The 57,671-nt window shown below is 39.9% G+C and carries 51 protein-coding genes, 5 tRNA genes and 2 pseudogenes (2 of these 58 only partly in view); 40 read left to right on the forward strand and 18 right to left on the reverse strand.

The annotated features are described in order from the left end of the window. Both phoU and AAC851_RS10465 read left to right on the forward strand, forming a co-directional pair. Positions 1-208, forward strand: partial view of a phosphate signaling complex protein PhoU gene (gene phoU, locus AAC851_RS10460; RefSeq protein ID WP_004637615.1) — the 3' end only. 515 nt of this gene lie to the left of the window's left edge; the window shows 208 of its 723 coding nt (coding positions 516-723); the start codon falls outside the window, past its left edge; the stop codon is at positions 206-208. Between the two features lie 164 nt (positions 209-372). Beyond that, complete coding sequence (locus tag AAC851_RS10465) at positions 373-489, forward strand: hypothetical protein (protein WP_100222740.1); 117 nt, start codon at positions 373-375, stop codon at positions 487-489. 638 nt (positions 490-1,127) lie between these two features. Here AAC851_RS10465 and AAC851_RS10470 read toward each other — a convergent pair. Together AAC851_RS10470 and argH are read right to left on the reverse strand one after the other, a co-directional pair. Continuing rightward, positions 1,128-1,403, reverse strand: a complete 276-nt coding sequence (locus AAC851_RS10470) for an oxidative damage protection protein (RefSeq protein WP_160127345.1) — start codon at positions 1,401-1,403, stop codon at positions 1,128-1,130. A gap of 10 nt (positions 1,404-1,413) precedes the next feature. Further along, positions 1,414-2,847 carry an argininosuccinate lyase gene (argH, locus tag AAC851_RS10475; protein WP_035374873.1) on the reverse strand — a complete coding sequence of 478 codons (1,434 nt, stop codon included), beginning with the start codon at positions 2,845-2,847 and terminating at the stop codon, positions 1,414-1,416. Between argH and AAC851_RS10480 the strand changes: the two genes are divergently transcribed. The 30 genes from AAC851_RS10480 (at position 2,838) to AAC851_RS10625 (ending at position 32,179) form a co-directional block, all read left to right on the forward strand. After that, positions 2,838-3,980 carry a sensor histidine kinase gene (locus AAC851_RS10480; RefSeq protein WP_005087932.1) on the forward strand — a complete coding sequence of 381 codons (1,143 nt, stop codon included), beginning with the start codon at positions 2,838-2,840 and terminating at the stop codon, positions 3,978-3,980. The genes argH and AAC851_RS10480 overlap by 10 nt on opposite strands. A 57-nt stretch (positions 3,981-4,037) precedes the next feature. Next, entirely contained in the window at positions 4,038-4,775 is a 738-nt protein-coding gene (locus AAC851_RS10485) for a LytR/AlgR family response regulator transcription factor (RefSeq protein WP_005087934.1), read from the forward strand. A 108-nt stretch (positions 4,776-4,883) separates the two neighbouring features. Next, positions 4,884-5,801, forward strand: a complete 918-nt coding sequence (hemC, locus tag AAC851_RS10490) for a hydroxymethylbilane synthase (RefSeq protein WP_005087936.1) — start codon at positions 4,884-4,886, stop codon at positions 5,799-5,801. Then, positions 5,801-6,577, forward strand: a complete 777-nt coding sequence (locus AAC851_RS10495) for a uroporphyrinogen-III synthase (protein WP_005087939.1) — start codon at positions 5,801-5,803, stop codon at positions 6,575-6,577. The genes hemC and AAC851_RS10495 overlap by 1 nt, the downstream gene beginning before the upstream one ends. Then, positions 6,574-7,401 carry a hypothetical protein gene (locus tag AAC851_RS10500; RefSeq protein ID WP_005087940.1) on the forward strand — a complete coding sequence of 276 codons (828 nt, stop codon included), beginning with the start codon at positions 6,574-6,576 and terminating at the stop codon, positions 7,399-7,401. The genes AAC851_RS10495 and AAC851_RS10500 overlap by 4 nt, the downstream gene beginning before the upstream one ends. A gap of 5 nt (positions 7,402-7,406) precedes the next feature. Next, positions 7,407-8,600, forward strand: coding sequence for a hypothetical protein (locus AAC851_RS10505; RefSeq protein WP_005087942.1), 1,194 nt, complete (start codon positions 7,407-7,409; stop codon positions 8,598-8,600). A gap of 8 nt (positions 8,601-8,608) precedes the next feature. Further along, positions 8,609-9,040, forward strand: coding sequence for an acyl-CoA thioesterase (locus AAC851_RS10510; protein WP_005083921.1), 432 nt, complete (start codon positions 8,609-8,611; stop codon positions 9,038-9,040). Between the two features lie 429 nt (positions 9,041-9,469). Then, on the forward strand, positions 9,470-9,796 hold the full coding sequence (locus tag AAC851_RS10515; protein ID WP_004637627.1) for an H-NS histone family protein: 327 nt from the start codon (positions 9,470-9,472) through the stop codon (positions 9,794-9,796). 174 nt (positions 9,797-9,970) lie between these two features. After that, entirely contained in the window at positions 9,971-10,714 is a 744-nt protein-coding gene (gspN, locus tag AAC851_RS10520) for a type II secretion system protein N (protein WP_026056326.1), read from the forward strand. Beyond that, the gene (locus AAC851_RS10525; RefSeq protein ID WP_005087945.1) at positions 10,714-11,553 is read left to right on the forward strand and encodes a type II secretion system protein N; all 840 of its coding nucleotides are present in this window, start codon (positions 10,714-10,716) and stop codon (positions 11,551-11,553) included. The genes gspN and AAC851_RS10525 overlap by 1 nt, the downstream gene beginning before the upstream one ends. 41 nt (positions 11,554-11,594) lie before the next feature. Continuing rightward, positions 11,595-13,805: a type II secretion system secretin GspD gene (gene gspD / locus AAC851_RS10530; protein ID WP_005087946.1), complete on the forward strand. Its 2,211-nt coding sequence runs from the start codon at positions 11,595-11,597 to the stop codon at positions 13,803-13,805. A gap of 78 nt (positions 13,806-13,883) precedes the next feature. Then, positions 13,884-14,492, forward strand: a complete 609-nt coding sequence (locus tag AAC851_RS10535) for an FHA domain-containing protein (protein ID WP_035374895.1) — start codon at positions 13,884-13,886, stop codon at positions 14,490-14,492. 112 nt (positions 14,493-14,604) lie between these two features. After that, positions 14,605-15,297 carry a phosphoglycolate phosphatase gene (locus AAC851_RS10540; RefSeq protein WP_005087950.1) on the forward strand — a complete coding sequence of 231 codons (693 nt, stop codon included), beginning with the start codon at positions 14,605-14,607 and terminating at the stop codon, positions 15,295-15,297. Positions 15,298-15,379: 82 nt separating this feature from the next. Then, positions 15,380-16,873: an anthranilate synthase component I gene (gene trpE, locus AAC851_RS10545; protein ID WP_005087952.1), complete on the forward strand. Its 1,494-nt coding sequence runs from the start codon at positions 15,380-15,382 to the stop codon at positions 16,871-16,873. A 98-nt stretch (positions 16,874-16,971) separates the two neighbouring features. Continuing rightward, positions 16,972-17,047 (forward strand) — tRNA-Thr (locus AAC851_RS10550). Between the two features lie 52 nt (positions 17,048-17,099). Continuing rightward, a tRNA-Tyr gene (locus tag AAC851_RS10555) sits at positions 17,100-17,183 on the forward strand. 34 nt (positions 17,184-17,217) lie between these two features. Continuing rightward, positions 17,218-17,293: transfer RNA gene (locus AAC851_RS10560), tRNA-Gly, on the forward strand. Between the two features lie 11 nt (positions 17,294-17,304). Continuing rightward, positions 17,305-17,379, forward strand: a tRNA-Thr gene (locus tag AAC851_RS10565). 164 nt (positions 17,380-17,543) lie between these two features. Next, the gene (gene tuf, locus AAC851_RS10570) at positions 17,544-18,734 is read left to right on the forward strand and encodes an elongation factor Tu (protein WP_004770934.1); all 1,191 of its coding nucleotides are present in this window, start codon (positions 17,544-17,546) and stop codon (positions 18,732-18,734) included. Between the two features lie 48 nt (positions 18,735-18,782). Continuing rightward, positions 18,783-18,858 (forward strand) — tRNA-Trp (locus AAC851_RS10575). A gap of 76 nt (positions 18,859-18,934) precedes the next feature. After that, the gene (gene secE, locus AAC851_RS10580; RefSeq protein WP_004637637.1) at positions 18,935-19,375 is read left to right on the forward strand and encodes a preprotein translocase subunit SecE; all 441 of its coding nucleotides are present in this window, start codon (positions 18,935-18,937) and stop codon (positions 19,373-19,375) included. 6 nt (positions 19,376-19,381) lie between these two features. Further along, positions 19,382-19,915, forward strand: a complete 534-nt coding sequence (nusG, locus tag AAC851_RS10585) for a transcription termination/antitermination protein NusG (RefSeq protein WP_004637638.1) — start codon at positions 19,382-19,384, stop codon at positions 19,913-19,915. Positions 19,916-20,026: 111 nt separating this feature from the next. Beyond that, positions 20,027-20,455, forward strand: coding sequence for a 50S ribosomal protein L11 (rplK, locus tag AAC851_RS10590; RefSeq protein ID WP_004637639.1), 429 nt, complete (start codon positions 20,027-20,029; stop codon positions 20,453-20,455). A 3-nt stretch (positions 20,456-20,458) separates the two neighbouring features. Further along, the gene (rplA, locus tag AAC851_RS10595) at positions 20,459-21,154 is read left to right on the forward strand and encodes a 50S ribosomal protein L1 (RefSeq protein WP_004637640.1); all 696 of its coding nucleotides are present in this window, start codon (positions 20,459-20,461) and stop codon (positions 21,152-21,154) included. Positions 21,155-21,403: 249 nt separating this feature from the next. After that, entirely contained in the window at positions 21,404-21,910 is a 507-nt protein-coding gene (gene rplJ, locus AAC851_RS10600) for a 50S ribosomal protein L10 (protein ID WP_004876417.1), read from the forward strand. Between the two features lie 42 nt (positions 21,911-21,952). Next, positions 21,953-22,324, forward strand: coding sequence for a 50S ribosomal protein L7/L12 (gene rplL, locus AAC851_RS10605; RefSeq protein ID WP_004637642.1), 372 nt, complete (start codon positions 21,953-21,955; stop codon positions 22,322-22,324). A gap of 308 nt (positions 22,325-22,632) precedes the next feature. Further along, positions 22,633-26,721 (forward strand): DNA-directed RNA polymerase subunit beta, encoded by a 4,089-nt coding sequence (rpoB, locus tag AAC851_RS10610; RefSeq protein ID WP_100834125.1) that lies wholly within the window; start codon positions 22,633-22,635, stop codon positions 26,719-26,721. Positions 26,722-26,893: 172 nt separating this feature from the next. Next, positions 26,894-31,087, forward strand: a complete 4,194-nt coding sequence (gene rpoC / locus AAC851_RS10615) for a DNA-directed RNA polymerase subunit beta' (protein ID WP_340600853.1) — start codon at positions 26,894-26,896, stop codon at positions 31,085-31,087. A gap of 165 nt (positions 31,088-31,252) precedes the next feature. After that, entirely contained in the window at positions 31,253-31,618 is a 366-nt protein-coding gene (locus tag AAC851_RS10620) for a hypothetical protein (protein ID WP_004637645.1), read from the forward strand. A gap of 204 nt (positions 31,619-31,822) precedes the next feature. After that, positions 31,823-32,179 carry a YMGG-like glycine zipper-containing protein gene (locus tag AAC851_RS10625; protein WP_004637646.1) on the forward strand — a complete coding sequence of 119 codons (357 nt, stop codon included), beginning with the start codon at positions 31,823-31,825 and terminating at the stop codon, positions 32,177-32,179. Positions 32,180-32,252: 73 nt separating this feature from the next. On the opposite strand, the gene AAC851_RS10630 is transcribed toward AAC851_RS10625, so the two are convergent. Then, positions 32,253-32,768 (reverse strand): DUF4442 domain-containing protein, encoded by a 516-nt coding sequence (locus AAC851_RS10630; RefSeq protein WP_171265869.1) that lies wholly within the window; start codon positions 32,766-32,768, stop codon positions 32,253-32,255. A 94-nt stretch (positions 32,769-32,862) separates the two neighbouring features. Between AAC851_RS10630 and AAC851_RS10635 the strand changes: the two genes are divergently transcribed. From AAC851_RS10635 to AAC851_RS10645, 3 genes are all read left to right on the forward strand, one after another. Beyond that, positions 32,863-33,735, forward strand: coding sequence for an alpha/beta fold hydrolase (locus AAC851_RS10635; RefSeq protein ID WP_005083906.1), 873 nt, complete (start codon positions 32,863-32,865; stop codon positions 33,733-33,735). Positions 33,736-33,811: 76 nt separating this feature from the next. Beyond that, on the forward strand, positions 33,812-35,176 hold the full coding sequence (locus AAC851_RS10640) for a Na+/H+ antiporter family protein (protein ID WP_340600854.1): 1,365 nt from the start codon (positions 33,812-33,814) through the stop codon (positions 35,174-35,176). Between the two features lie 481 nt (positions 35,177-35,657). Beyond that, positions 35,658-36,260, forward strand: coding sequence for an OmpW/AlkL family protein (locus AAC851_RS10645; protein WP_004637650.1), 603 nt, complete (start codon positions 35,658-35,660; stop codon positions 36,258-36,260). 61 nt (positions 36,261-36,321) lie between these two features. Here AAC851_RS10645 and AAC851_RS10650 read toward each other — a convergent pair. Then, positions 36,322-37,170 (reverse strand): annotated as a pseudogene (locus AAC851_RS10650) (IS3 family transposase); the annotation flags it as partial. 114 nt (positions 37,171-37,284) lie between these two features. Here AAC851_RS10650 and AAC851_RS10655 point away from each other — a divergent pair. Then, complete coding sequence (locus AAC851_RS10655) at positions 37,285-38,442, forward strand: IS4 family transposase (RefSeq protein WP_008942576.1); 1,158 nt, start codon at positions 37,285-37,287, stop codon at positions 38,440-38,442. Here the strand turns inward: AAC851_RS10655 and AAC851_RS10660 are convergent. Then, a complete protein-coding gene (locus AAC851_RS10660; RefSeq protein ID WP_340600855.1) occupies positions 38,418-38,981 on the reverse strand; it encodes a helix-turn-helix domain-containing protein in 564 nt (187 codons plus the stop codon). The genes AAC851_RS10655 and AAC851_RS10660 overlap by 25 nt on opposite strands. A 197-nt stretch (positions 38,982-39,178) precedes the next feature. Between AAC851_RS10660 and htpG the strand changes: the two genes are divergently transcribed. Further along, the gene (htpG, locus tag AAC851_RS10665; protein ID WP_340600856.1) at positions 39,179-41,098 is read left to right on the forward strand and encodes a molecular chaperone HtpG; all 1,920 of its coding nucleotides are present in this window, start codon (positions 39,179-39,181) and stop codon (positions 41,096-41,098) included. A gap of 61 nt (positions 41,099-41,159) precedes the next feature. On the opposite strand, the pseudogene AAC851_RS15915 reads toward htpG, so the two are convergent. From AAC851_RS15915 to AAC851_RS10695, 5 genes and pseudogenes are all read right to left on the reverse strand, one after another. Next, positions 41,160-41,631, reverse strand: a pseudogene (locus AAC851_RS15915) (IS3 family transposase); the annotation flags it as partial. Beyond that, positions 41,613-42,164, reverse strand: coding sequence for a helix-turn-helix domain-containing protein (locus tag AAC851_RS10680; protein ID WP_340600858.1), 552 nt, complete (start codon positions 42,162-42,164; stop codon positions 41,613-41,615). The pseudogene AAC851_RS15915 and the gene AAC851_RS10680, both read right to left, overlap by 19 nt. Before the next feature lie 130 nt (positions 42,165-42,294). Continuing rightward, complete coding sequence (locus AAC851_RS10685) at positions 42,295-43,431, reverse strand: hypothetical protein (protein WP_161984719.1); 1,137 nt, start codon at positions 43,429-43,431, stop codon at positions 42,295-42,297. 212 nt (positions 43,432-43,643) lie between these two features. After that, positions 43,644-45,056, reverse strand: a complete 1,413-nt coding sequence (locus AAC851_RS10690) for a hypothetical protein (protein WP_125503128.1) — start codon at positions 45,054-45,056, stop codon at positions 43,644-43,646. A gap of 557 nt (positions 45,057-45,613) precedes the next feature. Continuing rightward, positions 45,614-46,309 carry a DsbA family oxidoreductase gene (locus AAC851_RS10695; protein WP_004637654.1) on the reverse strand — a complete coding sequence of 232 codons (696 nt, stop codon included), beginning with the start codon at positions 46,307-46,309 and terminating at the stop codon, positions 45,614-45,616. 176 nt (positions 46,310-46,485) lie between these two features. Here AAC851_RS10695 and AAC851_RS10700 point away from each other — a divergent pair, with 176 nt between their 5' ends. Together AAC851_RS10700 and AAC851_RS10705 are read left to right on the forward strand one after the other, a co-directional pair. Next, a complete protein-coding gene (locus AAC851_RS10700; RefSeq protein ID WP_125503126.1) occupies positions 46,486-47,235 on the forward strand; it encodes a hypothetical protein in 750 nt (249 codons plus the stop codon). 115 nt (positions 47,236-47,350) lie between these two features. After that, positions 47,351-49,156: an ABC transporter ATP-binding protein gene (locus tag AAC851_RS10705; protein WP_125503124.1), complete on the forward strand. Its 1,806-nt coding sequence runs from the start codon at positions 47,351-47,353 to the stop codon at positions 49,154-49,156. 78 nt (positions 49,157-49,234) lie between these two features. Here AAC851_RS10705 and AAC851_RS10710 read toward each other — a convergent pair whose 3' ends face one another. The 3 genes from AAC851_RS10710 to AAC851_RS10720 form a co-directional block, all read right to left on the reverse strand. Then, a complete protein-coding gene (locus AAC851_RS10710) occupies positions 49,235-49,933 on the reverse strand; it encodes a hypothetical protein (protein ID WP_075316315.1) in 699 nt (232 codons plus the stop codon). A 78-nt stretch (positions 49,934-50,011) separates the two neighbouring features. Next, positions 50,012-50,731, reverse strand: coding sequence for a hypothetical protein (locus AAC851_RS10715; protein ID WP_125503122.1), 720 nt, complete (start codon positions 50,729-50,731; stop codon positions 50,012-50,014). 223 nt (positions 50,732-50,954) lie between these two features. Then, positions 50,955-51,806, reverse strand: coding sequence for a hypothetical protein (locus AAC851_RS10720; protein ID WP_125503120.1), 852 nt, complete (start codon positions 51,804-51,806; stop codon positions 50,955-50,957). A 221-nt stretch (positions 51,807-52,027) separates the two neighbouring features. On the opposite strand from AAC851_RS10720, the gene AAC851_RS10725 reads away from it, so the two are divergent. Continuing rightward, a complete protein-coding gene (locus AAC851_RS10725; protein ID WP_125503118.1) occupies positions 52,028-52,540 on the forward strand; it encodes a hypothetical protein in 513 nt (170 codons plus the stop codon). Positions 52,541-52,708: 168 nt separating this feature from the next. Here AAC851_RS10725 and AAC851_RS10730 read toward each other — a convergent pair whose 3' ends face one another. The 5 genes from AAC851_RS10730 to fadB form a co-directional block, all read right to left on the reverse strand. Next, positions 52,709-53,815, reverse strand: coding sequence for a beta family protein (locus tag AAC851_RS10730; RefSeq protein ID WP_171456351.1), 1,107 nt, complete (start codon positions 53,813-53,815; stop codon positions 52,709-52,711). A 5-nt stretch (positions 53,816-53,820) separates the two neighbouring features. Continuing rightward, positions 53,821-55,029 carry an ImmA/IrrE family metallo-endopeptidase gene (locus AAC851_RS10735; RefSeq protein ID WP_125503114.1) on the reverse strand — a complete coding sequence of 403 codons (1,209 nt, stop codon included), beginning with the start codon at positions 55,027-55,029 and terminating at the stop codon, positions 53,821-53,823. After that, positions 55,029-55,283 carry a type II toxin-antitoxin system HigB family toxin gene (locus AAC851_RS15920; RefSeq protein WP_125503112.1) on the reverse strand — a complete coding sequence of 85 codons (255 nt, stop codon included), beginning with the start codon at positions 55,281-55,283 and terminating at the stop codon, positions 55,029-55,031. The genes AAC851_RS10735 and AAC851_RS15920 overlap by 1 nt, the downstream gene beginning before the upstream one ends. A 127-nt stretch (positions 55,284-55,410) precedes the next feature. Further along, complete coding sequence (gene fadA / locus AAC851_RS10740) at positions 55,411-56,583, reverse strand: acetyl-CoA C-acyltransferase FadA (protein WP_004876444.1); 1,173 nt, start codon at positions 56,581-56,583, stop codon at positions 55,411-55,413. Positions 56,584-56,595: 12 nt separating this feature from the next. Continuing rightward, a protein-coding gene (gene fadB / locus AAC851_RS10745; protein WP_004637660.1) for a fatty acid oxidation complex subunit alpha FadB crosses the window boundary here: on the reverse strand, positions 56,596-57,671 show its final stretch. It continues 1,078 nt past the right edge of the window; 1,076 of the gene's 2,154 nt are visible here — the last part of the coding sequence; the start codon falls outside the window, past its right edge; it ends in the stop codon at positions 56,596-56,598.

Below are 57,671 nucleotides of genomic sequence, written 5' to 3' on the forward strand. Positions count from 1 at the left end.
GTCAGCAACACGGACATTGATGACTTATATGATTGAAGATCCACGTCATATTTCACGTGTGATGAATGTAATGTGGGTATTACGCTCTTTGGAGCGTATTGGTGATCATGCACGTAATATTTCTGAACAAGTGATTTATATGGCAAAAGGGACCGATGTTCGTCATACCAGTATCGAAGAAATAGAACAAAAAGTTAATCAAAAATAATTTTATTTGATCTGCCTGAACTCTATTGTTTACCAGTTTTGTAGGGATGCCTCTACCTGATCGTAGAGGCATTTCTGTTATAGTTTTTTGAAAAATTCTGTGTCTATATTTTAACGGATGGGTCATTCAAAATGGGATTAATCTCATTTGAAGGTGTGACCGCGATGCGCTTTTTAAAAAAGAATAACTCCGCAAGTTTTGTTTTTTTAATTATTACGCTCTATGCTTTTCTTGGCTTTGCGATTGGATTCGTAATCTGGGAATATTTCTTAGTGAGCTAAATGATACATAAAAAAATCCCAGACTTCGGGGGAAAGTCTGGGAGAGAAATATCATACTTCGGTGAGATCTCTAAGGGTCTCTTTGTCCTTCTGTATTAACTATAAGGGTGATCCGGAGTTGTGTCATGTAGACAAGTGTGTATGCTCTGTAAGACTTTATTGCTAATGTAAATATCACGTAAAAAAGAGAGCGAATTTGCTCTCTTTTTCAGTTGCTTACAGGTGTCTTCTTCGTGTCTTACAGAAAACTAAAGCGTTGCTTTCCTGTTTAACTCGAAGCATAGCTTCTCGCCTTGCGCAAGGGCAGAGCCTTAAAACGATGTTTTAAGTTTGCTTATCCTTGCACTCCGAGCATAGCTCTCCGTCTTGCGAAGTTAGATTCTTTTCGATTACAGCCTACGCGGACTTCGTCCTTGTCTTGCAGAAAATTAAAGCGTTGCTTTCCTGTTTAACTCGAAGCATAGCTTCTCGCCTTGCGCAAGGGCAGAGCCTTAAAACGATGTTTTAAGTTTGCTTATCCTTGCACTCCGAGCATAGCTCTCCGTCTTGCGACACAGGCAACGATTATTAATCGTTGCTTTCCTGTTTAACTCGAAGCATAGCTTCTCGCCTTGCGCAAGGGCAGAGCGCTGCTCTGCTTATCCTTGCTCAGGCTTCCAGCCTTCAGCTTTTTCTACGCTTTCGTCATTGTTAAAGAATTTCTCACGTTGTTCTTCAAGAAACTTTTTAGCTTCAGGTTCAAACACATTTAAGCGCTTTTCATTAATCAATGTAGTTTGGTGCTGTAACCATTCTTGCCAAGCTTGTTTGGAAACATTTTCAAAGAACTCTTGCCCTTTCGCACCAGGAAATGGTGCGAAATCTAGACCTTCAAGCTCTTTTTGATATTTACGGCAAAATACTTGTCGAGTCATTATGATGTCCTTATGCGTAAAGCTGTTCTAAGCGAGTGTGGGCACGAGTAATTGCTGCTTCAACCTGTCTTGGTGAGGTACCACCAATATGATCACGTGCATTGACAGAGGCTTCTAAGGTCAATGCTTGATCGAATACATCAGCACCAATTAAATCCGAGAATTGTTGAAGTTGCTCTAAGGTCAATTCCGATAAGTCTTTTTCTTCCGCAACACCTAAAGCGACTGCTTTACCTACAATTTCATGTGCGTCACGGAAAGCAACACCTTTTTTAACTAAGTAATCAGCAAGGTCTGTCGCTGTTGAGAAACCACGGAGTGCAGCTTCACGCATCATCTCAATATTTGGAACAAGTGCAGGAATCATATCTGCAAATGCCATCAATGAACCGCGAACTGTATCAATCGCATCAAACAAAGGTTCTTTGTCTTCTTGGTTGTCTTTGTTATATGCCAAAGGTTGACCTTTCATCAGCGTCAATAGGCTAATAAGATCGCCAAACACACGACCTGATTTACCACGGATCAGTTCAGGAACATCTGGGTTTTTCTTCTGTGGCATGATCGATGAGCCTGTACAGAAGCGATCAGGAATGTTGACGAATTTAAATTGTGCTGAAGTCCATAAAATCAGTTCTTCTGACATGCGAGATAAATGCATCATGATCAAAGAGGCAGCGGCATTAAATTCAATCGCAAAATCACGATCCGAAACGGCATCTAATGAGTTTTCTGAAACAGACTCGAATCCAAGTAACTCTGCTGTATACGCACGATCAATTGGGTAAGTTGTTCCTGCTAAAGCTGCTGACCCCAGCGGCATACGATTAACACGCTTGCGGCAGTCTTGTAGACGCTCTGTGTCGCGGATTAGCATTTCAAACCAAGCCAGCAAATGATGACCAAAAGTCACGGGTTGAGCCGTCTGAAGATGGGTAAAACCAGGCATGATCGTGTTGGTATTCTTGCTTGCAAGTTGCAAAATACCTTGTTGTAGACGCTGTAAAATTGTCAAAATATCATCAATTTCATCACGCAAATATAGGCGAATATCAGTTGCAACTTGGTCATTACGGCTGCGGCCAGTATGTAGTTTTTTTCCTGTAATGCCGATACGTTGAGTCAAGCGAGACTCAATATTCATATGCACATCTTCTAAATCAATACGCCATTCAAACTCGCCTGCTTCAATTTCTGCTTGAATTGTGGTTAAACCTTGAATAATGTCATCACGTTCAGCTTCAGTGAGAACACCCACTTTAGCAAGCATGGTTGCATGTGCGATTGAACCTGCAATATCTTGCTTATAAAAACGTTGGTCAAATTGCACAGATGCGGTAAATTCTGCAACAAAAGCATCTGTTGCTTCTGAGAAGCGACCGCCCCACATGCCAGAGGTTTGATGAGGGCTTGCTGAAGATGAGGATTGAGAAGATGTGGTCATGGCGGCTCAGTAAAATAAAAAAGAGTATAGCAAATCCAAACGCAGTTGCCGAAACTCGTGCGAAGAAGTTATCGCAATCACGTTCATTGAATCCATCAGGCTCCTATTTTTTTACGAAAATTGGGCAATGGCAATACTTATTAGAATTAATTGTTGCAAGTAATGTTCTGGCGATGGTGTTGGCTTTGGCCGAAGCGCAGTCGTGGCAGGCATTGCAGGGTATTCGTGTCTTGCAATATATGTTTTTTATTAATTGGGTGATTTTGTCTTTTGCTGCATTGGTGGATTACTTCCAAGCTTTTTTTTCTAAATTTAGTCAGAAAACCGCTTTAACTTTGGGTTTTATTCTGTTGCAGCTGATTGTTTTTTCAACCACCTGTGCAGTAAATGTGATTCAGTATTGGACAGTACGCTCAGGTGGCTTTAATGAACAGATCTTATTCCATGGTGTGGGATTGCATTTGAGTTATGGTGTCTTGCTTGGTGCATTTTGTTTACGTTATTTATATATGCGCGAACAATGGTTGAATCAGCAATATAGTGAATTGAATGCTCGAATTCAGGCGATGCAAGCACGTATTCACCCCCATTTTTTATTTAATAGTTTAAATAGCGTGGTGAGTCTAATTAGTATTGATCCTGACAAGGCTGAAAATATGCTGATCAGTTTGTCGCGGTTGTTTCGAGCAAGTTTCCAAGAGCTTAAATTGGTCAGTTTGGCCGAAGAAATAGATTTATGTCAGCAATATCTCAGCATTGAAAAAATACGTTTGGGTGAGCGTTTAAAAGTCGAATGGAATATTCAAGCCACACCGATTGAGCTAAAACGCGTTACGATTCCCTTATTAACATTGCAACCCCTGCTGGAGAATAGTATTTTTCATGGGGTAGAAAGGGTATTGCAGCAGTCAACCATTACGGTATTGGTTGAAATATTGCAAAATCAAGTCAGTATAGTCATTACTAACCCTTATTCTCGCGATACAATAAAACCGCGGAAAGGAAATGGTATTGCGATCGAAAATGTTGAACAACGTTTGAAAGCGTATTACGGTCAAACTGTAAAATTTCAAGTGTATGGCGGCACATCGTTATATACCGCTGTGGTGAATTACCACTACCGAGTAAAATAATAAGTCGAGTTAACCATAAAAAATATGGATGAAGTTAACAGTGACAAGGAGAAATGGATGAAAGTCCTCATTGCTGATGATGAACCACTTGCAGTAGAGCGCTTATCACGTTTGGTAACTCAAATGGGACACGATGTCGTGGCAACCGCGCATCATGGACAAGATGTGTTAAGCCAGATAGAACAAACTTCACCTGATGTGGTTTTGTTAGATATTCAAATGCCAGGCATGAATGGTTTAGAGTGTGCAGAACAATTGCGCCATTTAGATCCACGACCTGCTGTTATTTTCTGCACGGCTTACGATCAGCATGCATTGGAAGCATTTAAATTTCAAGCACAGGGCTATTTACTAAAACCTGTCGCACAAGAAGATTTACAACAAGTATTTCAACATTTAACTCAACTAACCCAAGCACAAATGACGGGTTTACAATTAGAAGATATGGACGATTCCAAAACCCAGCGTCACCAAATTGCTGCTAAAACGTATCGCGGCGTCGAGTTAATTCCATTAGAGAATGTATATTATTTTCTAGCGGATCAGAAATATGTGACCGTTCGCCACAAGAATGGCAGTGTGTTGGTTGATGAAACATTAAAAGATCTGGAAAATGAGTTTTCAGATCGTTTTATTCGTATTCATCGTAATGCGTTAGTCTCTCTAGATTATTTAGAAGGTTTAGAGTTGGTGGCTGCGGGGCAATATCAAGTCCGTCTACGTGAGTTGGATGAGCGTTTGTCGGTGAGTCGTCGACATCTACCGAGTTTAAGAGAATGTATGCACCAGCTATAGAGGTTGTTTTACCTGAGCTGAAAGATTGTTTGTGATTTTTTACTTGCAATTTTAGATGATCAAGTTAAGTTGGGAGCAATTGCTTTAATCAATGCTTGACGTAGATTTATGAAAACTCTAAAAATTGCGACTCGACAAAGTCCTCTTGCACTTTGGCAAGCGGAGCATATTCGTTCTCGTTTAAACGCACTTTATCCAGATTTAACTGTTGAGTTGGTTAAGTTTGTCACGCAAGGTGACAAAATCCTCGATACGCCATTAGCCAAAATTGGTGGTAAAGGCTTATTTGTGAAAGAACTGGAAGCCGCGTTATTAGATGGTCGTGCTGATCTGGCTGTGCATTCTATGAAAGATGTGCCGATGCATTTACCTGATGGTTTAACTTTAGCCGTTATTTGTGAGCGTGAAGATCCTTTAGATGCCTTTGTGTCGAATCAGTATGCGCGATTTGAGGATTTGCCGCAGGGTGCAAAAGTTGGAACTTCAAGTTTACGTCGAAAATGCCAGATTTTGCAGCAACGTCCAGATTTAGAAATTGTTGATTTACGTGGCAATGTGGGAACGCGGTTATCAAAGTTGGATGATGGTTTATATGATGCGATTATCCTCGCCAGCGCAGGTTTAAAGCGTTTAGGTTTGGCTGATCGGATTCGTCATTGTTTGGCTCCTGTCCTTAGCTTGCCTGCGGTGGGGCAAGGGGCATTAGGTTTGGAATGTCGTGCAGATGATGAAAAGCTTTTGGCATTGATTCAGCCCTTACAACATGAAGAAACCTCGATTTGTGTGCGTGCGGAACGTGCCCTAAATGCTTATTTGGAAGGGGGGTGCCAAGTGCCAATCGCAGGTTATGCCACTATAGTCAATCATCAATTACGGATTGAAGGCCGTGTTGGGAGCGTTGATGGAAAGACGTTACTTAAAAAACAATTGATTGGTTCAACGGATCAAGCTGAACAGTTGGGTGAGCAACTTGCACAAGATTTATTGGATCAAGGTGCAGGTGAATTATTGAAAGCCCTATATTAATGCGATTTATTAATACTCGCCCGCAAGATCGTGCAGATCGCTTGACTCAAGCGATGCAGGATGCGGGTTATCAAGTAGAACACTTACCCTTATTAGAGCTAATTGCTGTGCCTCTTTCTGAGGAGTTGCAGCAACTATATCAGCAATTAGATCAGGTACAGGTGATTGTTGTTGTCAGCCCAACAGCGGTTGATATCGGAATGAAGTATTTGATCAAGTCTGGGTTGAACTTGCATCAGCTCGCACATATTCGCTGGATTGCGGTAGGTCAGGCAACAGCTAAAGCGTTGGCCCAGTTTGGTATTCAAAGTGATGTACCTGAGGTGGAAAGCTCAGAAGGCATGTTGGATCTTCCTCTTTTAAAGCAACAGAACGATTTGCAGAAAATTGCTTTTTGGCGAGGATTAGGTGGGCGTCAGTTTATGATGCAGCAATTACAACAGCAAGGCGTCAAAATTGCGAACTTTGTGCTTTACCATCGGCAATGCCCTCAACAAAGTGTGTTTGAATTCCCTCGTTTATTAGAAAAAATGGAACTTGATCAACCAGTCGCGGTGCTGATAAGTAGTGAGGCGAGCTGGAAAAATTGGCTTCAACTTTGTGCACAAAATCCTTGTAAGCAGAAATGGGTGTATTTGGTGTTAGGTGAGCGTTTAACTGCTATTTTAAATCAAGCGCAACATAGTTTAGGCAATACAATTAACATTATTCAGCTTGAAAATTTATCTGCATCGGAGATTATTCAACGCATGAGCGATTGGCGAGGGGCGGTATGAGAAAAATTGTCTATTTAATATTATTACTTGGCTTAGTGTGGTTGGTTAAGCTCAGTTATGATATGGCTCAAAATGCTCAGACGATTCCTCAACTGCAACAGCAACTTTCGCAAACTGAACAACGTTATGCTTTATTGAATGATCAGTTAGTCGCATTACAGCGTCAGTTACAAAGTAGTAGCCCAGAAACACCTTCTGGTTTAAATATGTCTCCAATGGTCATTACTGGTGTAGCACCCGTGATTTTGATCCAACAACAACTGCAACTGGTTCAGTTCGCGCTAGATCAACAACAATTTATTTATGCTTTGGAGCATTTGACTCAAGTTCAACAGCAAGTGCTTCAATCGAGTCTGGCGCCTGCACTACAACACAGTTTGCTCAAAGCGATTGAACAAGATAAGCAGTCAATTCAACAATTCGTTTTGACTCAAACACAGCAACAACAACAACTTGAAGGTTTATTGCAAGAATTGGATCAGCGGATTCAAAAAGAAATACAAAATCCTCAGTTGAAAGCTACAAAAGGCGAATCTTCAATATGGCGGCATTGGTTTAATTTGGAAAAAGTGCAGCGCAATCCACCTGACTTAGTGCATCGTAATCTTACTTTGAAAGAGGCGCAATTACGGATGTTACTTGCGTCAGATGCGTTACATCGTGGTCAGCAGGCTGAATACAGAAAATCAATTCAAGAAGTGATGCAATTGCTGGCTGAACTACCAGATCAGAATAGCCAACAAATGAATCAACGTCTTGATAAGATTTTGCATTTACCAACAGTAGCAACGCCGAAACTGATTACACTCGGGTTAGTGGGGTAAGCACAATGAAACATTTGTTGCTTCGTTATGTGTTGATTAGCTTATTCTTATTCGCAATTTTTGCGGTTTTGAGTTATGGCTATGGGCATGGTTATGCTTATCTCTATTGGCGTGATTGGCAATTACAAAGCAGTGTTTGGGGCTTAATTGCATTATTTATTATTATCAGTTTGTTGGCACAATCATTTTGGTTATTGGGTAAACGCTATTTTGTACGTGAACAACGTAAAAAAGAAATAGCCCTCCATTTTAAGGATTTGCATCCTTATGAGCAATTAGGTGTTGTTTGGTTGTTGGATGCGGCTAAAGATCAACAGGTTTTTATTGAACGAGTGTATGCCCAATCAGGCTTGTTAAACCACATTGTTGCCGCCCAATTTGATTATAAAAATGGGAATTATGACGCAGCTTTGCAGCACTTGGAGCAATCGGCGCCGGTCGCGTTTGAATTGGCTGAATTGCAACGTATAGATATTTTTTTAGCGCAACAACAAGAAGAAAAAGCACTCACGCATTTAGAGTTTTTGACTCAACATCAATTATCTCCTTGGTTACTTCAAATCGAAACGGCTTATCAACAGCGTATCACTGCTTTATGGGGGAAATTGGCATTACAACGTCCGTGGTTGTTCCTGCAAGCAACGCAATATGGTTTGCTTGATGCTGAACATCGAGATCTATGGTTGCAGCAATTGCTGATTAAGTTTGATCAGGCATCCGTGGATGATTTAGCGGCATTGCAGCAGCGTTATTTAGCCTTGCAGAATGAAATACAGACTCGCCCATATACGAGTAAGGTGTTGTGGCTTAAATTATTGGCTCGAATGCCTGAGATGAGCATACAACATGAGCAATTGGCTTTGCATTTATTACAAGAGCATTTTGATCCGGAAGTATTTTATCTCTGGTTTCAACAGCAACTCCTGAAGCAAATCCCAGATTATGCTGATGTAGAGCAACGTATTTTGCTGTTTGAGCAACGTTATGCGGGTGTGCCGATGTTAAGTTTTGCTAAATGGCATATTTATGTGGCGACAGACCGTCAACAGGAAGCTGAGCAGTTATTAACTTTATATCCTGATAATATATTAATGAGTTATTTAAGGATTAAGTCAGTCCTAGGGGATAATTTTGATTTAATCAAACAGTTGAATTTAATATTTGAAAATGATGTTAATTTTCTGAACTTTAAGCTGTGAGTGAAAATATGAATGAGTTGTCTGTCTACCCTGTTATACATAAGCAAAGTGTTGCTTGGGGAGATATGGATGCATTTGGTCATGTAAATAATGTGCAATATTATCGCTATATAGAAAGTGCTCGTATTGCCTATTTGATGGCATTGAATATATTTGAGCAAGATATATTGACCGTAGTTGCATCGAGTCAATGTAAGTATTTAAGCCCTGTATTTTATCCAGATGTGTTGCATGTTGGTGCGCGTATTGAGGAGATCCGAAACAGTGCATTTAGAATGCAATATGTATTGTGGAGTGAGCAACAACAACAAATTGTTGCAACAGGCGATGCTGTAATGGTGTGTGTTGATAAAGTGAATGCAAAAAAAATAAATATCCCAGACCATATTAAGCAAAGGATCATTCAGTTAGAAAAGACTGTAGAGCATGATTTAATTTGAAACTAATCATCGTAAAGACAATTATGTCTGATATTGTGAATTTATAGAAAAACTTCATTTGCTATTTCTCTGTAACACATCTTACGTAGGCGTGATGGATTAAGGTTTGTAAATGGAGTTTTTCAATAATAAGTAAATAAAATTGAGCCATAAAATTATCGGGTGTGATTTTTTGTGAAGTCGAAATATCAGTGCTATGCACTATTTTGAACTGAGCTAAATTAAAAATAGATTAATATATATTTTATTTTGAGTTTTCATTTTAAGTTTTCTTGTAAATAAAAAGCATTTTTTTTGTTATAGTGTGATTAATTCAGCTATTCTTATATTGATTAATTAAATGCATATAAATTAATATTGAGCTGAATTTAGAATTCATTTTTTTTATTTTTGCGTGAAATATTTTCTTATTGAGTTGGAGTGGTTCGGATGAAACCAGATATTAGTGATTTATCAGTTGAAGATTTAAAGCGTTTGCAAGCAGAAGCTGAAGCTTTAATTGAAAGTAAAAAAGACCAAGCAATTGAAGATGCATATAATCAAATCATAGCAATTGCTGATGGTATTGGTTTAAGCGTTGAAGAGTTATTGGCTGTAGGTGAGCAAAAGCGTAAAAAGACTACGCGTAAAGCTGTAGAACCACGCTATCGCAATAAAAATAATACTGAAGAAACTTGGACTGGTCGTGGTAAACAGCCGCGTTGGTTGGTTGCTGAATTAGAAAAAGGCGCAAAACTTGAAGATTTCTTAATCTAAGTGAGTTTTAAAGTCATCGTTTTGTCATACCATGACTTTATCCTTTGTAAAAAACCAAGCTTAAAAGCTTGGTTTTTTTATATGAGAGAATTGGCGATGTTGAAAAATTATGCATAATGTCATTCAGAGCAAGTATTTTAAATGGATGATGTTAGCGATGTTGGTAAGGGTGGAATGAAGAAAAATACCAAACAATGGAGATGGTGGCTATTCGCCATTTTTGCATTTTTAATTTTTATTATTTTACAGATTCCAGCAACATGGCTTATTGCGAAATTTTCTAAAGATAATCAATTACTACATAATGTTAGTGGCAACATCTGGCAGGGACAAGCGGACTGGCAACGTGGGCAGTTACGAGGCTCTGTGCATTGGAAGACACGACCTTTAGATTTGTTGCTATTACGTTTTGGGGCTGATCTCGATATCCATAGTGGCAACACACAATTTAATGGTGTCTTTGCTTATGGCTTGGGGAAAAAAATTATTGTTAAGGGGTTGCAAGGTCAAGTGGCACCTGAGACTTTGCGTTATTTTGCCAATTGGCAATGGCCTGAGAATGCAATTCAACTCAAGGATGTACAACTTCATTATCACAATGAAAAAGGTTTTAGTGCCACTGAAGGGCAACTGAACTGGGGTGGTGGCGAATTGACGTATACTTTTGGTCAGCGTCAAGAGCGTATGACTATGCCATCTTTAATTGCCGAGTTAAAAGATGCCAATGGACAATTGCAACTGGATGTACGCGATCAACGCAGTCAAAAAATGGCAAACATAAGTTTAGATGCCAATCTTATGCTTGATGTACAACTGACACAGCGAATGCTGTTAAACGTTCCTTCTTATCAGGGTAAAGCAGGACTAGACACTTATGTGATTAGCTCACGCCAGCCATTGTTACAAGGTGGAATGTGATGGACGTATTAATACAAAAAATACAACGGTTAGATTGGCAAAAGCTCGATAAGCTCAGTCCGTTGATTTTGGCAATCTTGTTATTATGGCTGTGTTGGAAGCTCGCTTCGTTTTTTTGGTTGGTAGTTGCTCCTCCTCAAGCGATGCAATTTGATCGGGTTGAGTTGGGTTCACAACAAGCACAAGTTCCGAATATCAGTTCATTCGCTTTATTTAATGAGCCCGCTGCGAGTACAGTGCAGGATAATGTTAATTTGGAATTACAAGGGGTATTGCTCGGTTCTTCCAACTCATTGTCCTCTGCAGTGATCAAATTAAATGATAGTGCTGAGCATTATCGTGTAGGTGAAACCTTAGGTTCAACGTCATATCAACTGGTTGAAGTGTATTGGGATCGCGTGGTGTTGAAACAAGGCAATGGTGCAACACGAGAAGTGACCTTTAAAGGGTTGGAGAAAGGTTTATATCAGCCTATAGAACCAATCAATAATCGCAATAATCAGCCGCCGCCTGCACATATGCCAGAGCCTGTTCAAAACTCTCCTCAGTCTGCATTGGGGCAGGCAATTCAACAAATGCAGGATAACCGTGAGCAATATTTGAAGAATATGGGAGTGAGTGGTGGTGCAGATGGCTATGAAATCACAGATCAAACACCCGTTGGTCTTAAAAATACATTGGGTTTGCGTGCGGGGGATCGAGTTCTATCGATCAATGGCCAAACCGTTGGGCAGGGACTAAGCGAAGTACAATTACTAGAGCAAGTGCGTCGTCAAGGGCATGCCAAAATAGAAATAAAACGTGGTGATCAAGTGATGACCATTCAACAGAGTTTTTAGTGATCACACATCATCACAATAGTTAGGAATAAGTGCAGGTTATGGCTTTTTTGAATCATCAGCGTCCACTTTGGGCATTACTTGCCGCAGCACCGTTAGTTGCGACAATCAGTACCCATGTACAAGCACAGACATGGAAGATCAATCTACGTGATGCGGATTTGGCAGCATTTATTAATGAAGTTGCTGATATTACGGGGAAGAACTTTGCAGTTGATCCTCGTGTTCGTGGCAATGTGACGGTTATTTCTAATAAACCACTCAATAAAGATGAGGTTTACGATCTCTTTTTGGGTGTGTTGAGTGTTAATGGTGTGGTTGCCTTACCTTCAGGCAATACCATTCGTTTGGTTCCTGATAGTAATGTAAAAAATGCAGGTATTCCTTATGATGGGCGAAATCGTGCGGGTGGGGATCAAATCGTAACGCGTGTTATTTGGCTACAAAATACCAATCCAAATGATCTCGTACCTGCTTTGCGCCCATTGATGCCGCAGTTTGCGCATCTGGCGGCAGTGGCGGGAACCAATGCGTTGATCGTCTCTGATCGAGCAGCAAATATTTATCAGCTTGAGAATATTGTCCGAAACTTGGATGGAACAGGGCAGAATGATATTGAGGCGATTACGTTGCAGTCGAGTCAGGCAGAGGAAGTGATTGCTTTGCTTGAGACAATGAGTGGAACGGGATCATCTAAAGATTTGATGGGGTCTCGAGTACGTATTGTTGCGGATAATCGCACCAATCGTATTTTAATTAAAGGTGATCCAGATTCACGCAAGCGGTTGCGTCAAATTATCGAAATGGTCGATGTGCCGTCAGCAGATCGTTTGGGCGGATTAAAAGTATTTCGTTTGAAATATGCAAGTGCAAAAAATTTAGCTGAAATTTTACAAGGTTTGGTGACAGGTCAGTCAGTTTCATCCTCATCGACATCTAATAATAGTAGTTCAAATACTGTTAGTAATCTGATTTCGAATAATCAAAATAGCAGTTCATCCAATAACGCATCGGGAAATTCAGCGATTAGCCTAAATAGTGGTTTTAATAATCGTCAAAATAATGATGTGACCAGCTTTAATGGTGGTGGCGTGAGTATCATTGCTGATGGTACGCAGAATGCCTTGGTGGTTAAAGCTGATCCACAACTCATGCGTGAGATTGAGTCGGCAATACAACAACTGGATACACGCCGTCAGCAAGTTCTGATTGAAGCAGCAATTATAGAGGTTGTTGGAAGTGATGCTGATCAACTTGGTGTGCAATGGGTGTTAGGTGATTTGAGTAGTGGTGTTGGACTGGTTAATTTTTCAAATCTTGGTTCTGGACTATCCAAAATTGCAGCAGGTTATCTCAGTGGTGGTGCAGCAGGTGCAGCAGGCGCTTTGGGAGATGGTGCTTCAATAGGTGTCGGGAATTTTGAAAACTCACGCAAGGCGTATGGTGCGTTGATACAAGCTTTAAAAGCGAATACTAAATCTAACTTTTTATCGACGCCATCAATTGTTACGATGGACAACGAAGAAGCCTATATTGTAGTAGGACAAAATGTTCCATTTGTCACAGGATCAGTTGCAACAACAGCTGGTAGTACCGTCAACCCATATACCACAGTTGAACGGAAGGATGTCGGGATAACGCTGAAAGTTGTACCTCATATTGGTGAAGGAGGGTCAGTTCGTCTTGAAGTTGAACAAGAGGTTTCGAATGTTCAGCCTAATCGAGGGCAGGCAACGGATTTGGTGACCAGTAAACGGGCAATTAAGACCTCAGTCTTGGCTGATCATGGACAAACCGTGATTTTGGGTGGTTTGATTTCTGATGATACCAGTCTAACGCGTCAGGGTATCCCTGTGTTGGGTGATATTCCTTATTTAGGACGTTTATTCCGTGCTGACACGCGTAGTAATGAAAAACGTAACCTTTTAGTGTTTATCCATCCAACGATTGTGGGGGATTCAGATGATATTCGTCGTATATCACAGCAACGCTACAATCAGCTTTATAGCTTGCAGCTTTCGATGGATAAAAACGGAAATTTTGCCAAACTGCCTCAAAATGTCTCGGAGATTTACACTCAACCAGTGGTCAATAACTCACCATATCAGAACGTTCCAACAGCGACACAACAAAAGACCTCTGTGGTGACTACGCCAGTAGCGACAGCACAGCCACCTTTGCAAAAGCAATCGGTTGAGCGAAGTCAGAATACGGTGACAACCACAACGCTTCATCCGGCATCTTCACAGTAGATGCACACAAGCACTTCTGTCACAATGTTATGATTGCAAGAGCCGATAATCAATAAATCAGGATAAGGGTTGATGTTTATGACTTGGAAACTACAAGCCATTACAGGTGAATTTACGGGGAAAGAACTCACGATTGAACGTGATATGTTGGTAGGGCGTCATCAAGAGGCTGATATTTTATTGCAATCTGCCGATATTTCACGTCGCCATGCTGCTTTGTTGCTTAAGGAACAACAATTGTGGGTGCAAGATCTGAACTCATCAAATGGTACTTTTGTGAATGATGTGCGTATCACTCAAGATACTGAATTGCATGATGGTGATATTTTGCAATTTGCAAGTTTTGTATTTAGCGTTCTTGCCCCAGGAACTGAATTACCAGAAGTCGAAGTGGAACCTGTAAACACAGTCACGCAAGATCAAGGTATGCCAAGTATTGCAGAAAGAGCTGTTGAAACGCCAATTAGTCGCGATGGTATGCCTCAGCAAGTGGGTATTCCTAAGCCTGCACCGATCCCTGAAGGGGTGAAAGTTGAGGTTTCTGCTGAACCAAAATCAGTGCCTATGCCAGAGCCTGTGTCGCGAGTTGCGCAGGAAAAAGAGCAACAAAAAAATGCTTCAGTGGGCATGATTTCTCTGATTGTGTTGATCATTTTGGCGGTGATCGCTTGGTTGTTCTTTAAATAATTAGACTAAACTTTTACAATCAAGGCATGCTTCGAGTTGCTCTAACATTTTAGTAAAGTGGTGTTAGGGTTTAGTTGAGGGATGCCTTTTTCATTTTATAGGTGGAAATTTAATGTCCATTGCACAGTTACAACGTCGTGATCTTATCTTGTTTGATTTGGATGGAACACTTGTAGATTCTGCTGCTGACTTATATCGTGCAATGAATATGAGTTTGGAAAAATTGCACTTTCCTGTAGTTACTGAAGATCAGATACGAGCATGGGTTGGAAAGGGCGCCGCAAAACTTTGTGAAACAGTCCTTGAATATTTATTTGAGGATGCAAGCCCTCCGCAACATACGCTCTTGTTAAACACATTCGTTGATGTCTATGCACAAGAGTTATGTGTCAATACTCAGGTATATGAAGGTGTTTTACCTTTTTTGGATTATTGCCAAACACATGGGATTGCTATGGCATGCGTGACCAATAAACCTGAGCAGTTAGCGAGAGGTATTTTGGATATTTTGTCACTTTCATCTTATTTTAAGATGGTGGTTGGTGGTGATACCTTGCCTGAGCGTAAACCTCATCCCTTGCCATTATTGCACTGTATGCAGAGCCAAAATGTTGCTGCCGCACAAACACTAATGATTGGTGATTCAAGTAATGATGTTGAAGCTGCACGACGTGCAGGTATAGATTGTATTGTGGTCAGCTATGGCTATAATCATGGGGAGAATATTTACGATTGCCAACCGCAACAGGTGGTGGATCGTTTGGTGGAACTCGTTGAAGAAGATCAGATCAGGAGACAGGCATGAAAGTAGTTATGGTTTTTCGATGGCGGGCTTGAAAGAGCACTAAAGAAAAAACGCACAGAAATTAAAACCATAGAGAATATCCATGACTACCTTAGTACAATTTGAACAGTTAAAATCAGCCGGCTATAACACCATTCCCGTTTACCGCCAACGTTTAGCCGATACTGAAACCCCACTTTCCGTTTTTGCTCGATTTAAAACACATAAACATGCCTATCTTTTCGAGTCTGTTGAAGGTGGTGAAAATTGGGCGAGATACTCAATGATCGGTTTGGGTGAATCTACGGTTTTCTCATGTAATGCAGGTGTGCTTACCGTTCAGCAAACTGATGGTACCGTTACCCAACAAAATTGTACCGACCCATTTCAATATATTCGCGACTTTCAGCATCAATTTAAAGTACCAAGTAAAAAAGAATTGCCTGAACTACCGAGCTTTACAGGTGGTTTAGTGGGTTATCTGGGTTACGACGCTGTACGCTATATCGAGCCAAAATTAAAAAATGTTCCAGCAGACGATCCAGTTACATTGCCAGACTTATGGTTAATGCTGTCAAAAACAGTGATCGTATTTGATAATTTAAAAGATACTTTATTTTTAATCCATCATGCTGATGCAAATCAAGATGATGCTTATGCGCAAGCACAACAAAAATTGGATCAATTAGAGCAACTGCTTGCAACACCTGTGAGTTTGCAGGCAAAACCGCATACAGCTCCGCACTTTGAGTCGATCACGGGGAAAGAAAAGTTTCTTGAAACGGTGGAAACGGTGAAAGAGTACATTCGTGCTGGTGATGTCATGCAGGTGGTGCCAGGGCAGCGAATGGTGTCTGATTTTGATGGTGAGGCATTACAGGTTTATCGTGCTTTGCGTCATCTCAATCCATCACCATATCTGTTTTTAGTGCAAGGACGAACGCTTGTTGATGACAAGCCTTTTCATATTGTGGGTTCATCACCTGAAATCCTATCTCGTTTAGAGGATGGGGTCGCAACGGTGCGTCCTTTGGCTGGTACACGACCACGTGGTAAGACTAAAGAAGAAGATTTGGCACTCGAGCAAGATTTATTAGCAGACGAAAAAGAGATTGCTGAACATTTGATGTTGATTGATCTGGGTCGTAATGATGTTGGGCGTGTTTCAAAGATTGGAAAAGTCCAAGTCACTGATCGCATGGTAATCGAGCGTTACTCACATGTGATGCATATTGTGTCAAATGTGCAGGGTGAAGTCCGTGATGATATTGATGCCTTGGATGTATTTAAGGCGACTTTCCCGGCTGGAACACTTTCAGGCGCACCCAAAATACGTGCCATGGAAATCATTGATGAGGTTGAGCCTGTAAAACGTGGCGTATTTGGTGGTGCTGTTGGTTATTTAGGTTGGCATGGGGAAATGGACATGTCGATTGCGATTCGTACTTGTGTGATTCGTGATAAAAAGGTTTACGTGCAAGCGGGAGCAGGGTTGGTTGCAGACTCAAATCCTGAATCAGAATGGAATGAAACCCAAATAAAAGCTCGCGCAGTGATCAAAGCGGTTGAATTATCGTCAAACGGATTGATTTTATGAGTTTTTAGCGTTTTTTTTAAAAAAACCACTTGCATCGATTCAGAGTTTTGCTAAACTGCACACCGTTCCGATACGAAACGTACGAAACACTAAGAAGCGCCGGCATAGCTCAGTTGGTAGAGCAACTGACTTGTAATCAGTAGGTCCACAGTTCGAATCCGTGTGCCGGCACCATCTTAAGGTTTTGAGTTTGAAGTAAACGAGCTGCACTGTGCAAGTGTGATTTGGTGGGATTCCCGAGCGGTCAAAGGGGGCAGACTGTAACTCTGCTACGAAAGTTTCGAAGGTTCGAATCCTTCTCCCACCACCATATAACTTCGATTGAAGTGGTAAAGTATCAACGCGCGGGAGTAACTCAGTTGGTAGAGTGGCAGCCTTCCAAGCTGCATGTCGCGAGTTCGATCCTCGTCTCCCGCTCCATCGAAGAGATCGCTCTTATAGCTCAGTGGTAGAGCACTCCCTTGGTAAGGGAGAGGTCTCGAGTTCAAATCTCGATAAGAGCTCCAGATATACAGCTTAGTAGAATTTCTACAAAATTTTAAAGAAGCAGGCTATTATAGTCTGCTTTTCAAGTATTAGGTGTCTAGTTTTTTAGGCGAATGTCGATAAAGAAAGTTTTTCAGGGTTGTTTTTCTCTAAACTGGTGTCGACGTAAACGAGGAAAATCAAAATGGCTAAGGCTAAGTTTGAACGTAATAAACCACACGTAAACGTGGGTACAATTGGTCACGTTGACCATGGTAAAACAACTTTAACTGCTGCGATTGCAACGATCTGTGCAAAAACTTACGGCGGTGAAGCTAAAGATTACGCAGCTATCGACTCTGCACCAGAAGAAAAAGCACGTGGTATTACAATTAATACTTCACACGTAGAATACGATTCTCCAACTCGTCACTACGCTCACGTAGACTGCCCGGGCCACGCCGATTATGTTAAAAACATGATTACTGGTGCTGCTCAGATGGACGGCGCGATCCTTGTATGTGCTGCGACTGATGGTCCAATGCCACAAACTCGTGAACACATCCTTCTTTCTCGTCAGGTTGGTGTACCTTACATTCTTGTATTCCTTAACAAGTGTGACCTTGTTGATGATGAAGAATTACTTGAATTAGTAGAAATGGAAGTTCGTGAACTTCTTTCTACTTATGACTTCCCAGGTGATGACACTCCAGTTATCCGTGGTTCTGCGCTTAAAGCGTTGGAAGGTGATGCTGGTCAGTACGGTGAGTCTGCAGTTCTTGCTCTTGTTGAAGCGCTTGACTCTTACATCCCAGAGCCAGAACGTGCTATCGACAAAGCATTCTTGATGCCAATCGAAGACGTATTCTCAATCTCTGGTCGTGGTACTGTAGTAACAGGCCGTGTTGAGTCTGGTATCGTTAAAGTAGGCGAAGAAGTTGAAATCGTTGGTATTAAAGATACAGTTAAAACAACTGTAACTGGCGTAGAAATGTTCCGTAAACTTCTAGACGAAGGTCGTGCGGGCGAGAACTGTGGTGTTCTTCTACGTGGTACTAAGCGTGAAGACGTACAACGTGGTCAAGTACTTGCTAAACCAGGTTCAATCAAGCCACACACTAAATTCGATGCAGAAGTATACGTACTTTCTAAAGAAGAAGGTGGTCGTCACACTCCATTCCTTAACGGTTACCGTCCACAGTTCTACTTCCGTACAACTGACGTAACTGGCGCGATCAAATTACAAGATGGCGTAGAAATGGTAATGCCTGGTGACAACGTAGAAATGTCAGTAGAGTTAATCCACCCGATCGCAATGGACCCAGGTCTACGTTTTGCGATCCGTGAAGGTGGTCGTACTGTAGGTGCTGGTGTTGTTGCGAAAGTAACTGCATAATAGATTATGAAACTCAAATCGGAAGCTTCGGCTTTCGATTTGCATCATAGGTCAGTAGTTCAATTGGTAGAGCGTCGGTCTCCAAAACCGAATGTTGGGGGTTCGAGTCCCTCCTGACCTGCCACTTTTTTTAAATAAAAACGCTTGATTCTGGCTAAGTTGTCATATAATAAGTCGCGAATTCTACGACGAGTAAAAAAATGTCGAATGATAAATCGCGTGACGCATCGAGCGACGCGCCAATCCCTCAAAGAAATAACGCTGCAGAAATTGTAAGCTCAGGTTCTCCATTAGATGTTGTCTTATGGTTGATTGCATTGACTTTGCTGATTGGTTCAGCAATGGTAAATCAGCATTTACCTGCCTATTGGGCACCAGCAAATGATATTTGGGTGCGCATTGGGGTAATTTTGGCTTGTATCGCGGTCGCTTTAGGTTTATTATACGCCACCCATCAAGGTAAAGGCTTTGTGCGTTTATTGCTAGATGCGCGGATAGAACTACGTCGAGTGGCTTGGCCGACAAAACAAGAGACGATGACCACCTCGTGGCAAGTTCTTGTGGTTGTAATTGTAACAGCAATCGTATTGTGGTGTTTTGATTACGGGTTGGGCTGGTTTATTAAGTTAATTATCGGGTAAGGTGCGATGAAGCGTTGGTATATTATTCATGCCTATTCAGGTTTTGAAAAGCAAGTGATGCGTTCGCTTAATGAACGTATTCAACGTAGCACGGTAGCTGATAGCTTTGGTGAAGTTCTTGTTCCTACTGAAGAAGTAGTTGAAATGAAGGACGGTAAAAAGCGCAAGTCTGAGCGTAAATTCTTTCCTGGCTATGTGTTAGTCGAAATGGAAATGAATGATGACACTTGGCACATCGTAAAAGAGTGTCCAAAAGTTCTTGGTTTTATTGGTGGAACACCAGAAAAACCTGCGCCAATCACTCAGCGTGAAGCTGATGCGATTCTTGCTCGTGTACGTAATCTTGGTGAAGCACCTCGTCCTAAGACGATGTTTGAACCAGGTGAAGAATTGCTCGTTATTGATGGTCCGTTCACTGACTTTAAAGGGGTCGTGGAGGAAGTTCAATACGATAAGTCACGTTTAACGTTGACAATTAATGTATTTAATCGACCTACTCAGGTTGAGCTGGAATTTCGCCAAGTCGAAAAAACAGTTTAATTTGAACTGGTTGAGAAGCGCCCGATTTGATCGGGCATTGTTGTTCTAACACTTCGGTGTTGTTTAATTTTTGGGGAGCCTAGCGGCGCTTGTACCCAGAGGTAATTTTCAATGGCTAAGAAGATTGACGGCTATATCAAGCTGCAAGTTCCAGCTGGTAAAGCAAATCCATCTCCACCAATTGGTCCTGCTTTAGGTCAGCGTGGTGTAAACATCATGGCATTCTGTAAAGAATTCAATGCTGCTACACAAAAACTTGAAGTTGGTTTGCCAATTCCTGTCGTGATCACTGTGTACAATGATAAGTCGTTCACATTCATCATGAAAACTCCACCTGCATCTATTCTTCTTAAGAAAGCTGCTGGTATTCAAAAGGGTTCTTCTGTACCAAACAAAACTAAAGTTGGTAAGTTGACTCGTGCTCAATTAGAAGAAATCGCGACTACTAAAGAACCAGACTTAACTGGTGCTGATTTAGACGCTCGTGTGCGCACCATTGCTGGTTCTGCACGTTCTATGGGCTTGGAAGTGGAGCTATAAGACATGGCAAAGTTAACTAAACGTCAAAAAGCCATTGCTGCAGCTGTAGAAGCAAACAAAGTTTACACTTTGGAAGAAGCAGTACAAGTTCTTAACAGCTTACCAGCTGCGAAGTTCAAAGAATCTTTAGATATCGCTGTAAACCTTGGCGTAGACCCACGTAAATCTGATCAGGTTGTTCGTGGTGCGACAACTTTACCAGCAGGTACAGGTAAAACTGTACGTGTTGCAGTTTTTGCTCAAGGCGCTGCTGCTGAAGCTGCGAAAGAAGCAGGTGCTGACGTTGTTGGTTTTGATGACCTTGCTGAAAGCATTCAAGGTGGAAATCTTGACTTTGATGTCGTAATTGCTGCTCCAGATGCAATGCGCGTTGTTGGTAAGTTAGGTACTATTCTTGGTCCACGTGGCTTAATGCCAAACCCTAAAGTGGGTACAGTAACGCCTGACGTTGCTAACGCGGTTAAGAATGCGAAGTCTGGTCAAGCACGCTACCGTGTAGACAAAGCAGGTATCATCCACGCTGCAATCGGTCAGCTTGGTTTTAGCGAAGAAGCAGTACGTCAAAACGTTGAAACTTTAATTGCAGATTTAAAACGCTTAAAGCCTGCAACGTCTAAAGGTGTATACGTTAAAAAGATCACTTTGAGCTCAACTATGGGTCCTGGTTTGATCGTTGACGTAAGCAACGTTTCTAAGTAATTAGACAGAATTTTAAAGCCTTAGACTTTTTCTTTGAAAAAGTCTAAGCAAACTTTGAATTGATAAATGAATATTTATCAGCGTCAAAGACCTCAGGCGAGAAATATTTTCGAATGTTTTTCTTAATCTTCCAGTCTGAGTAGACGCGGTGGTGTGATTTATTCCTCCTCCGCGTGTAAGTCTTAGTCAGACTTACGAATTGGGAGTGCATCTTTTGGGATGCATAAATCACCGTTAGGAGGTTTTACGATGGCTCTTCTTATCGAAGACAAAAAACAGATCGTTGCAGAAGTAAACGAAGTTGCTTCTAAAGCGTTCTCTGCCGTTGTTGCTGACTATCAAGGCTTAACTGTAGAGCAATTAACAACACTTCGTGTTGAAGCTCGTAAGTTAGGTGTTACTACACGTATCGTGCGTAACACTTTGGCTAAGCGTTCATTTGAAGGTACTCAATTTGATATCTTGAATGACGACCTTGTTGGTCCAACAATTCTCGGTTTCTCTACTTCTGAAGACGACATGGGTGCTGCTGCACGCTTGTTCGAAGAATTTGCGAAAACTAATAAAGCATTTGAACTTAAAGCAGCTGCATTTGATGGCAAGCTTTATAAAGGTGCTGAAGTTAGCGTAATTGCAAACCTTCCGAACCAAGAGAAAGCGCTTACTATGCTTGCCTCTGTTCTTCAAGCTCCTATTTCGAAATTGGGTCGCCTCATTACAGCGCTCAAAGAGAAAAACGAGTCAGAAGCGGCTTAATCCTATTTTCACACCATTCAATATCCATTTGGAGTTATTCTCATGGCTTTAACAAACGAAGAAATCTTAAACGCAGTTGCTGAAAAAACAGTTCTTGAACTTGTTGAATTAATTTCTGCTTTCGAAGAAAAATTTAACGTATCTGCAGCTGCTGTAGCTGTAGCTGCTGCTCCAGGTGCTGGCGCTGCTGCTGCTGAAGAACAAACTGAATTCAACGTTGAGTTGACTTCTTTCGGTGCTAACAAAGTTGCTGTAATTAAAGCAGTTCGTGAAGCTACTGGCCTTGGTCTTAAAGAAGCTAAAGATCTTGTTGAAGGCGCTCCTGCTGTTCTTAAAGAAGGCGTTTCTAAAGAAGAAGGCGAAGAACTTAAGAAGAAGCTTGAAGAAGCTGGTGCTACAGTTACACTTAAGTAATGCTGTAGGGAGTCGATTTTTTGAAAATCGGCTCCAAAAAATGGCTGATGGCTCTTGGGTCATCAGCCTTTTTGCGTTACAATAATCGGCTCGTTTTTTGTTAGTTTTGCGTTTTTGACGCATATAATTAGAACAAACGGCTAAATATCAAACGCTTACCAATATTTTTTTGCTTATAAAAATATTGTTAAGCGTTTTAATACCACTAAAAATTGCAGCATTTGTAAACAGTGGTGGCCATATCGGCTTGCGTAATTCCTTCTAAGCCCGTTCTGCAGGCGGCTTAGTTTACTTTCCGAGGACTCCAGATGGCATACTCATATACCGAAAAGAAACGGATTCGTAAGAATTTTGGTAAATTGCCCCACGTAATGGAAGCACCGTACTTACTTTCGATTCAAGTCGATTCGTACCGTACTTTCTTACAAGGTGGCAAAACTCCAAAAAATCGCGAAGATATCGGTCTCCAAGCCGCATTTCGTTCAGTTTTTCCTATTGAAAGTTATTCTGGCAATGCTGCTTTAGAATTTGTTGAGTATAGTCTTGGTAAACCAGAGTTTGACGTACGTGAATGTATTTTACGTGGTTCAACTTATGCGGCACCAATGCGCGTAAAAATTCGTTTGATCATTAAAGATCGCGAAACCAAATCAATTAAAGACGTTCGTGAACAAGAAGTTTACATGGGTGAAATGCCACTCATGACCGATAACGGTACATTCGTTATTAACGGTACTGAGCGTGTAATCGTATCTCAATTACACCGTTCGCCAGGCGTATTCTTTGATCATGACAAGGGTAAGACCCACTCAAGCGGTAAAGTGTTGTATTCAGCACGTATTATCCCTTACCGTGGTTCATGGTTAGATTTCGAATTTGATGCTAAAGATTTAGTATTCGTACGTATTGACCGTCGTCGTAAATTATTGGCGACTGTGATTTTACGTGCTTTAAATTATACCAATGAGCAAATCCTGAATTTGTTCTACGAAAAAGTACCTGTCTATTTAGATATGGGCAGCTATCAAATTGATCTCGTTCCAGATCGCCTACGTGGTGAGATGGCGCAATTTGATATCTTAGATAACGATGGCAAAGCGATTGTTGAACAAGGCAAACGTATTAATGCACGTCACGTACGTCAAATGGAAGCAGCGAACTTAGCGAAGCTTTCAGTACCTGATGAATACTTGTATGAGCGTATTACAGCTGAAGATATCACATTGAAAAGTGGTGATGTGATTCCTGCAAATACGGTGCTTAGCCATGAAGTGATGGTGAAAATCGCTGAAGGCGGCGTGAAACAGTTTAATATTCTGTTCACCAACGATATCGATCGTGGTCCTTTCGTTGCGGATACTTTACGTGCAGATACAACAACAGGTCGTGAAGAAGCACTTGTTGAAATCTATAAAGTCATGCGTCCAGGTGAGCCGCCAACGAAAGAAGCTGCTGAAAACTTGTTCAATAACTTATTCTTCTCTTCTGAGCGTTATGACCTGTCTCCAGTGGGTCGTATGAAGTTCAACCGTCGTTTGGGTCGTCCTTACGAAGTGGGTACTGATCAGAAGTCTCGTGAAGTTGAAGGTATTTTATCACACGACGATATCATTGATGTACTTCGTACATTGGTGGAAATCCGTAACGGTAAAGGTGAAGTCGATGATATCGATCACTTAGGTAACCGTCGTGTACGTTCTGTTGGCGAAATGACAGAAAACCAATTCCGTGTTGGTTTAGTGCGTGTTGAACGTGCTGTTAAAGAGCGCTTGAGCCAAGCAGAAACAGATAACTTGTCTCCGCAAGATTTAATCAATGCAAAACCAGTTGCTGCTGCAATCAAAGAATTCTTTGGTTCAAGCCAATTATCTCAGTTCATGGACCAAAACAACCCATTATCTGAGATTACACACAAACGTCGTGTGTCTGCACTTGGTCCTGGTGGTTTGACGCGTGAGCGTGCGGGCTTCGAAGTACGTGACGTACACCAAACTCACTATGGTCGTGTTTGTCCGATTGAAACGCCTGAAGGTCCAAACATTGGTTTGATCAACTCGCTTTCTGTGTATGCAAAAGCGAACGACTTCGGTTTCTTGGAAACACCGTATCGTAAAGTTGTAGATGGCCGTGTAACAGATGACGTTGAATACTTATCTGCAATTGAAGAAGTAGGGACTGTCATTGCACAAGCCGACTCTGCAGTTGATAAAGATGGTAATTTAACTGAAGAAATGGTTTCTGTGCGACATCAAGGTGAATTCGTACGTATGTCGCCTGAACGCGTAACGCATATGGACGTTTCTGCACAGCAGGTTGTTTCTGTTGCAGCATCATTGATTCCATTCCTTGAACACGATGATGCGAACCGTGCTTTGATGGGTTCGAACATGCAACGTCAGGCTGTTCCTACATTGCGCGCTGACAAGCCGCTTGTTGGTACAGGTATGGAAGCGAACGTAGCGCGCGACTCGGGTGTGTGTGTGATCGCAAACCGTGGTGGTGCGATTGAGTATGTAGATGCATCTCGTATCGTTATTCGTGTCAACGAAGATGAAATGATTGCGGGTGAAGCAGGTGTAGATATCTATAACCTGATCAAATATACACGTTCAAACCAGAACACATGTATTAACCAGAATGTCATCGTGAACTTGGGCGACAAAGTTGCTCGTGGTGATATCTTGGCTGACGGTCCTTCGACTGACATGGGTGAACTTGCGCTGGGTCAAAACATGCGCGTCGCGTTCATGACATGGAACGGTTATAACTATGAAGACTCGATTTTACTTTCTGAGCGTGTTCTTCAAGAGGATCGTTTAACGTCGATTCACATTCAAGAATTGTCATGTGTAGCACGTGATACTAAGTTAGGTGCAGAAGAAATTACTGCCGATATTCCTAACGTTGGTGAAGCTGCACTGTCTAAATTGGATGAGTCAGGTATCGTTTATATCGGTGCTGAAGTGACTGCGGGTGATATCCTTGTAGGTAAGGTAACGCCTAAAGGTGAAACTCAATTAACACCTGAAGAAAAATTACTTCGCGCAATCTTTGGTGAAAAAGCGGCTGACGTAAAAGATTCTTCTTTACGTGTTCCGTCTGGTACTAAAGGTACGGTGATTGACGTTCAAGTCTTCACTCGTGATGGTTTGGAAAAAGATGAACGTGCTCAAGCGATTGAAAAAGCTCAGCTTGATGCATACCGTAAAGACTTGAAAGAAGAATACAAGATCTTCGAAGAAGCAGCACGTGAACGTATTGTTCGTTTGTTGAAAGGTCAAGAATCTAACGGTGGTGGTTCGACTAAACGTGGCGATAAACTTTCTGAAGACTTATTGTCTGGTTTAGAGCTTGTTGATTTACTTGAAATCCAGCCAAATGATGAAGCAATTGCTGAGCGTTTAACTCAAATTCAAGTGTTCTTGAAAGAGAAGAGCTACGAGATTGATGAGAAGTTTGCTGAGAAGAAACGTAAACTTTCTACAGGTGATGAATTAACAACTGGCGTATTGAAAGTTGTTAAGGTTTACCTTGCTGTTAAACGTCGTATCCAGCCTGGTGATAAGATGGCGGGTCGTCACGGTAACAAAGGTGTTGTATCAAACATCTTGCCAGTTGAAGACATGCCGCATGATGCAAATGGTGTACCAGTTGATATCGTGTTAAACCCATTGGGTGTACCATCACGTATGAACGTGGGTCAGATTCTTGAGACTCACTTAGGTATGGCGGCGAAAGGTCTTGGTGATAAAATCGAGAAAATGTTGAAAGAACAGCGTACAGTTTTAGAACTACGTGATTTTTTAGACAAGATTTATAACAAGGTTGGTGGCGAGCAAGAAGAGCTGAATAGCTTAACTGACGCAGAAATTTTAGCACTTTCAGGTAACTTACGTGCTGGTGTTCCATTGGCAACACCTGTATTCGATGGTGCTGAAGAAAGTCAAATTAAAGACTTACTTGAATTGGCAGACATTTCGCGTACTGGTCAAACGGTATTGTTTGATGGACGCACAGGTGAGCAGTTTGATCGTCCTGTAACTGTAGGTTACATGTACATGCTCAAATTGAACCACTTGGTTGATGACAAAATGCATGCGCGTTCAACAGGTTCTTACTCACTTGTTACACAACAGCCGCTTGGTGGTAAAGCACAATTCGGTGGTCAGCGTTTCGGTGAGATGGAAGTATGGGCACTTGAAGCATACGGTGCAGCATATACACTCCAAGAAATGCTTACTGTTAAGTCGGATGACGTCGAAGGTCGTACACGCATCTATAAGAACATTGTAGATGGTAACCATTATATGGATCCGGGTATGCCTGAATCGTTCAACGTATTGACCAAAGAGATCCGTTCTTTAGGTATCAACATTGAACTGAAAAATGGTGACTAATTAGCCATTAATCCCCCCTCAGCCCCCTTTATGAAAGGGGGAGTTCCCACTCGAAAGAGTAGGGGCTTCCCTCCTTAGAAAAAGGAGGGACTGAGGGAGGATTATTCAGTTAAAAAACAATATTTGTGACCCAGTTGAGTGAGTGTAGCTCCTCGACACACGGAGAAAAAAATTGAAAGACTTGCTCGATATCATGCGTAAGAAAACGGATTCAGAAGGTCATGCACCCGTTGAATTTGACCGTATCCGTATTGGTCTTGCGTCGCCAGAGATGATTAAGTCATGGTCTCACGGTGAAGTTAAAAAGCCTGAAACCATTAACTACCGTACTTTTAAACCTGAACGTGACGGTTTGTTCTGTGCCAAAATTTTTGGTCCAGTAAAAGATTACGAATGCTTGTGTGGTAAATACAAGCGTATGAAATACAAAGGCGTCATTTGTGAAAAATGTGGCGTTGAGGTTACAACAGCAAAAGTTCGTCGTGAGCGTATGGGTCATATTGACCTTGCATCACCAGTTGCACATATTTGGTTCTTGAAATCATTACCGAGCCGTATCGGTTTACTTCTTGATATGACATTACGTGATATCGAGCGTGTATTGTATTTCGAATCTTATGTTGTTACTGATCCTGGTATGACTCCGTTTGAAAAGTATCAACTTTTAACAGACGAAGAATACTACAATGCACTTGAAGAACACGGTGATGAATTCACTGCGAAAATGGGTGCAGAAGCAGTTCAGGATTTATTAAAAGATATCGATCTTGAAGCTGAGATTGCTCGTTTACGTGAAGAAATTCCGCAAACAACTTCTGAGACGAAACTTAAAAAAGCGTCTAAGCGTTTGAAGTTGATGGAAGCATTCAAAGATTCGAACAATAAGCCTGAATGGATGGTGATGAACGTACTTCCTGTACTTCCACCAGACTTACGTCCGCTTGTACCACTTGAAGGTGGTCGTTTCGCGACTTCAGACTTGAACGATTTATATCGTCGTGTGATCAACCGTAACAACCGTTTGAAGCGCCTTCTTGACCTTGCTGCGCCAGACATCATCGTACGTAACGAAAAACGTATGTTACAAGAGTCTGTTGATGCGTTGCTTGATAATGGTCGTCGTGGTCGTGCGATTACAGGTTCGAACAAACGTCCATTGAAATCTTTGGCAGACATGATCAAAGGTAAACAAGGTCGTTTCCGTCAAAACTTACTTGGTAAGCGTGTTGACTATTCTGGTCGTTCGGTAATTACTGTAGGTCCTACTTTACGTCTGCATCAATGTGGTCTTCCGAAGAAGATGGCACTTGAATTATTCAAGCCATTCATTTTCGCGAAACTACAAGCTTCAGGTCAGGCGACTACCATTAAAGCTGCGAAGAAAATGGTTGAGCGTGAGACGCCAGAAGTTTGGGACGTTCTTGCTTCCGTGATTCGTCAACATCCAGTGATGTTGAACCGTGCGCCAACACTTCACCGTTTGGGTCTTCAAGCGTTTGAACCTATTCTGATCGAAGGTAAGGCGATCCGTCTTCACCCACTCGTATGTGCTGCGTTTAACGCCGACTTCGATGGTGACCAAATGGCGGTACACGTTCCATTGACACTTGAAGCACAGCTAGAAGCGCGTGCGTTGATGATGTCAACAAACAACATCTTGTCACCTGCCAACGGTGAGCCAATCATCGTTCCTTCTCAGGACGTGGTCTTGGGTCTTTACTACATCACGCGTGATGCGGTAAATGCCAAAGGTGAAGGCATGGTGTTTGCGGATACTCACGAAGTGAACCGTGCGTTGGCGACTGGTAAGGTTGCGATCCATGCACGTGTTAAAGTACGTGTACACCAAACTGTAATTGATGAAAATGGTGAGCGTGAACAACAAACGATTATTGTTGATACGACACCTGGTCGTTGCTTGTTGTGGGAAGTTGTTCCACAAGGCTTAAGCTTTGACATGATCAACCTTGAGATGACTAAAAAGAACATCTCTAAATTGATCAACTCTTGCTACCGTAAACTTGGTTTGAAAGATACAGTTATCTTTGCTGACCAATTAATGTACTTGGGCTTCCGTCAAGCGACTCGTTCAGGTGTATCTGTAGGTATGGAAGACATGCTCATTCCACCTACTAAGCACACAATTATTGACAAAGCAGAAACAGAAGTTCGTGAAATCGAGCAACAGTTTGAGCAAGGTTTCGTAACTGCTGGTGAGCGTTATAACAAAGTGGTCGATATTTGGGCGCGTACCAATGACCAAGTTGCGAAAGCGATGATGGATAACTTGTCTTATACGCTTGTGAAAAACAAACAAGGTGAAGACGAGAAGCAAAAATCATTCAACAGCATCTATATGATGTCTGACTCAGGTGCCCGTGGTTCGGCAGCTCAGATTCGTCAGCTTGCAGGTATGCGTGGTTTGATGGCTAAACCAGACGGTTCGATCATTGAAACCCCAATTAAAGCAAACTTCCGTGAAGGTTTGACAGTACTTCAGTACTTCATCTCGACACACGGTGCACGTAAAGGTTTGGCCGATACGGCATTGAAAACAGCAAACTCTGGTTACTTGACTCGTCGTCTTGTAGACGTAGCGCAAGACTTGGTAATTACTGAACCTGACTGTGGTACAGCAGGTGGTTTAGTGATGACTCCGTTCATTCAGGGTGGTGATGTCATCGAGCCATTACGTGACCGTGTATTAGGTCGTGTAACAGCTGAAGATGTACGTCGTGCTTCTGATGATGAAGTGGTATTACCTCGTGGTACGCTCATTGACGAGAAAATCGCTGCTCAGCTTGAAGAAGCGGGTGTCGATGAAGTTAAAGTACGTTCTGTAATCGCATGTGAATCAACATTCGGTGTATGTGCGAAATGTTATGGTCGTGACCTCGCTCGTGGTCACTTGGTAAACCCAGGTGAGTCAGTAGGCGTAATGGCTGCACAGTCAATCGGTGAACCAGGTACACAGTTAACGATGCGTACCTTCCACGTCGGTGGTGCTGCGAGCCGAACTTCTGCTGCGAACAGTGTTCAAGTTCGTAACAAAGGTACTGTACGTTTCCACAACGTGAAAACTGTACAACATGCCAAAGGCCACTTGGTTTCAGTTTCACGTTCAGGTGAAATTGGTATTGCCGATGAGTTAGGCCGTGAGCGTGAACGCTACAAACTTCCTTACGGTGCAAGCATCTTGATCAAAGATGGTGAGCTTGTTGAGGCTGGTGGTATCGTTGCGACATGGGATCCGCATACGCATCCATTGGTAACAGAAGTTGCTGGTAAAGCACGTTTCAGCCAGATCGCTGATGGCGTAACTGCGACATCGAAAACTGATGATGCAACAGGTATGACCACTGTTGAAATCTTGCCTGTAACAGCGCGTCCTGCTTCTGGTAAAGATTTACGTCCTGCAATCGTGTTGGATACAACTGATGGCGGTGAACAGTTCTACTTCTTGCCACAAAACACAATTGTGACTGTCCGTGATGGCGAAACGATTGGTGTGGGTGACGTTATTGGTCGTGTACCACAAGAAACTTCACGTACGCGTGATATTACCGGTGGTCTTCCACGTGTAGCTGACTTGTTTGAAGCACGTAAGCCGAAAGAACATGCGATCCTTGCAGAAGTATCAGGTGTTGTAAGCTTCGGTAAAGAGACCAAAGGTAAGAACCGTTTAGTGATTACACCGGATGACGGTTCAGAGATCTACGAGGAATTGATTCCTAAATGGCGTCAAATCAACGTGTTCGAAGGTGAGCATGTAAACCGTGGTGAAACCATTTCTGATGGTCCACAAAACCCACATGACATTTTACGTTTGAAAGGTGAAGTGGCATTAACTAACTACATCGTGAACGAAGTTCAAGACGTTTACCGTCTCCAAGGTGTAAAAATCAACGATAAGCATATTGAAGTTGTTGTACGTCAAATGTTGCGTAAAGTTGATATTACTGATGGCGGCGATACAAGCTTCATCAAAGGTGAGCAAGTGGATTACATCCGCGTTGTTCAAGAGAACCAAGCTGTCTTGGCTCAGAACAAGTTCCCAGCGAAGTTTGAACGTCAGTTAATGGGTATTACTAAAGCATCGCTGTCTACTGACTCGTTCATCTCTGCTGCATCGTTCCAGGAAACCACACGTGTGTTAACTGAAGCGGCTGTAACAGGTAAAGAAGATGACTTACGCGGCTTGAAAGAAAACGTTGTTGTGGGTCGCTTGATCCCAGCGGGTACAGGTCTTGCGTATCACTTAGAGCGTCGTCGTCAAGAAGCAGAAGCTGCTGAATTTGAACTTCACAATGATTTTAGTGAAGTTGACCAAGCATTTAGTCAAGCGTTGAACTCAGACCAGTTCTAAGTCTTAACGAATTAAAAAAGCACCTTCGGGTGCTTTTTTAATGGAGAAAATACGCGCAAAATATTACAAAAAAAGGGTATAGCACTCGCATTTGGTTACTTGATCTGAGTAAAAGCTTCATCAAAGCATATTATTCTAGCGGCATATAAAAGCGGAGTATTTCAAATGAAAAAAATGATGATTCTAATGGGGGCGGTATTGATGTCATCGACAATCTTAGCGGGTTGTCAACATGCAAGTCCAGAAAGTAAACGTATTGGTGCTGCTGCAATTGGCGGTGGTGCAGGTGGTGCTGTAGGTAAAAATCTAGGTGGTAATTTAGGTGCAGGTCTTGGTGCTGCTGTAGGAGCTGGTGTTGCTGCGAATACGAAAGGTGCGAACAGTAAGAATACGCGTAATAGTGCAATAGGTGCTGGCGTAGGTGCATGGTTGGGTGGCGCAGTATTAGGTGGTGAAGCTGGTGCTGCAACAGGTGGTGCGCTAGGTGGTAGTGCTGGTGCAGCTTATGGTGAGAAAAAAGGTAAGTACTAATATCGGCTTAGTACTGCTTAAATAATTCAAAAGCTCTTATGATGATAAGGGCTTTTTCAGTTTTGCTTTTAGTGATGTGGTCATCAAGGCAACGACTTTACAAAATATCAATCGATTGGGACAGACTGGTAACACAATGTGATCAAATTCCCCATAAAAGAAGATTATGCTTTTCAGTAGAGCATAAAAGGAGTGTGTACGATCATGAAAAAAACAATCGGTTTAGTATCTACTTTAATGTTATCGGCGGTGATGTTTACAGGCTGTCAAAATATGAGTGCATCTGATCAGCGTATTGGTGCAGCAGCGTTAGGCGGAGCAGTTGGTGGCGGTGTAGGTAACCATGTTGGTGGCGGTTTGGGTGCAGGTGTTGGTGCTGCAGCAGGTGCAGGTGTTGGTGCAAATGCTAAAGGTGGTAGTAGCAGTACAACCACGAGCAGTGCAGTCGGTGCTGGTATTGGCTCAGTGGTTGGAAAAGCAATTTTTGGTGGTGACTCAGGTGCTGCGATTGGTGGTGCAATCGGTGGTGGTGCTGGTGCTGCTATCCAAGAAAAGAAATAGTGTTGAGTATATATCTACACACGAGAGCTAAGAAAATGCCTGAAAAAATAAATTTCAGGCATTTTGTTTTGAATCAGTGTTGGTTTGAACTGGCTTTGGGTTTTTTACGTCGAATATAAAGTACTTTTTCGACTTCAGCGATTCGTGTACCCGCCTCATCAATGATATTCAAAGTGTAATGTCTATAGACTGGTTCATAATTTGCGGTCAAGCATTTAATTTCCGCAATTTCATCGGCACTCAATTCTATGTCTGCATACACCGTATTTCGACCTGGAGAGAGGAAATTAATCGAAGCACTTTTATCCCACACAATATATTTGTGACCTAGATGATGCATCAGAAGAAGCATATAAAATGGGTCAACCATTGAATAAAGACTGCCTCCAAAGTGTGTGCCTACGATATTACGATTTTTTCGTGTCAGTGGCATTTTGACGCGAATAAAATAGTTCTCTAGGTCGATGGTGTCTATCGCGATACCTGCACCACGATAAGGTGAATAATGGTTGATGATAAATTTAGACACAACTGGAATGGTGCGAATTTTTTTGAAAAAGGCTTTCATGGTCAATTTTTTTTCTTGCAACACTATTCATACTCCATAAGTATCATTTTTATTGCATCGCTGGCAATGGCTGTTTTATGACCAAGCCACTTAAAAAACAAAATGGGAAAAAGTTATGCAAGTACAAGTAAAAACAGTGACCACATCTGACCAACAAACCTTATGTGTTAAAACATGGGGAGATCAGAAAAAGACACCATTGGTTTTGGTGCATGGATATCCAGATAACCAAGAAGTTTGGGAACCGATCATCGAGAAATTAGTAAATGATTACTTTGTTGTAACTTATGACGTACGTGGTGCGGGCTTATCGTCAATTCCAAAACGTATTAAAGATTATCGTTTGCCGCGCTTATCTTTGGATCTACAAGAAGTGGTTGATCAAGTTTTACCAAACCGTAATTTCCACATGGCAGCACATGATTGGGGATCTTTACAGTCATGGGAGTCAGCAACTGAGCCGAAACTCAAAGGTCGTTTGTTGTCTTATACAACGATTTCAGGGCCTTGTTTAGATCATGCATCTTTATATTTACGTGAAAAATTCAAATCCGCACCAAGCAATGTTTTGAAAATGTTAACGAAATCTTGGTATATCGGCGCATTCCATTTACCTTTGCTTGCCCCGACCGTATGGACATTTTTTAGCCCAGAAAGATGGGGGAAAATCTTGAGTGGTCTTGAGAAGAAGCAAGGTTTACCACTGAATGCAAATATTGTTGCGGATGGTAAATATGGAATTAATTTGTATCGTGCTAACTTTATTCCATCTTTAACTCAGCCACGTCAACGCTATGCCCAATGTCCAGTTCAGGCAATTGTATTGCGTCGTGATGCCTTTGTAAGTCCAGAATACATTACTGAATCGATGCCAAAATGGGTTGAAAATTTTGAGTATGTAGAGTTGGATGCAAATCACTGGGCGGTACTGAGTCAACCTGAAAAAATTGCGGATTATATTCGTCAATTTATCGTGAAAAATGCATAAATAAAAAACACCAGATAGCAATCGCTCAATTTAAACTCTGCTAAAATGGCGCCCTCGTTTCATTTAGTTCAGAGTTATGTTTGCAATTATTGCAGCGGTTGCTGTCATGTTCGGCCTCTCCTTGGGGCGTGTTCCAGTGGTATTTGCATTGGTCATTGGTGCTTTGACTGGCGGCTTATTTGCTGGTTTAGGGCTACAAGGCACTTTAGATGCATTCAACAATGGTTTGGGTGGTGGTGCGAAAATCGCACTCGCTTATGGTGTGTTAGGTGCGTTTGCCTTAGCTTTGGCTCGCTCGGGATTGCCTGATCTTCTGGCCTATAAACTGGTTAAAAGTCTTAAAAATGATGCAGATATTCGTGCGCAAAAGCAGGTGAAATTTCTCATTTTTAGTACCATCGGACTCGCCGCTATTGCATCGCAGAATGTTATTCCTGTGCATATCGCTTTTATTCCTGTACTCATTCCACCGTTACTCATTGTGTTTAATCATTTACGGTTAGACCGTAGAGCGGTAGCTTGCGTGCTTACATTTGGCTTAGTCGCAACTTATATGTTCTTGCCGATGGGATTTGGCGCAATATTTTTGAATGATATTCTCGCACATAACATCAATCATTTTGGTCAGAGTTATGGTTTGCAAATCAGCAATGATCAAATTCCTCGCGCTATGATTATCCCTGTGGGGGGGATGTTTCTTGGCATGTTGACTGCTTTATTTGTGAGTTACCGTAAGCCACGAGTATATGAAGATAAGCCCTTGCATAATGTAACACGAAGCATCGTGGGCGAAATGGCACAGGAGCAACAAGCACCGCAAATTGCACGATTTACTTTATTTATGGCAGCTTTTGCCGTGATTGCAACCATTATTGTTCAGCTTTACTCGGATTCTATGATTGTTGCTGGATTAGTGGGCGTTGCAATTCTGAGTTGTGCTGGGATTTTTAAATGGAAAGAAGCTGACGATGTTATCGTGAGTGGAATGAGAATGATGGCATTGGTCGGCTTTACCATGATTGCAGCTCAAGGTTTTGCTGCGGTGATTGAGGCAACACATCAAGTTCCTGAGTTGGTAAAAGTGACTGCAGGATGGATTGGGGATAGTAAGGCACTTGCTGCTTTTGTGATGTTGTTGGTTGGATTATTGATTACTTTAGGGATTGGTTCTTCATTTTCCACGGTGCCAATTTTGGCAATCATGTATGTACCTTTGTGTTTGCAATTCGGTTTTAGTCCTATGGCAACAATTGCGCTTATAGGAACGGCTGCTGCTTTGGGAGATGCAGGCTCACCAGCATCCGATTCAACTCTAGGGCCGACTTCAGGTTTAAATATCGACGGGCAACATGATCATATGCGAGATACGGTTGTCCCGACATTTTTACATTTTAATCTGCCATTATTGGTTTTTGGGTGGATTGCAGCGATGGTTCTATAGGAAAGAATAAAGAAGGCTCTTTTAGGGCCTTCTTATATTAAAAAATAATAAAGTATAAAACTCAGATTAAAAGATATTTTCTATTTGCTAATTAATAATCGAAACGATTTTAAAAGATGGAGGGTAAAAATAGATAGAAACTTAATGATTAGGTATTAAAGTGACATTTTTTGACTTTGTTGTGATTTGTTTTTCATTTATTTTATAAATTTAAACTAAAATATATAAAATAAATTCTATTTAAAATGATGTGTTTTTAATGATTAAAGTTGATAAAAAAGCTTGGTTTTCATATGTTTAAACCAAACTAAAATACTAGGTTTTAGTTTTTGTTACATATATTTGCAAATATATATCCTTTTGAATCATATGCTTGAAAATATGATTAAAATAGTCAGAATTAATATGTATTGCATAATTTTAAAACTCATGATTATTATAAATATGTAAGTTTTTATTTTTTATTAAAGAGGTTGTTTAAATGTTAAAAAAATTATTAGTTGTTAGTTTATTGGGGATGTCTTCAACTGTTTTTGCTGGAGGTTTCCAGGTTAAAGTCGGAGCAAGTGTTATTGCACCAACAGATAAAACAACCATAGCTGATGTGGGAACTTTAAAAGCAGATTATGAATTTGCTTTTACACCGTCAGTCGAGTACTTTTTTGGTGATACACCATTCTCAGCTGAATTATTATTAGCAACACCAATATCACATGATGTTTCTTTAGACGGAACGAAAGTGGTGAAGCTCAAACATTTACCACCTACCATTACTGCCAAATATAATTTTAAGAACTCAACTGCTTTTACGCCTTATATCGGTGTGGGGGGAACCGCATTTCTTGCATGGGATGAAAAAACAGTCGGTCCGTTATCAGGTGAGAAAATTAAAGTGAAAGATGACTTCGGTTTTGCGGGGCAACTCGGTTTTACTTTCCAGCCTGCTGATGCGAAAAATTGGGGGGTATTCTTTGATGCACGTTATGCTCAATTAAAGCCTGAAGTAAGATTAAATGGTACAAAACTGACTGACTTAGATATCAATCCAATGGTATATACACTTGGTTATAGCTATAAATTCTAAGCTTCATTCGTTCTTTAAAACCTCACAAATTGATCTGACCCCAATAAGTTGGACGGTTTGATTAAGTCGCTTTTAAGGACTGAGTTCTGTACTGTACAGGACTCAGTCCTTTTAATTTAACCTTGATTCTTTCATGGTTATAATAGTGTATATATTCTTTCACTGTCTGTTCTAGTTCATCAACTGAATTAAATTTCTCTCCATAGAAACATTCAGATTTAAGTATGCCAAAGAAGCTTTCCATCACTGCATTATCCAAGCAGTTTCCTTTACGTGACATACTTTGTGTTAAACCATGCTGTTTCAATTGTTGCTGATAATGACGCATTTGGTATTGCCAACCTTGGTCTGAATGTAAAAGAGGCTTGTCATCGGGCTTGAGCTTACCTAACGCAGTGTCTAGCATGTTTTTGACTAGAGCATAATGTGGTCTGCGCTGGGTTTGAAATGCAATGATTTCTCCATTGAATAAGTCTATGACTGGAGATAAATACAATTTCTCACCACGTACATTAAATTCTGTCACATCCGTAGCCCACTTCAGATTTGGTTGATCCGCTTTAAATTGACGTTGTAATACATTGTCTACAATCTTACTCACTTGCCCTTTGTAAGAGCGATATTTCATCACCCTGATACGTGATTTAAGCTGCATAGACTGCATCAGCCGTTGAACACATTTATGGTTGATGATTCGTCCCATATTCCTTAAGGCAAGCGTAATCCTACGATAACCATATCGTCCCTTATGTTGATGATAAATCGCCTTTATTTGTTGTTTAAGATCACTATATTTATCTTCAAGTTTGCGTTGCTGTTCATGATAAAAATAGGTGCTTCGGGCCATTTGAGCTGCATGCAATAAATGCTTTAGCTCATGATCTTGCCTTAATCCTGATATAAGTTCTGCAAACGCTGCTGTTCGGCCACTGCTGTCCCATAGTTTTGTTTAAATAAAAAACCTGAGTCCAAAATAGTTAAAATATAAGTGCGAACAAACACTTTAACTACAAGGACTCAGGTTTTGTCACATCAGAATACCGTATTTCATCAATTACTTAAACCTATTTCACGATGTGATTTTGAACGTCTTGCCAAGCAGCATCATTGTGGACAAAAATTAAGATCAGCCACACGCTGGGATCAGTTTATTGCCATATTGATGTCCCAGCTGTCCTGTCGGCAAAGCTTAAGAGATATTCAATCCAATCTCGAATCACAGCAGGAAAAGCTCTATCACCTCGGTGCTAAGACTATTGCACGAAGCACCTTGGCAAGAATCAATCAAGAACAACCTGCCAGCCTATATCAGCAATTATTTACTCAGTTACTTCGGCATTGTGAAAACACAAAGATTGCACATAAATTTCGATTTAAGAATCCGCTGTATTCACTTGATGCAAGCCACATTGATCTTTCACTGTCCTTATGCGAATGGGCAAAAGTACATGAATCCAAAGCGAGCATTAAACTGACAGTTGGATTAAATCACAGCAATACGATTCCTGAATTTGTTGCACTCGGAGATGGTATTGAAAATGATATGGTGCAAGGCAGATTACTCAAATTTCCACCTGGAAGTATCGTAGTTTTTGACAAGGGGTATGTTGATTATCAGTGGTTTGCAGAGATGACTGACCGAAAAGTCAGCTTTGTGACACGGCTAAGACCGAAGACGGTTTATGAAGTAAAGTCAAAACGTGAAGTATACGCTTGCAAAGGAATTCTTGCGGATGAATATATTGAGTTGAGCAGTGATTATGCTAAAAAGCGTGGTGCACCGAAGCGATTAAGACGAATAGAATTTTATGATGTTGAAAAGAAAAGGACATTTGAATTTCTAAGTAACAACTTTCATCTAGCTGCATCGACTATTGCAGCAATTTACAAAGATCGTTGGAAAGTAGAATTATTTTTCAAAGCGATTAAACAGAATTTAAAATTGAAATCATTTCTAGGTCGAAGCCGAAATGCCATACAAACTCAAATATGGATTGCATTAATTGCCTATTTATTAGTGAGTTTTGCAAAACATATGGCTCATGAGGGATGGACTGTCCAGAGATTATTAAGAATTATTCAGGTCAATTTATTTGAAAGAAAACTTCTAAAGGCATTATTTTTACCCGATAAGAAGTGGCGAAAACAAGAAGAACCTCAATTGAGGTTCTTCTTGGAATAATTGTGGGACAGCAGTGGCTGTTCGGCTGCTTCTTTTGCTTCTTGTTCCAGTCTTAAGGCTCTCCGCTTTTTTAAAAGTGCAACCTCAGCTCGTAGATATGCAAGTTCTTCAAGCAACTGTTCCTGTGTTTTATCGCGATCTGCTTGAGAATATTGAGTTCTGGTTCTTTGCGGCTTTGGCATCTGTTTGGCTCGCCCTTTAGGTTTGGCTTTTAAGCCATCTATACCATATTCATGATATAGATTTAACCATTGCAGAATGGTTCCTTTTTCTCTGATATGAAACCGTTGTGAAGCCTCTTTAGTTGAAAGTCCTTCATTTAAAAGGCTTTGTACAACTTGAAATTTAAATTCTTGAGAATAGTGGGATTTAGTGGTTTTTACACTTAAACCTGAAATACCATATTGTTCAAAAGCTGTAACCCATTTCTGAACATCCATATGGTCAACACTAAATTTTTGACCTGTAGCAACCTTTCCAAAACCGGATAAGTAGTATTGGACAACCTCAAGTTTAAATTCTTGAGAATATTTAGCCATAGAAAAGCACCCTTCAAATTAGACTAAAAGTGTCCAACTTTCGGGGTGCAGTTCAAAATGTGAGGTTTTTTTGTGGTTATGATCTTAATTTTGGATAGATTCGATGTAAAAATTCAAAAAAAGCATTGAAAAATTGGAGTTATCCACCATTCATAAATCATTCCAAATAGATAAGCCTCACAAATAAGGAGTGATGTATGAGTGAACAAGCCTCACAGAATTATAGTTTCCAAGCTGAAGTTGCTCAGTTATTGCATTTAGTGACGCATTCTCTCTATTCCAACCCAGAAATTTTCTTGCGTGAACTCATTTCAAATGCGTCAGATGCTTGCGATAAATTACGCTTTGAGGGGATTAATCACCCTGAATATTATGAAAATGATCCAAACTTACGTGTGCGTGTAACACTTGATAAAGACAATAAGACACTGACAATTTCTGATAATGGTATTGGTTTAAGTCAGCAGGAAGCGATTGATAACCTCGGAACGATTGCAAAATCAGGTACCAAGGATTTCATGTCTAAACTCACAGGTGATCAAAAAGCAGATGCACAGTTGATTGGTCAGTTTGGTGTGGGCTTTTACTCAGGTTTTATTGTAGCTGATAAAATTACCGTTGAATCTCGTCGTGCGGGTTTAGATGTAGCAGAAGGTGTACGCTGGATCAGTGGTGGAACAGGTGAGTTTGAAGTTCAAAACATCGATAAAGAAACCCGTGGTACCGACATTATTTTACATTTACGTGATGATGCACTTGAATACTTAGAATCTTGGAAAGTTAAACAAATCGTTAATAAATATTCAGACCACATCAGTTTGCCGATTGAAATGCAAAAAGAAGTCTGGCAAGAAGAAGAGGTCGCTGAGGGTGAAGAGCCAAAAGGCGGTCAAATGGTCAAAACTGATGAATGGGAAGCGATTAACTCTGCAAGTGCATTATGGACGCGTAGCAAGAGTGAAATCACTGAAGAACAGTATATCGAGTTTTATAAGAATTTAAGTCATGATTTTGCTGAACCTCTCGCTTGGACACACAATCGAGTAGAGGGAAGTACTGAATATACGCAATTGCTGTACATCCCAAGTCAGGCAAAACAGGATTTATTTACTCGTGAAGCCAAAGCCGGCATTAAGTTGTATGTAAAACGTGTATTCATCATGGATGAAGCAGACAACTTGATTCCAAACTATTTACGTTTTGTCCAAGGTGTAGTGGATAGTGCCGATTTACCATTGAATGTCAGTCGTGAATTACTACAAGAAAGTCGTGATGTGAAAACCATTCGTGAAGGGAATGCGCGCCGTGTATTAACCTTATTAGATGGTTTGGCAAAATCAGAAGATGAAAAAGACCAAGAGAAATTTAAAAAATTCTATTCAGAATTTGGTTCTGTACTTAAAGAAGGTTTAGGTGAAGATTTTGGCAATCGTGAACGTATTTTGAAACTATTACGTTACGCGACGTCAAATAATGATGAGATTTCAACTTCTTTTGCGGACTACAAAGCACGTATGAAAGAAGGGCAGAAAGCAATTTATTACGTGACTGCCGATAGCTTAACGGCTGCAAAAAACTCACCGCAGCTTGAGTTGTTTAAGAAAAAAGGCATTGAAGTATTGTTAATGGCAGATCGCGTTGACGACTGGGCAATGAATTTTGTGCATGAGTTCGATGGTACACCATTACAGAATGTCTCTAAAGGCGCCGTGGACTTAGGTGATTTACAAGATGCTGAAGAGAAAAAAGCACTTGAAGAAGCCGCAGAGCAATTTAAACCAGTCGTTGAGCGTTTAAGTAACTCATTAAAAGACAAAACTAAAGAGGTTCGTGTCACTACACGTTTAGTTGACTCTCCTGCGTGTTTAGTCACCAGTGAGGGTGAACTTTCTCCTCAATTGATTCGTATGTTGAAGCAAGCAGGACAAGCAGTTCCAGAGGTCAAGCCGACTTTGGAAATTAATCCAGAGCATCCATTGGTGAAAAAACTTGAGAGCTCAGCGCAATTTGATGATCTTGCGAATGTAATCTTTGACCAAGCGGTGATTGCAGAAGGTGGTTTACCTGAAGATCCTGCTGCTTATGTGAAGCGTATTAATGAGTTGTTATTGAAGTAAAATAAATTATTCGGAAAACCTCTGCTTTTGTGATCTGACCCCAATAAGTTGGACGGTTTGATTAAGTCGCTTTTAAGGACTGGGTTCTGTACTGTACAGGACTCAGTCCTTTTAATTTAACCTTGATTCTTTCATGGTTATAATAGTGAATATATTCTTTCACTGTCTGTTCTAGTTCATCAACTGAATTAAATTTCTCTCCATAGAAACATTCAGATTTAAGTATGCCAAAGAAGCTTTCCATCACTGCATTATCCAAGCAGTTTCCTTTACGTGACATACTTTGTGTTAAACCATTGAACACATTTATGGTTGATGACTCGTCCCATATTCCTTAAGGCAAGCGTAATCCTACGATAACCATATCGTCCCTTATGTTGATGATAAATCGCCTTTATTTGTTGTTTAAGATCACTATATTTATCTTCAAGTTTGCGTTGCTGTTCATGATAAAAATAGGTGCTTCGAGCCATTTGAGCTGCATGCAATAAATGCTTTAGCTCATGATCTTGCCTTAATCCTGATATAAGTTCTGCAAACGCTGCTGTTCGGCTGCTTCTTTTGCTTCTTGTTCCAGTCTTAAGGCTCTCCGCTTTTTTAAAAGTGCAACCTCAGCTCGTAGATATGCAAGTTCTTCAAGCAACTGTTCCTGTGTTTTATCGCGATCTGCTTGAGAATATTGAGTTCTGGTTCTTTGCGGCTTTGGCATCTGTTTGGCTCGTCCTTTAGGTTTGGCTTTTAAGCCATCTATACCATATTCATGATATAGATTTAACCATTGCAGAATGGTTCCTTTTTCTCTGATATGAAACCGTTGTGAAGCCTCTTTAGCTGAAAGTTCTTCATTTAAAAGGCTTTGTACAACTTGAAATTTAAATTCTTGAGAATAGTGGGATTTAGTGGTTTTTACACTTAAACCTGAAATACCATATTGTTCAAAAGCTGTAACCCATTTCTGAACATCCATATGGTCAACACTAAATTTTTGACCTGTAGCAGCCTTTCCAAAACCAGATAAGTAGTATTGGACAACCTCAAGTTTAAATTCTTGAGAATATTTAGCCATAGAAAAGCACCCTTCAAATTAGACTAAAAGTGTCCAACTTTCGGGGTGCAGTTCATTGTTGGCAGAGGTTTTTTTATATTTATGGATAAGTCTAAAGTTATCCACAGTAATGTCTAAAAAATCATCTTCGTTAGAATAAGGTCTCAAGACGGAGGAAGGTGCTCACATAATGATTACGATCTTCACGATGATCATTTAAATAGCTCATATCACCCTGTACATAGAACCATTCACGCCATAGCGGTTGCCGCCATGATACAAATGGGCCCCAGCTATTTAAACGTAGATCATTATCGTTATAGTAGCCCCCTGTATAGATGCCATAATTAAATCGATTATGTGCAAAGAATTGATGTTCTCGAAAGGTACGGTTATCCCATCTGAGGTCATCATCTTGTTTATCTGCATAAGTAAGGCTGAATTGATTAGACAAAAATGGTTGATTCGGACGAGCATGAGTCAATTCTAAATTTGTACGTAAATAATTTTCACTTCTACTGCCATAACGATAGATTTGTTCAGCATTAAAATAAAAATCATGCTCCAGTTCCCAGCGTTTTTCAGCTTTCAAACGTAAATAAAGGTCGTCTCGTGAACGTAAGCCGATGTCTGCATCTGTTTCAAAGGGAAGTTTTTTAGAAAAGTTAGACCAACGTAATGCGATTGAGCTATTGCTGTCTCGGCTTTGTTTAGAATCAAATCTTTTGTCCGAGTCTTGATTACTCTGTTGGTTAGTATTACCAAGATGATTATTAAATTCATCATCCAAGGAGTCATCGCCAAAAACTAAGCTTAACCGTTTTTCCAGAGTCGGTAATTTGATCTTACCGCGAATACGTGGTTTAACCTCATAGTTGTCATATTCATTCCAGTAATTATCAAGCATGACGCGAATTGTTGCTGAAGCTGGTTTATCTGGATCAATTTCACCAAACCAATTATCAATTTTAACTGAGGTACGATCTGCCCATTCTCGGATATGGCGTTGTTGTTTATCCACCCATGTCTTATCTTCTGTTTCCTTGATGGGTGGTACGATAGTTTGGTTCGATTGCTCAGGGAATACCGTCGGTGTTGCATCCACCCATTTGGGAATATAGCCTAACCAGCTTTCTGTTGGTACTGTCTTAGGAGCAGATGTTAGATTTTGTTGCTGCACAATCGTATCCAAATCTGTTTCTGCATAGCAGGTATTGATCGCAGCCAAAGATAATGTTGCGAAGCAATAAAATAAAGGTGTTGATACCGTTCTGATAGAAATTGCCATAATGTATGCTTTATATATTGTTCTTGGTTTCACTTTTGATGATTCATCTGTCAAAAGCAAGTTACAGAAACAAAAAACAGCAATTTAATTATATAAAACAAGGAAAAGGGCGGAGTAAATATATTTCTCGGCCCTTATTATCATGCTTGCTTAAAAGGTGTAAATGATCACGGTGTCGATACAAGAAAACCATAAAAATTAGGTACTGTTCTTTAAGAAGACTCAGAGATCGCACTATTTTCTAAAGCTTGATATAAATCGTGTACTGAGATGGGTTGTGGTAAACGACTAATCGCTTGGCGAATCAATTGCCAGGTATAACCATCTGCTCGATCTAATAACAAATAAGGATAAGCCTGATCTTCACTGGACAGTTTGACGCGTTCAGCACCATGAATCACACGGATTTTATGACGTTCTCTTAATAAGATAACTGGTGTGAAAAAGGTGGCGGCAGTTTCTTCAAATGGAATGAATTTTTGTGTATTGATAAATGATGCAGGAATATAAGGATAAGCACGTTGATCACGTTGCCATATCAAGCTGCCATTCATAATACATTCATTAAATAAGCTTTCATGTTGATGATAATGCTGTTTGAAATTTCTCCAGCTGGTTTGGTGGATAGAGCTGGTTTGAGTATGTTGTTGGTTGGTATAGGACTGCAAGATAGACGTTGCATATTCAGTATTATGTGTCCCTACCAAAACCACGTAATGTGAAAATTGTCCTTGAGCATACAGTTGCTCAGCAATAAAAATCTGTGTGGACTCCCAAACAGGTTGGGCTTCATTCTCCGCTTTGAGATATAACCAATCAATTTTGATGTTCTGATCCATCTCGTTGTGCATATCAACACGATATAAGGATGGAAAATGGCGAGCATTGACGCGTTCTAGGCGACAGAGAAAGCCATCTAAATTGAAATCATTTAGAGTTACAGGTTTCGCTTTGTTGAGATTGCTAGGACTACGATAAGATGATTTGATAGTCGATGGCGTGCCAGCGTGACTCTTGGAGGTGATTGGCTGAATTTTTTCTTGAATGATTGCGTCAAGCTGAGATTTGAATTGCTCGGTTTCTTCTCGGATTACCGATAAGATATCAGTTTGAGCTGGGTGATTTGTATTTGAAGATGCTTGTATAGGTTCTAAAACAGGAATCAGCGTTTCAAGTTCATGATCTGTTTTTATGTATTCACTGGCATGGTTTTTTAACCATTGTAATGCATCATGGGATGATGGCATCCATGGGCTTTTCAGAAAAGATAATGCTGGACGAATCACCCAAACTTGCCAAAGTTGAGCTTGTCGTAATGCAGCCCACCCCATATCTCCAGAGGCGAATAATGCATTTTCAACACGACCCATAAAGTTATAGGTGCCTCGATATGTCATGGCAAAACCATGGTGACTCAACTCTTCGTTGGAAAACTCTTCATTTTCAATAAATGCCTTGAACGGTGTAATTTGATCTTGAAAAGTAGGATCGTCGCAAGATGCGCAAATATCTTTAATTCGTTGTTTTGCTTTCGCAATTTCAAACAGTGATGCTTTATCATCACTGAGTCCCTCAATCAGACTTTTGAGCTCATCAACCAAAAGTGCTTTCTCTAATACGTCCATCTATTGTTTCCTTAGAGATAGGCTTGAGCCTGTTCAAATAATAAATTAACCGTATAAATCGCAATGGATATATATTTTTTAAGTCAAATTGGTTCTGTTTTTTCCATGTAAAAAGTGATTCACAATAGTGATCAATCGTCTGGTTTTAGAACAACCATAAAAGCTGTAAAAACTTGTATTTTCATCACAAAAGACGTCACTTTATGACAATTATAGAAGAAAAAAAGTCAAAATCTATAGTCTGATAGTTAGCAAATACTCTCATTTGGCTAGGTGAAATAGAGATGCTGTTCATGCTTTATCCTTGAAAACAAAAACATTTTAAAAGAATAAATCGGATAAACAGATGATCAAATAGAAATGTATCTGTAAATTTATGACTAAGTTGTGAACAGTCTCACATATCAAAGATAAAAAAATTAAACAAATAAAAAATAAATCTAATCTAATAGTGATTGTTATAGTTAAAATACTGAAATAAAAAGAAAATATACTGGTTTGTATAGAGGCAAGCAACGGTGTTACTTGTTGCTTGCTTATGGTTTAAACCACAATAATTATGGTTTTATTTCACATTGATCATCCTGACATTGGGCTGTCTCGGTTGATTCCACTTGCTGTGGAGCTGTAGATTGTGCTTGTTGCAGCGCCTGTAAGAAAATTTCACGTGGTTGAGCACCTGAAAGCGCAAGTTTTTGATCAAATACAAAGAAAGGTACGCCTGTGACATTTAACTGTTCACGTGCAATTTTTTCATCATGACGAACAAAATCAGCCAGTTCATCTGAGTCAAGGACGTATTCCACTTCAGCATTATCCAAACCAATGCGTGACGCAATTTCTTCGACTACTTCGCGTTCACCAATTGCCAAGCCTTCAGTCATATAAGCATGGAAAAAAGCTTCTTTTGCTTCGTTACCTAAACCTTTGCTTTGCGCCAAGTGAATGATTCGATGGGCATTGAAACTATTACCAGAATTGGCTTTCTGCCATTGGAAATCAATACCTTCGGCAGCTGCCATGGTTGCAATATTACGTTCCATTTCTTCCATTTCGGCAAAAGTACGACCATATTTCTGAGCTAAACGTTCGGTATTTGATGTGTCATGCTTTGCTGGGGCATTGGGATCAAGCTCAAAACTATGCCAATGAATATCGAGTTCAATTCCAGCTTCTTCTGCAACATGTTCAAGACGTTTTTTACCAATATAACAAAAGGGACAAACGACGTCCGACCAGATATCTACGCGCATGGTGTTATCTCAATAATGATCATTACATCTGATAATAAGGGTGATCATGTTGAATTTAAAGCGAACATTATGTAATGCTGCATTACAAGGACTGAAATAAAAACATCTAAAGGTAGATTGTTAAACGGATTAACATCAACTTTAGAACTAAAAATATAATTAAATTTGGAGATGATATGCGTCGTTTGTTGATATTTTTATTCATTATTATTGTCTGTATTGGTTCATTTTTCTTCTATCAGGATTATATAAAACAGCACCGACTGAATAATCAAAAAATGTTTGAGGTGGTGATGGCTGAGAAAATGCGTGAACTCTATGATCAGGCTCAAGATTGGTCAACGCCTGTAGAGTTTGATGTGCATGATGATCGCTTATCTGGTGATTACCAAAAAATGTCTGCGTTTTTACTAGGATACTGGATGCAAAATGTCGAAGCTCGAAATCATTATTTGCGTGAGTTAAAAGCAGCGAAATGGGATACTTTTCTAGATGTTGAACGATTAGATCGAGATCGTACAGAGAATTATAAAGAAACAACCCAGATGTTCGTTGAGGTACGAAATGCTTCAGTACAATATGAGCAACAGCGCCAGAAAATTTATTTGGATTCACTAGAACAAGTCAAAAAAATGTCGATTCAGCAAGATTTACGTCAAACTCTACTCACCAAGTTAGAAAGTAATCTGGAAATTGATTCAAATGAGGATATCTTCTCTATTGAACAGCAAATTATAGAAAAGGCCCAAGCGATGTTTGATTTATTGAAGGCACATCCATGGCAAATAAAAAATAAAATGATTCTGTTTCATGAAAATGCACCTGTGAAAAAATTTAATACGCTCTATCAGGAGGTACTTAAACTAAACAGTCAGATGAATAAAATTAAGAAAAATAATACAGAGATTTTGGAAGAAGCACTTTAGTTTTATCTGGATGTTTCGTGTCATTGCGTAGGTCTGTTTCAATGGATGGAAAATGATAACAATCTAATTGCTAATCAGATTTATAGAGGTATTGAGGAGAATAGACGTTAAAAATATGAATTTATGGCAACTTTTTACTAAAGTTAGACCCTTTGTTGCGCCGTATAAGTTATTGGTCATTGTGACTTTAATATTCACTTTGGTTGGGGCAATTACGGCGCAAGTAAATGCTTTAACTTTACAATACGCAGTTGATCAAATTAATCGTTTAGTTGAAGCCGGAGAGGGACTCGCTGAAGGTTGGTATATTTTAGTAACGATTAGCGTTATTTTGCTCACAAAAGAAATACTTAGTACATTGATTCAGTTTGGCCAAAAATTCTTTGGTGAACGTCTAAGAATTATGGTGTCCCAAGATGTAGCACAAGCAATCATCGAAAAATTTCTAACTTATCGGCTTTCATTTTTTACTCAAGATGATAATCAAGCAGGAAAATTACAAACCCGTATTGACCGAGGTATTGGTTCGATTACACGTTTGATTCAGATATTCTTCATTGACATTCTTCCATTGTTTAGCAGTGCAATTTTGGCATTGGCATTAATGTTCTATGCCAATTTCTGGATCGGGTTAGTTGCGCTGTGTATCGTACCGATTTACTTCTGGTTGACTTTTAAGCAGGCGCAAAAGTTAGGAGGTGTAAGGCGAAGTTTGCGTGATGGCCGAGAACGTAAAAGTCAGGGAATTTTGAGTATTATCAATTCGATTACGGTGATTAAATCTTTTAACCGTGAAAAAGTAGAGGCTGAAAAGCAACTGATTTTACAAAAGCAACTGACTGATAATCAGATGCATACGCGTCAAATTAGCTTTATTTTTGATGGGGTTAAAACCTTTACCGAACAAATTGGCATAGTTTTTATTATTATCCTGACCGCATATTTTGTTTTGATTGGAGATATGAGCATTGGAATGATCATGTTTCATATTTTGTTATTTAACAATGTTTCGGCTCCGATTCGTTCCTTGCACCGCATTTACGATGAGGTCAATGATGCTATGATTTATGCGGAAAGTTTTTTCCAAATTCTTCAAGCTGATGATGAAATAGAAAAGTCAGGGCAGCAAAAACCATCACTCTTGCGTGGAAAGTTTGAATTAAAGCAGGTTGATTTTTATTATCCCAACGGTTATCAAGCACTCAAGAATATTAATATGGTTATTCAACCCAATAAAATTACTGCGTTGGTTGGGCTGTCTGGTGCTGGAAAGTCGACTTTAATCAGTTTGTTGGATAAGTTTTATCTACCACAATCCGGACAAATTTTGATGGATGGTATTGATCTGAAAGATATGGATACTCAATATTTACGAGATCATATTGGTTTGGTACTGCAAAAAAATCATATTTTTCAGGGCACCATACAAGACAACATTTGCTATGGAAAAATGGACGCAACCGAGGATGAAATTATCCTAGCCGCAAAGAAAGCTTCAATTCATGAACAAATCTTAAAATTACCCAAAGGTTATCAATCCGATGCATTGCTGTTGTCGGGTGGTCAACAACAACGTATTGCTATCGCACGAATGTTTTTAAAAAACCCTCCGATTATCTTCTTAGACGAACCTACCGCCAGTTTAGATGCGATTGCTACTGAACAGATTAAACAGAGTTTGGATGAAATCAAACAAGGGCGAACCGTGATCATTATTTCGCATAGTCTTTCTCAGATTATTGATGCCGACTATACCTACGTAATGCAGGATGGTGCGATTGTTGAACATGGTGAACATCATCAACTTTATCATCAGCAAGGGGTCTATAAAGATATTTTTGATGCGATGGCGAAAAGTTTAAATATCGAAAAAATTGCCAAAACTTTTGACAATGAAGGTGAAGAAGAGACGCATAGTTGATGAAATAAGATGTTCATTTTTTAAGGTTTGGTCTTTAAGTTGATTGATCACACAGACTTAAAGACCATTTGTTCAATCTTAATCAAAAATCTTTTCAGCAGCTTGGAACGGCAAGCTGACCACATCAATTGCAACAGCAAAAGGCAATAACACTAATTTCTCTAATGGGTTCAGACTAGATCGAGATTTATAACTTTCTTGTTTTTGCGTATAAATGGTGACTTGATAAGGCTTGCTTAATGCTTTTAATGAACTGAGGTTATTTGCGGTAGGATAGACGACACCAGCAAGTTTTATATCAAAACAAAAACGTTGTGCTTGCATACGTGTATCACTTGAAGATGAACACTCTTTTGCACCATTTTCAATAAAAAATTCTAAGTCTTTTTTACTTAAATCCTCTTTGAGTTTGACATAAGAAATGGGCAATGTTCCTGAAAAATGACCGTCATTTTTTTCAGAAAAGAAATTTAGATCACGAGTGATTTGAATGTTCTTGGGATCAAGCTTATTGATAATGGTCGCAAACTGACTGCCACCTTGGGTCAAAATATAACTGTTTTTTTGACCTGCAATTACAATACTATCTCTTGGTAAATTGCTTGTTGCTTGTGCTGGTCGTCCAAACGCCACTACATTGTCTTCAACTAAAGTAACTTTGGCTGTCCGTGTATACGTTTTACTGTCTTTGGTGATTAGGGTTTTGGTGGCACAGCCTGATAATAGTATTCCTGTGGTAGCGAGTGCCAGCATTGTTTTAGTGTGTATTGAAAACATCCATCTCTCCTAGCAATATAAAAAAATAATTTACACAAGTGATCATCAGTATAGTAAGAATGAGCGGGTTATATGTTGCTATTTCCATACTTCATTTGTTAGCCCTATTGCTTGAAACGGTAACATAACCACATCGAATGCAATGGCAAGAGGGAGTATTGGTAACTGCTGCAATATCTCTTTCTTGGATCGTTTCACTGTTTCACTTTTATAGTAAAGGTATTGAATCTTGACATGGTAGGGTTTGGATAAGGGAGTTAATGTATCAATATTTTTTGCAACTGGGTAAACCTTGCCTCTTAGTTTGAGATCAAAGGTGGCAGGCCGTATTTTTTCTATACAACTACAAGGTTGGACACCGTATTTTTTAAATAATTTTGTTTCTTTTTCATTTAATTTTCCATTAGGGGGAGTATAAGAAAATCTAAAATTTCCATAAAAGTGTGGACTATTTTGTTCGGGAGCATTGAAATTTAAGTCACGGTCAATTTGAATATGCTTTGGATCAAGTTGGCTGAGCAGCTGGATAAGTTCAGTGCCACCTTGAGTAATTACATAACTATACTGCTTTCCTGCAATGACAATACTATCAGCGGGTTCATGAGGTAATGCAATAGAAGGCTTACCAAAAGCGACTACATCATCTTCAAGAATCGTGATCCATTCATGTCCAGATTCATATTTTGTAAAGAAGTCTCTTGTTGAGTCACCCACTCTATTTGATGCACAAGCTGTTAGAAAGAGGGTCGAGCATAGGGTACAAGTTAAAATATTTCGATTTAAGGATTTTAAATTCATTCTTATTTTACACTTCTAATCATTATAAAAGAGAATAAATAAAAAAATGTATGAAAGCCAGCAATTGTTTTATATACATTAATCAACTGAATTAGTTTTATGGAAAATTCTGATCCGAGTTGTTATTTATTGATAAGTGATTTCTTTCTAAAGAAACACAATACCCCTCAAACTAGACTTAATGTATTTAATTTAAGGGGAAATTCGTTTCTTCGATACAGATTTATTTGCTTGCCACTTCAAATAAAGGATTTAAAATAGCTTTAGCTTCAATCGAGTGATTCTTCCTAGAGTAGGGTTTACCCATGAGCATTCCACCTTTTGTCCACATGATCGTCTTACTATTTAAGTCGACAATGTGCACAACATATTGTTGACCTTCCTGTGGGATATAAGCGGTTACGAAACCACTACCAGCGCCGACTGTAGCTAGGCTCACACCGACACTTAATGCCCCAGCAGCAAACTTTTTACCAAATGAAGCATCTGTACCTGTAACAGATGCTATAAATACATAATCAGATTGAGTTAGATTTTTAAGTGCAGTTATATCCTGATCACTTAGTTCAAGTAGATTGCTTACAGGCTTTTTTTCTTTTGCATTTTTAAGTGCTAGGACCGCTTGTTTATTAAAGCTTTGTGTAAGATTTAATAATGCTTGCTGTTGTTGTTCTGACAACGTTTTGTTTTCTAGAGAAACGAGTGGATAGTTTTTAATTTCAGCACGTTTAGCTTCATTATCTAATCTATAGTCATATTTTTTAACTTGCTCTTCGGGCATGAAACCACATACAAAAGGCATGATTTTATGTCCGACCTTTACACCTTGTTCATTCAGTTGACTGGAGAGCAATTCGGCAAATTTCTGTGCAGTTAAACGAGATTGTTCACCTTCAATTAGACTAGTTCCTAACTCACTTCGAATTAAACATCCATCTGAGATGACAGCAACTGGATTGGTTTTAAGCAATGCTTGAGTTTGGTTTAACTTATTGCGTTCTTCTGTAGAGATTTTTGTGGTTGCGCAGCCCGTGATAGAAAGCCCAAGTGCTAAACATAGTAGGAAATTTTTCATGCGTACTTTAGTTGAGTAAATTTTTGTAAAATTATGGGTAAATAATGTATTTAAGTAAATAGCTATCATTAATTTTTACTGCATTTTGTTGGGTTATTAACTTGATATTTACCGTTTATCTGAGCCTTACTGAATCAAGTCGAACTTTGTTGTAGCCTATTATTAGATGCTTTCATTTAACTCATTATATTTCTATTGAGTGACTGATTTTGGAGCGAGCCATGAATTTTCTAAAACGATCAGCTTGTATTGCCGTATTGATTGCTATGGGGCTACCAACGGTTCAAGCAAATGACGTTGTGACATTGCCAACCATTAAAATCATGGCCGAATCTGAGCTGCGTGAAGAGGTTGGCTTTATTCCGTTTCAAGAAGATGAAAAAGTACGTGAAGCATTGCAACACCATATTTATAAAGTACATAGCGATATGCAGAATGCTGGTGTAAATGAGGGGATGACTACAGTCAATTATCAGCCTAAAATGGCTGAACCAGATTTATCTCAGCTTTCACCAATATTGCAGCAATATATTTTAGCTGTGGCAAGAGGATTTCAATCGTCTGATCCAACCACAGGTGTATTCAAAATGTTAGAACCTTTGAATATTGATCGAAATAATATCATGGGCATCCGAGATGGAACGATTAAGATCAATATGGATGATATCTTGAAATTGCAAAAGCAAATTGAAGATGGGTTAAATGCTCCACAGAATCCTTTGTTTCCGCGTTAAAAATTCTATTCTATTTTGAAAAAGAAAATCCCCGCATAGTGCGGAGATTTTCTGTCGACAAAGGGACATTTTTAGACTAATAAGTTATTAACACAAGAAGTATAACTTATACTTTGTATTCAAAATAAATATTACTATTTAGTATCTCTTTATAGATTTAAGGGACTTTTAAATAAATGTTTTTTGACTGACTTCCTCAAGAATATGTTGGATATGACGATTTGTATCAATTGCTATCCATGTCTCATGGTTACCTGAAGTCCGTTCATGCTTACTTACTTTTTTAATTTCGTTATCAGCCCAACTAGATGGGTCTTCTTCAAAATATGAAGAATTAACAATTTTCTTAGCTAAAGTATGCATTTGAGAGAAATTATGATCAATCGCTATCTTATGCCCTCTAGCGATATAGTAATGATTATCGGTCGTATAACGAATTTTTCCATTTGCATTATCTCCAGCTGGTACGCTTTCTTTTCCACTTGGAGCTTTGACGCCATAATCGCTATATTTGAATGAAATTTGTGGGAAAATTTTTATTAGATTCTGCCAGATTAAAGACTCTTTCCTTAATAAGAGACCGCAACTATCAGGTTCATCGACAGCTTTATCAATTGTTTCTGGAACACTTGAACCACTAATAATAATAGATAGAGGGGTTAGTTGAGTAAGTGCTTTGGCAATCCTTTGAGTTTTATCTATTAATTCAGGAAGTGATTTTTTAACAATACTTTTAAGATCTACAAGCATCACACATTGTTGAGGTGTAGCTTTAATTCCGTGAAGTATTTCTTCAATTTGTTCTAAAAAATATTCAGGTTCATCACTATCATCTAGTGCTTCGCCATCGAGACGAATAATAAAATATGGAGCATCTCTAAATTCCATTTTCGATAAGGTGGTTCGATAAGTTGAATCAAAGCTATTAAACCACCTATCATATCCAACGATAGGAATGACCCTAATGTCAAGTTGATATAAGGAGTTATAAATATACTCGAACACATGTCGACCATTTTCTAAAATTTGATCATTTTTACTATAATAATAAGTATCAACAGCTAAAGAGAAAAGTTGTGTTTTTTCAACTAATTTTTCAATAGTTTCCACTTTTCTATTAATAAAGTCTTCTTTAGAGGTTTTATCCCAATCCCCTACAGGGATTTCAAAAATAGGCATTACATGCTTTCGAACCTCACTTTGAAGTTTTGTTAAAGCTGTGAATTCACCACGTTTAGCTGGGAAAATAGGGAAATATGTATGTAGGGGATTCAAGTCTGTTACTCCATATAGGTTAATTCCGAATTAAAAAATTTCTTTACTTCATTTTGTCCTAACAGATCATTAAAGATTGTGTAATCATTTAATTCACTTCTTAGACGCCCTGCTATAACAGCAGGATGAATTCTTAGCTCATTTGCTAATGAATAAATATTTTCTCTAGTAGGATTTAAGAAAGCATCGCTTGTCTTCCAAATTCCTCTAGGAATAAATGCTTCTCGAGCTAATCTATTTGCTTCGGCTTCTTTGTGATCAACGGAGTTGTGCTCAAGATCATCTATAAAGGTGTCATTTTCATCTAAATGCTTCATTACATGAGCTAGCTCATGTAATAAAGTAAACCAAAAATTATCTAGTCGATCGTAACGTAATGAAAGAGCAATGATTGGTTTTCCATCAAAATCTTTTAAACAAGCACCATCAACTCTAGTACCTTTTAGATGAGACTCTATAACTATTGAAATTCCAACACTCTCTAGCTTCTTAACAGCTAAAAGAGGCCCATTATCTAACCAACTTAGTTGAGCTATTTCTCTTAAAAATTCTTTATTTACAATTTCTTTATGGAACAAATTGTTTCTAGTCTTTGTAGATCTACTCTTTTGTACAACTCGTGATAACCAAGCATGTAAAGCAAATTTAGTATTTGGAGAATATGCTTCACCGCTAAGCGTGCGTTTATATGAAGCTGCTGTAAAATTTAGCCCACTATTTGCTAAGTATTCGCTGACTATTTCTGCAATTCTTTCTCTATTTGGAATTTTTATCCAACCTCTACTTTCCATTTCTTTGACTGGAAACTTTTTCCAATCAATATCTGTGCTAGAAGATGGCTTAGTATTCGTTGGTGAAATTAGAGTTTCAGCAGGAATATTCAAACCTATAGATAGAGCTCTAATCATTTCTACAGTAAGCTTTCTTTTGCCATTTAGCACTTCTGAAACTCGGCTTGTAGTACCAAAATACGGGGCTAAATCAGCTTGTTTTAAATTTAACTCTTTCATTCGAAAGATGATTGCATCAATTGGGTCTGGGATATCCAATTGAAAATGTTTAGTTTCATAATCCTGAATTAATAAGCAGAGTAAATCTAAAGTATCTTTAGTGGCTTGATTTTTAGATGTATCGACATCCATTAAAGCTTCAACCTGCTCTAGGTAAGCTCTATATTGCTCGTCTGTACGGATGACTTTAATCTCAGTAGACATTAATTTAAACTCTTAACTTCTTTAATTACAACAATTTCATTGGCAAGACATATTTTAAGAATCAGATGAAGATTGGTGTCTAAAATAGGGATTCTGTATATATTCTTTTGAAGATATTCCATGCGAGGATACATCTTAAAAATATCTTCTGGGCGACGCCATGAAGTTTGAGTAACTTCATTTTCAAAAATAGAAATCCACTTAAGTGCTACATCTGATAAGTGATTTCTATTAATTCTCCCCAATAATCTCATAATGCTCTTAAAAAACTTCCCAATATGGGAACACAATAACAAAATATTCCCATATTGGGAAGTTTTATTGGGTTAAATAAAAAAATCCCCGCAAAGTGCGGGGATTTTCTTTTTATCTCAGTGTCGATTAAACACGTTCAATAATCGTCGCGATACCTTGACCAAGACCGATACACATGGTCGCAAGACCGATTTGAGTATCCTGTTGTTCCATCACGTTCAACAATGTAGTTGTGATACGAGCACCAGAACAGCCCAATGGGTGACCCAATGCAATCGCACCACCATTCAAGTTGATGATGTCTTGTTTGTCATAAACACCTAGACCTTTCATGACTGATAAGCCTTGAGCAGCAAACGCTTCGTTTAACTCGATGGTTTGGATGTCAGCCATCGTCAAACCAGCACGTTTAAGCGCTTTTTGAGTTGCTGGAACTGGACCGTAACCCATGATCGCAGCATCACAACCTGCAATCGCCATAGAGCGAATCACAGCACGTGGTTTTAAACCCAATGCTTGAGCACGTTCAGCAGACATCAACAACATTGCAGATGCGCCGTCAGAAAGAGCAGATGAAGTTGCAGCTGTTACTGAACCACCTTTAGGATCGAAAACTGGTTTCAATGCTTGGAACGCTTCAAGATTTGCATCTGGACGAATTACTTCATCGATGTCGCAAAGGATTTTGAAACCATTTGCATCATGACCCTCAACACCAACGATTTCGTTTTTGAAACGACCTTCTTGTGTTGCAGCCCATGCACGACGGTGAGATTCAACACCGAAAGCATCTTGCTCTTCACGAGAGATACCGTTCATACGACCTAACATTTCAGCAGTTAAGCCCATCATGTTCGATGCTTTTGCATAGTGTTTAGATGCTTCAGGGTTAAGGTCGATGCCGTGCATCATACCTACATGGCCCATGTGCTCAACACCACCGATGATGAATACATCACCTTGGTTCGTTGCAATCTGAGCTGCCGCAGTGTGGATTGCTTGCATTGAAGAACCGCAAAGACGGTTAACAGTTTGACCGCCAGCAGTTTTTGGAATATCAGCCAATAAACCAATGTTACGAGCAATGTTCATACCTTGCTCTAAAGTTTGGTTTACGCAACCCCAGATTACATCTTCAACTTCGTTGGTATCAAACTGGTTACGAGCAACAAGTGCACGTACTAACTCAGCAGATAAACTGTCGGCACGTACATTGCGGAACATACCGTTACGTGATTTGCCCATGGCAGAACGAACGCCATCAACAATCACAACGTCACGTGGATTTAAAGTAGCCATTCACGTCGCTCCTTAACCGTAGAATTTTGTGTTGTTAGCAGCCATGTCACGCAACATCTGTGGCGCTTCATAAGCTTTACCTAAGTGTGCATATTTGTCGCAAAGCGCAACGTATTCAGCAACACCAGTTTGGTCGATATAACGGCATGGACCACCACGGAATGGAGGGAAACCTACACCCATGATCATCGCCATATCTGCTTCAGAAGCAGTTGCAACGATGTTGTCTTCTAAGCAACGAACTGTTTCGTTACAGAAAGCAAGCATCATACGGTCAATGATTTCTTGTGGATCAAATTCACGTTTTTCGCCAGTCACGAAAGGCGCAATGATTTCGTAAGCTGTTGGATCAACAGTTTTCGCTTTCTTACCTTTCTTGTCTAACACATATTTGTAGAAACCAACGTCATTCTTTTGGCCAAGACGTTTTGCTTCATACATCGCTTCGATAGAACCTTTGTAGTCTGGCTTCATACGGTCAGGGAAACCTTCAGCCATCACTTCTGCGCCATGAACACCTGTATCAATACCAACAACGTCGATCAAGTATGCAGGACCCATAGGCCAGCCGAATTTCGCCATCACATTATCAACTTGCTGGAAGTCAGCACCGTCTTTAACAAGAAGGTCGAATGCACCAAAGTAAGGGAACAATACACGGTTTACTAAGAAACCTGGGCAGTCGTTTACAACGATTGGTGTTTTACCCATTTTTTGAGCTAGAACAACTGTAGTTGCGATTGCTTCATCAGAAGTCTTTTCACCACGAATCACTTCAACCAATGGCATCATGTGTACTGGGTTGAAGAAGTGCATACCAACAAAGTTTTCAGGACGTTGTAATGCTTTTGCTAAACGTGTAATTGAAATTGTTGATGTGTTAGATGCAATGATCGTGTTTTCACGAACATGCTTTTCAGTATCAGCAAGAACGATTTCTTTTACTTTTGGATTTTCAGTCACGGCTTCGATTACGATATCCACTTCTTTAAACTCGTCATAGCTTAAAGTTGGACGGATGCGAGCCAGTGTTTCACCCATTTGCGCAGGTTTCATTTTCTTGCGTTCAACTTGCTTGGTCAGCAAGC

It is taken from the genome of Acinetobacter sp. HZNU-JH01 (assembly GCF_037996845.1).
Taxonomy (GTDB): domain Bacteria; phylum Pseudomonadota; class Gammaproteobacteria; order Pseudomonadales; family Moraxellaceae; genus Acinetobacter; species Acinetobacter haemolyticus.

Excerpts from the sequence above, each read along its gene's own strand:
- AAC851_RS10465 (WP_100222740.1), top strand. The coding sequence starts at position 373 with ATGCGCTTTTTAAAAAAGAATAACTCCGCAAGTTTTGTTTTTTTAATT.
- AAC851_RS10470 (WP_160127345.1), bottom strand. The coding sequence starts at position 1,403 with ATGACTCGACAAGTATTTTGCCGTAAATATCAAAAAGAGCTTGAAGGT.
- AAC851_RS10480 (WP_005087932.1), top strand. The coding sequence starts at position 2,838 with ATGTGGTCATGGCGGCTCAGTAAAATAAAAAAGAGTATAGCAAATCCA.
- argH (WP_035374873.1), bottom strand. The coding sequence starts at position 2,847 with ATGACCACATCTTCTCAATCCTCATCTTCAGCAAGCCCTCATCAAACC.
- AAC851_RS10485 (WP_005087934.1), top strand. The coding sequence starts at position 4,038 with ATGAAAGTCCTCATTGCTGATGATGAACCACTTGCAGTAGAGCGCTTA.
- hemC (WP_005087936.1), top strand. The coding sequence starts at position 4,884 with ATGAAAACTCTAAAAATTGCGACTCGACAAAGTCCTCTTGCACTTTGG.
- AAC851_RS10495 (WP_005087939.1), top strand. The coding sequence starts at position 5,801 with ATGCGATTTATTAATACTCGCCCGCAAGATCGTGCAGATCGCTTGACT.
- AAC851_RS10500 (WP_005087940.1), top strand. The coding sequence starts at position 6,574 with ATGAGAAAAATTGTCTATTTAATATTATTACTTGGCTTAGTGTGGTTG.
- AAC851_RS10505 (WP_005087942.1), top strand. The coding sequence starts at position 7,407 with ATGAAACATTTGTTGCTTCGTTATGTGTTGATTAGCTTATTCTTATTC.
- AAC851_RS10510 (WP_005083921.1), top strand. The coding sequence starts at position 8,609 with ATGAATGAGTTGTCTGTCTACCCTGTTATACATAAGCAAAGTGTTGCT.
- AAC851_RS10515 (WP_004637627.1), top strand. The coding sequence starts at position 9,470 with ATGAAACCAGATATTAGTGATTTATCAGTTGAAGATTTAAAGCGTTTG.
- gspN (WP_026056326.1), top strand. The coding sequence starts at position 9,971 with ATGAAGAAAAATACCAAACAATGGAGATGGTGGCTATTCGCCATTTTT.
- AAC851_RS10525 (WP_005087945.1), top strand. The coding sequence starts at position 10,714 with ATGGACGTATTAATACAAAAAATACAACGGTTAGATTGGCAAAAGCTC.
- gspD (WP_005087946.1), top strand. The coding sequence starts at position 11,595 with ATGGCTTTTTTGAATCATCAGCGTCCACTTTGGGCATTACTTGCCGCA.
- AAC851_RS10535 (WP_035374895.1), top strand. The coding sequence starts at position 13,884 with ATGACTTGGAAACTACAAGCCATTACAGGTGAATTTACGGGGAAAGAA.
- AAC851_RS10540 (WP_005087950.1), top strand. The coding sequence starts at position 14,605 with ATGTCCATTGCACAGTTACAACGTCGTGATCTTATCTTGTTTGATTTG.
- trpE (WP_005087952.1), top strand. The coding sequence starts at position 15,380 with ATGACTACCTTAGTACAATTTGAACAGTTAAAATCAGCCGGCTATAAC.
- tuf (WP_004770934.1), top strand. The coding sequence starts at position 17,544 with ATGGCTAAGGCTAAGTTTGAACGTAATAAACCACACGTAAACGTGGGT.
- secE (WP_004637637.1), top strand. The coding sequence starts at position 18,935 with ATGTCGAATGATAAATCGCGTGACGCATCGAGCGACGCGCCAATCCCT.
- nusG (WP_004637638.1), top strand. The coding sequence starts at position 19,382 with ATGAAGCGTTGGTATATTATTCATGCCTATTCAGGTTTTGAAAAGCAA.
- rplK (WP_004637639.1), top strand. The coding sequence starts at position 20,027 with ATGGCTAAGAAGATTGACGGCTATATCAAGCTGCAAGTTCCAGCTGGT.
- rplA (WP_004637640.1), top strand. The coding sequence starts at position 20,459 with ATGGCAAAGTTAACTAAACGTCAAAAAGCCATTGCTGCAGCTGTAGAA.
- rplJ (WP_004876417.1), top strand. The coding sequence starts at position 21,404 with ATGGCTCTTCTTATCGAAGACAAAAAACAGATCGTTGCAGAAGTAAAC.
- rplL (WP_004637642.1), top strand. The coding sequence starts at position 21,953 with ATGGCTTTAACAAACGAAGAAATCTTAAACGCAGTTGCTGAAAAAACA.
- rpoB (WP_100834125.1), top strand. The coding sequence starts at position 22,633 with ATGGCATACTCATATACCGAAAAGAAACGGATTCGTAAGAATTTTGGT.
- AAC851_RS10620 (WP_004637645.1), top strand. The coding sequence starts at position 31,253 with ATGAAAAAAATGATGATTCTAATGGGGGCGGTATTGATGTCATCGACA.
- AAC851_RS10625 (WP_004637646.1), top strand. The coding sequence starts at position 31,823 with ATGAAAAAAACAATCGGTTTAGTATCTACTTTAATGTTATCGGCGGTG.
- AAC851_RS10635 (WP_005083906.1), top strand. The coding sequence starts at position 32,863 with ATGCAAGTACAAGTAAAAACAGTGACCACATCTGACCAACAAACCTTA.
- AAC851_RS10640 (WP_340600854.1), top strand. The coding sequence starts at position 33,812 with ATGTTTGCAATTATTGCAGCGGTTGCTGTCATGTTCGGCCTCTCCTTG.
- AAC851_RS10645 (WP_004637650.1), top strand. The coding sequence starts at position 35,658 with ATGTTAAAAAAATTATTAGTTGTTAGTTTATTGGGGATGTCTTCAACT.
- AAC851_RS10660 (WP_340600855.1), bottom strand. The coding sequence starts at position 38,981 with ATGGCTAAATATTCTCAAGAATTTAAACTTGAGGTTGTCCAATACTAC.
- htpG (WP_340600856.1), top strand. The coding sequence starts at position 39,179 with ATGAGTGAACAAGCCTCACAGAATTATAGTTTCCAAGCTGAAGTTGCT.
- AAC851_RS10680 (WP_340600858.1), bottom strand. The coding sequence starts at position 42,164 with ATGGCTAAATATTCTCAAGAATTTAAACTTGAGGTTGTCCAATACTAC.
- AAC851_RS10685 (WP_161984719.1), bottom strand. The coding sequence starts at position 43,431 with ATGGCAATTTCTATCAGAACGGTATCAACACCTTTATTTTATTGCTTC.
- AAC851_RS10690 (WP_125503128.1), bottom strand. The coding sequence starts at position 45,056 with ATGGACGTATTAGAGAAAGCACTTTTGGTTGATGAGCTCAAAAGTCTG.
- AAC851_RS10695 (WP_004637654.1), bottom strand. The coding sequence starts at position 46,309 with ATGCGCGTAGATATCTGGTCGGACGTCGTTTGTCCCTTTTGTTATATT.
- AAC851_RS10700 (WP_125503126.1), top strand. The coding sequence starts at position 46,486 with ATGCGTCGTTTGTTGATATTTTTATTCATTATTATTGTCTGTATTGGT.
- AAC851_RS10705 (WP_125503124.1), top strand. The coding sequence starts at position 47,351 with ATGAATTTATGGCAACTTTTTACTAAAGTTAGACCCTTTGTTGCGCCG.
- AAC851_RS10710 (WP_075316315.1), bottom strand. The coding sequence starts at position 49,933 with ATGTTTTCAATACACACTAAAACAATGCTGGCACTCGCTACCACAGGA.
- AAC851_RS10715 (WP_125503122.1), bottom strand. The coding sequence starts at position 50,731 with ATGAATTTAAAATCCTTAAATCGAAATATTTTAACTTGTACCCTATGC.
- AAC851_RS10720 (WP_125503120.1), bottom strand. The coding sequence starts at position 51,806 with ATGAAAAATTTCCTACTATGTTTAGCACTTGGGCTTTCTATCACGGGC.
- AAC851_RS10725 (WP_125503118.1), top strand. The coding sequence starts at position 52,028 with ATGAATTTTCTAAAACGATCAGCTTGTATTGCCGTATTGATTGCTATG.
- AAC851_RS10735 (WP_125503114.1), bottom strand. The coding sequence starts at position 55,029 with ATGTCTACTGAGATTAAAGTCATCCGTACAGACGAGCAATATAGAGCT.
- AAC851_RS15920 (WP_125503112.1), bottom strand. The coding sequence starts at position 55,283 with ATGAGATTATTGGGGAGAATTAATAGAAATCACTTATCAGATGTAGCA.
- fadA (WP_004876444.1), bottom strand. The coding sequence starts at position 56,583 with ATGGCTACTTTAAATCCACGTGACGTTGTGATTGTTGATGGCGTTCGT.